Raw genomic sequence first — 52,572 nt, 5'->3', positions numbered from 1 at the left:
GATATTCTGACGCTTACTGCAACGCCGATCCCACGTACGCTGAATATGGCAATGAGCGGAATGCGTGACCTGTCGATTATCGCCACGCCGCCCGCCCGTCGTCTGGCAGTTAAAACCTTTGTCCGTGAGTATGACAGCCTGGTGGTCCGGGAGGCGATCCTGCGTGAAATTTTGCGCGGAGGACAGGTTTATTATCTCTACAATGATGTGGAAAACATTCAGAAAGCCGCCGAACGGCTGGCAGAACTGGTGCCAGAAGCGCGGATCGCCATCGGTCACGGGCAGATGCGCGAGCGCCAACTGGAACGGGTGATGAATGATTTCCATCATCAACGTTTCAACGTGCTGGTTTGTACCACCATTATCGAAACCGGGATCGACATCCCGACAGCCAACACCATTATCATTGAACGTGCGGATCACTTCGGTCTGGCGCAGCTGCACCAGTTACGCGGTCGCGTCGGACGTTCGCATCATCAGGCATATGCATGGTTGCTGACGCCGCATCCAAAAGCGATGACTACCGATGCACAAAAACGTCTTGAAGCGATTGCCTCGCTGGAAGATCTCGGGGCAGGTTTTGCGCTGGCAACGCACGATCTGGAGATTCGCGGCGCGGGTGAACTGCTTGGCGAAGAACAAAGCGGCTCAATGGAAACCATCGGTTTCTCGCTGTATATGGAGTTGCTGGAAAACGCCGTCGATGCACTGAAAGCCGGACGCGAGCCGTCGCTGGAAGATCTCACCAGCCAGCAAACAGAAGTCGAGCTGCGGATGCCGTCGCTATTGCCAGATGATTTCATTCCTGACGTGAATACGCGTTTGTCGTTCTATAAACGTATTGCCAGCGCCAAAACGGAAAACGAACTGGAAGAGATCAAAGTCGAGCTTATCGATCGCTTCGGCCTGCTGCCGGATCCGGCGCGTATCCTGCTGGATGTTGCCCGTCTGCGCCAGCAAGCGCAGAAACTGGGGATCAGGAAGCTGGAAGGTAATGAGAAAGGCGGGGTGATCGAATTTGCCGAGAAGAATCACGTTAATCCGGCCTGGTTGATTGGTTTGCTGCAAAAACAGCCGCAGCATTACCGCCTTGATGGTCCGACGCGCCTGAAATTTATTCAGGATTTGAGTGAGCGGAAAACGCGTATCGAATGGGTACGCCAGTTTATGCGTGAACTGGAAGAGAACGCGATCGCTTAATGGTAAATCGGGGGCGTTTCTGCGCCCCCATCTGCAACATTTACAAATTCTTTGCACTTCCCTGCACTATCCGACACTGTCACCATCCATAATTCAGGCTTATCTGTTTATTACAATAACCTTATATTTATTATGGATTTTTGGTGATGATCAAAACGCGTTTTTCTCGCTGGCTAACGTTTTTTACGTTCGCCGCTGCCGTGGCGCTGGCGCTACCGGCAAAAGCCAACACCTGGCCGCTGCCGCCAGCGGGCAGTCGTCTGGTTGGCGAAAACAAATTTCATGTGGTGGAAAATGACGGTGGTTCTCTGGAAGCCATCGCCAAAAAATATAACGTCGGCTTTCTCGCTCTGTTACAGGCTAACCCCGGCGTTGATCCTTACGTACCGCGCGCGGGCAGCGTGTTAACGATCCCGTTGCAAACCCTACTTCCAGACGCGCCGCGCGAAGGCATTGTGATCAACATTGCGGAGCTGCGTCTCTATTACTACCCGCCGGGTAAAAATTCGGTAACCGTGTATCCAATAGGTATTGGTCAGTTAGGTGGTGACACGCTGACACCGACAATGGTGACCACCGTTTCAGACAAACGTGCAAACCCAACCTGGACGCCAACGGCAAACATCCGCGCCCGTTATAAAGCACAGGGAATTGAGTTGCCTGCGGTAGTGCCGGCTGGACCGGATAACCCAATGGGCCATCATGCGATTCGTCTGGCGGCCTATGGCGGCGTTTATTTGCTTCACGGTACGAACGCCGATTTCGGCATTGGCATGCGGGTAAGTTCTGGCTGTATTCGTCTGCGGGATGACGATATCAAAACACTCTTTAGCCAGGTCACCCCAGGCACCAAAGTGAATATCATCAACACTCCGATAAAAGTCTCTGCCGAACCAAACGGTGCGCGTCTGGTTGAAGTACATCAGCCGCTGTCAGAGAAGATTGATGACGATCCGCAGCTGCTGCCAATTACGCTGAATAGCGCAATGCAATCATTTAAAGATGCAGCACAAACTGACGCTGAAGTGATGCAACATGTGATGGATGTCCGTTCCGGGATGCCGGTGGATGTCCGCCGTCATCAAGTGAGCCCACAAACTCTGTAAATCCTGGATAAAAAACTCCCCGCGACACGGCATGTCGCGGGGAAAAAATCAGCAGTAGCAGGCATTAATGAGGGTTAATGCTTATTTATAAATTACTGCTGTTCCATGGAGGGTATTCGGACCGGTTACAGAAGTAATACGGAAAGATTTTGCGCCCATCTCATCCGCTTTTTGCGCCAGCTGCTCTTCCAGCGATCCCAGATTTGTCCCCGCGTTAGCACTGATTGTACCGACTTTTTGTTGGCCTTCTGGCGTTGACTGAACTTCGACAGCCGCAAAGCTGGCAAATGACATGGAGCTTAAAATCGCCGCAGCGATGAGGGTTTTTACGTTTTTCATAATAGTGGCCTTATGCAGATGAATGACGTCGCAAGCAATTACTTAACGATCGATAACTAAATGATAGATGTGATCTGGATCACATACAAGATATTTTTTATAACAATCATTAATTAATTTAAAAATCTTTAAATTTCAGTTAAATAGAAAGCAATTATTTTTATGGGATCTGGACTGGTGAACGGAGGTGATTATTTTTATAATAACCTTTCATTCACAGTCACCAGGTACAACGGCATCATGGCAACTGACTCAACACAATGTGTAAAAAAAAGCCGTGGCCGCCCAAAAGTGTTCGACAGGGATGCCGCGCTTGATAAGGCCATGAAATTGTTCTGGCAACACGGTTATGAAGCGACTTCTCTTGCGGACCTCGTCGAAGCGACCGGAGCCAAAGCGCCCACGCTATACGCGGAATTTACCAACAAAGAGGGGTTATTTCGTGCCGTTCTCGACCGCTATATCGATCGTTTTGCCGCTAAGCATGAAGCACAGCTGTTTTGTGAAGAGAAAAGCGTGGAGTCTGCGCTGGCTGACTATTTTGCTGCCATCGCCAACTGCTTTACCAGCAAAGACACCCCGGCAGGCTGCTTCATGATCAACAACTGCACCACCCTCTCCCCAGATTCAGGAGATATCGCCAATACGTTGAAATCACGCCATGCGATGCAAGAGCGCACTTTGCAGCAGTTTTTATGTCAACGACAAGCGCGCGGGGAAATCCCGACCCACTGTGACGTGACACATCTGGCAGAATTCCTTAATTGTATTATTCAGGGGATGTCGATCAGCGCACGCGAAGGTGCATCGCTGGAAAAACTAATGCAGATTGCCGGAACGACTTTGCGTTTATGGCCCGAACTGGTGAAATAAGTCGCAAAAAAAGCCCCTCAGCCTGAGCGAATGAGGGGCCAAATTGCAGAGTACAGCCTTGTTATACTTTGTTATTCAAAATCAGTTGCCCATTACTATCTAGCGGGATCTGCGTACCCGGATCGCGGTCCATGCGGATTTTGCCCTGCTGATCGCCAATCTTATAGGTCACATCATAACCGAGCATTTTTTCTGACTTGTCATACACCGTTTTACAACGCTGTTGCGTAGTCGTGTAAGTATCGCTTTCCTGGAGAGAGCCCTGGATCTGGTTACCGGCATATCCACCACCCAGCGCCCCCACAACAGTGGCGACATCTTTACCGCGACCACCGCCAAACTGATGCCCTATCACGCCGCCAGCAACAGCGCCGAGCACCGACCCGGTAATGCGATTTTCATCCTGCACCGGTCGACGATGGGTCACTGTGACGTTGCGACACTCCTGACGCGGTGTTTTAACCGTTTCCTTGATTGGGGTTGCAGAAACAACCTGAGCGTATTGCGGGCCACGTTCAAACACGTTCAGACTGGCCACTGCCGCTACGCCCAGCGCAGCTGCGACACCAATCCCGATACCCGCCAACATTGATTTATTCACGGGAACACCTCCTTCTTTGCAGTTATGCCAATCATGCAAGCGAAGGAGAAAAGCAGCTATCAGACAGAAGATGAAAAGCGCGGGAATGGCTGGAAATACTTAATGATTCGGAGGAGTCTGAAGGAATGCCTGATGCGACGCTTAACGCGTCTTATCAGGCCTACCGCTCGTACCATTTGTCCAGGGCGGATGAGGCGTTTATGCCACATCCGCCAGTGTACGTCGATTAATGCAACTTCAAACGCGGACGGATAACGCGGTTAATACTCCCCACCAGCATCATTAATCCGGTTTTAAAGTAACCATGCAGCGCAATCTGATGCATTCGGTATAGCGAGATATATACAAAGCGCGCAATTCGTCCTTCAATCATCATTGAGCCGCGCGTCAGGTTACCCATCAGGCTACCGACGGTGGAGAAGTTCGACAGCGATACCAGCGAACCATGATCTTTATACTGATAATTTTTCAGCGGCTTACCGTTCATCTGCGCCAGTATGTTGTTCATTGCGCAAGTCGCCATCTGGTGTGCAGCCTGAGCACGCGGCGGAACAAAGCCCCCTTCCGGACGCGGGCATGACGCGCAGTCGCCAATAGCGTAAATGTCTGGATCGCGGGTGGTTTGCAGCGTCGGTTCCACCACCAGCTGGTTGATACGGTTAGTTTCAAGACCACCGATATCTTTCAGGAAGTCTGGCGCTTTGATCCCGGCTGCCCACACCATCAGATCAGCCTCAATATATTCGCCATCTTTAGTGTGCAGGCCGCCTTCATCAGCACTGGTGACCATGGTTTGCGTCAGCACGCGAACGCCAAGTTTCGTTAGCTCGTTGTGGGCCGCAGCAGAGATACGTGGCGGTAATGCAGGCAAAATACGTTCTCCCGCTTCTACCAGCGTTACGTTCAGGGCTTCGTTGGTCAGGCCTTTGTAACCGTAGCTGTGCAGTTGCTTGACCGCGTTGTGCAATTCAGCGGAGAGTTCTACACCCGTCGCGCCGCCGCCGACAATCGCAATGTTCACTTTGCCATTTGCGCCCAGGTTGGCGGAGTATTTCAGGAAGAGATTCAGCATCTCCTGGTGAAAGCGACGCGCCTGGTGCGGGTTATCGAGGAAAATGCAGTTCTCTTTGACACCTGGCGTATTGAAATCGTTAGAGGTGCTACCCAGCGCCATTACCAGGGTGTCATAGGCGATTTTACGTTCCGGAACCAGCAGTTCACCTTTCTCATCGCGCAGTTCTGCAATAGTGATTGTTTTCGCTTCACGATCAATATCAATGACGGAACCCAGCTGGAACTGGAAACCATGATTGCGCGCATGGGCCAGATAGCTCAACGCATCGACGCCTTCATCAAGCGAGCCAGTCGCCACTTCGTGCAGCAGCGGTTTCCACAGATGGCTGTGGTTACGATCGACCAGCGTAATTTTGGCTTTTTTCTTGCGTCCCAGCTTATGCCCCAGCTGTGTTGCCATTTCCAGCCCACCAGCACCGCCGCCGACAATCACAATCTTTTTCAATGGCGTAGTCAACGTGACCCCCTTAAATTTATTAACCAATTGTTAATTAATGGTTATTAACATAGCTCTTAATTAACAACAGGTTACAGCAATGAAAATGTTCTTCGCTATTGAGAATAACATGAATGGTGCATTGGTCATACCAAAATTGATGTTAATCAAGTTTTGTTGCTGAAAAGATAGGCGACTTTACCGGGTGAGATCAAAAAACAGAGTTTATTGTTTATTATTTGAGCAAGTCCGGAAGGGCGATATAGGGTGAAGCGTATATCGAGGGCGTTTGGTCGTCCTGATAAGAGGCGCATCAGGCATTGATGCTCGAATGTCGGATGCGGCGTGAACGCCTTATCCGACCCACAGAATCCGGAGCGCATCAGGTACCGGCAAGGTTACCTGATGCGACGAGGGCATTTACCCGAGGGTTTTGAACGCTTTAATGCGCTGTAAATGCGGGGAGATATTCTTGAATTTGTGCGTCTGCTCTTCGTCCCAGACAATCTCGTAATAATGATGCAGCTCTTCAGATGTCCGCTGGCTGTTAAGCGCTTCATCATTACGCGACAAAATCACCAGGCAACGATCGCGATTCTTCTCACGGAAGTTGGTCACACACTTAGTGGCAATATCGGCATACTCTTCCGGGCGATCAATCTTGCCTTCCATGTTCTCATAAGGGAACAAATTAGGGTTGAAGATCACCTGGCGGATATCGCAAAGAAAACCAATCCGTTCCGCCCAGTATCCGCCCAGACCAACGCCGCAAATCAGCGGACGCTCGTCGACGTTCAGTTGCAACATTTTGTCCACTTCTTTGAGCAGATGCTGCATATCATGTTTCGGATGCCGCGTACTGTAGCTTATCAAGCGTACATCCGGGTCAATAAACTGCAATTGTAAGACTTTCTCGTGGTTACCCGGACTGTTAGAGTCAAAACCGTGTAAATAGATAATCATCGCTTCCTCACATAAGCCAGGGTTAGTGACCTGCTTTCTCTTCCTGCCAGCGTTCATGTAACTGATTCAGACGGGTGCTGATCGCTTTCCAGCGAGCCGAGTCCATCAGTTCCTGTCGCGAAAATGAACCTTTATGATACAAACGTGTAACACCTTCTGCCTTGATCGGTGACAGATTATCTAACACGCTGACGGCCCCTTTACGATTATTGCAGACCAGGATCATATCGCAACCCGCATCCAGTGATGCCTGCCCGCGTTCGGCATAACTGCCCATAATCGCGGCACCTTCCATCGATAAATCGTCAGAGAAAATCACGCCGTCAAAACCCAGTTCCTGACGCAAAACGGTTTTCAGCCAGTAGGGAGAACCGCTCGCCGGACGCGGATCAACATCACTGTAGATCACATGCGCAGGCATAATGGCGTCGAGTTTATTTTCGCGGATTAAGGAACTGAAGACCGACATATCTTTAGCGCGAATCTCCGCTTGTGGACGTGGATCGCACGGTGTTTCTTTGTGTGAGTCTGCCGTTACTGCACCGTGTCCTGGGAAGTGTTTCCCGGTCGTTTTCATTCCGGCTTCATGCATACCATCAATAAACCGGCTGGCAATTGCCAGGGCTTTTTGTGGATCGGCATGATAAGAACGCTCGCCAATCGCCGCGCTGATATGCCCGACATCCAGCACTGGCGCAAAGCTGATATCAATATCCATAGCGATCATTTCGCTGGCCATCAGCCAACCCGCCTCTTGCGCCAGTTTGCCGCCCTCTTCCATTCCTGACAGCGCAGCGAATGATTGCGCCGCTGGCAAGCGGGTAAAACCTTCACGAAAACGCTGCACGCGTCCACCTTCCTGATCTACCGCCACCACCAGATGATTGCGCGAAGCTGCGCGGATCTGGCGCACCAGTTCACGTAACTGGGCAGGATCATGATAGTTACGCGTAAAGAGAATCAGCCCTCCCACCAGCGGATGCGCAAGTATTTCACGCTCTTCCGCGTCCAGTTCGTAACCTTTGACATCCAACATTACTGGACCCACACTGCTCTCCTTATTGTTTTATTAATAGCTGCCGCCAGGTGTCATCGGCCAGCCTGATAAATTGTTGATCGCCGGTTTGTCGCCAGCGGTACTCAAACCACCCTGCTTTGAGCATCAGCAGCCAGGGAAACCATCGCCTGACCTGACGCCATAATTGCGCCGGATAAATCTTCGCGCGAGTGGCATAGTCATTGACCAATTGCCGGTGCTGTTCAGTATTTTCCACCCACACCGCCGCCAGTTCCAGCGCGATATCACCATCTCCGGCATACTCCCAGTCGATGAGTTTTAACCCTGACGCGCTATGCACTAAATTTCCGGCGTGGACATCCATATGCAATGGACTTAAGCGTAAAGGCCGTGGTTCCCGCGCTTTGCGCAGACGTTTTAACATTCGCAGCCAACCCACTGTCCGCCGCGCCGGATCGCTTTGCTGCCAGTACAGTTCCAGTAACGGCAACAGCGTTATTCGCCAGCCAAAACGTGGTTGTTGATGTAGATAATACAGCAAGCCTGCCAGTTCGTTGGTATCCGGCAAATACGTTTTTACCGCGCCGGGCAGATAGTCGACTACCATCCAGTCACGGAGATATAAATGCGGCTTCGGTGCAATGCTTGCGGGTAGTTGTGATAAAGCCCGATACTGGCGCAAGAACGCGGACTGCGGCGCATCAGGATCGTGCGGCTGACGCACAACAAAACGCTGGCCCTGATGTTCAATGAGAAAACTCCCGCCACTAAGCCCACTATTAAACGTCGTGACGGGATGAAACTGCGGGAAAAAGCGCGACAGCAATTCGTCGCGCATGATGGGATTATTGCTGCGAAACGGCACCTTTACCTGACCAGATAATTTCGCCCGTCTGCACCAGCATCAGCTGCATTTGTAGGGTCGGAGCGTTAACGTTGCCAGAGGCGCTGGAGTACAGCACGTAATGAGCGCCGACATTGCGGGCAATGCCTATGGCTTTACTACGAGTACCTAAACTGTCCTGCGGCGACAAACCTAACTGTTGCTTAGCCATCGACAGCTGCTGGGCGGAAACCAGGGTAAATTTCCCGTTATTAGCCAGCGCATTTCGCAGCGTTTCGGTCGCTTCTGCGGCATTCAGCGAACCGTTAGTACGGTTGTTAACGCTATCAACCAGCAGGACGCTACCCGCAGTCACCCCGTCAGCCCCAAGCATCTTACTGACCATCGGCTGCATTGCGCCATTCCAGTCATAATGGCGAATATGCGGCGCAGGCGGTGCCGTTTGATCTTCGTGCTCAATTGGGCCTGGCTGCTGCGGGATCGTCGGCACCGAGGGCACTGTGGGGACAGGCTGTTGTGGCTCGGCTGGTTGTTCCGGCGCTGGTTTCACTTCTTCTACCGGTGCAGGTTCACGTTGCCCCACACACCCGGCGAGAAACATCGCCAGCGCGGTAATCAAGGCGTAGCGACTCATTTTTGTCATCAAGATTCACCCCTTACAAATATAGATAAAGTCTGACTTTGTGCGCCCCCAGAAAATTGGCGCTGCCGTACAGCGTTACCGCCGAATGTGCGGGAATGGTAACGCTGCGTGGCCTTTCCAGAGGATGCATCTCCAGCCCTCTGGCGTCATACCAGTAAAAACGATAATGAACGGTAACGGGTTCTTGCCTTTCGTTATAAAGCGTTGAGGATGCTGAAGGTTGAATATCAGACGTCGAAAGGACGGGCTTTTCTGCACTGATGCCCGCAGCCAATAAAGATGACTCCATCACCAGCGATTGCTCATCATTCACCGGAATTTCCGGATGTGAACGACAGCCCACCAGCAGTAACAACGCCAGAGACACCAGCCCAAAGCATCCTTTTCTCATCGTTACAGACCTTTATGTGCCAGCATTGGTCCCAGCGGACGGCCACCCAACAAGTGCATATGGATGTGGTAAACCTCTTGTCCGCCATGGCGGTTGGTATTCATGATCAGACGATAGCCATCTTCGGCAATACCTTCTTGCTCAGCAATTTTTGCCGCTACGGTGATCATGCGTCCCAGCGCCTGCTCATGCTCAGCTGAGACGTCGTTCACAGTCGGAATGAGGATATTCGGAATGATCAGAATATGCGTTGGCGCTTGCGGCGAAATATCGCGAAACGCCGTTACCAGATCATCCTGGTAGACGATATCGGAGGGGATCTCACGACGAATAATTTTGCTGAATATAGTTTCTTCTGCCACGACATTTTCCTTTTTCAAATAGCCATGCGTTGCGCCATGCTACGCCGCGCCACACTGCGAGTATAGAGTATGGTCGAGTTAAACCTGCTCTTTCAACCTTAACTCACGATTTCTTAAGCAAAAAATCGTTTTGCTGCCGTATATATCGCCATTATTCCCATTTCTGCCTGCGAATGCGCTGAAAAGACATTCTCTGTTTGGTTTACACGTCAAATATGAATGCGTATATTTCTCATTTGCATTTACATACAAAATTATTCGCACACTAAATATAACCGCTCATCACCCTCCTCCGGCATGAGCCTGACGACAACATAAACCAAGAGATTTCAAATGCTTTCAACACAATTTAACAGGGATAATCAATATCAAGCCAGCACCAAACCATCACTACTTGCCGGTTGCATAGCACTGGCACTATTACCTTCTGCCGCTTTTGCTGCACCAGCCACTGAAGAAACGGTGATTGTTGAGGGTTCAGCCACAGCTCCAGATGATGGCGAAAATGATTACAGCGTAACGTCTACCTCTGCGGGTACCAAAATGCAGATGACTCAACGTGATATTCCTCAGTCGGTCACTATTGTTAGCCAGCAGCGGATGGAAGATCAGCAGTTACAAACGCTGGGCGAAGTGATGGAAAACACGCTGGGGATCAGCAAAAGTCAGGCGGATTCCGATCGTGCTCTTTATTATTCCCGCGGATTCCAGATCGATAACTATATGGTTGATGGTATCCCCACCTATTTTGAATCGCGCTGGAATCTGGGCGACGCACTTTCTGATATGGCACTCTTTGAACGCGTAGAAGTAGTGCGTGGCGCGACAGGACTCATGACCGGGACGGGTAATCCATCTGCGGCAATTAATATGGTTCGAAAACACGCGACCAGTCGTGAATTTAAAGGCGATGTCTCGGCGGAATACGGTAGCTGGAACAAAGAACGGTATGTGGCGGATTTACAAAGCCCACTCACCGAAGACGGTAAAATCCGCGCGCGAATTGTCGGCGGCTACCAGAATAACGACTCATGGCTGGACCGCTACAACAGTGAAAAGACCTTCTTCTCCGGCATTGTCGATGCTGATTTAGGCGATCTTACGACGCTTTCAGCCGGTTACGAATATCAGCGCATTGATGTTAATAGCCCTACCTGGGGCGGTTTACCGCGCTGGAATACTGATGGCAGCAGCAACAGTTACGATCGTGCACGCAGTACCGCACCTGACTGGGCGTACAACGATAAAGAGATCAACAAGGTCTTTATGACCCTGAAGCAGCGGTTTGCTGATACCTGGCAAGCGACGCTGAATGCCACCCACTCTGAAGTCGAATTTGACAGCAAAATGATGTATGTCGATGCCTATGTAAACAAAGCGGATGGTATGCTGGTTGGGCCATACAGTAATTATGGACCTGGCTTTGATTATGTCGGCGGCACCGGTTGGAACAGTGGCAAACGTAAAGTTGATGCGCTGGATTTGTTCGCTGACGGTAGTTATGAATTGTTTGGTCGTCAGCACAATCTAATGTTTGGTGGCAGTTACAGCAAACAAAACAATCGTTACTTCAGTTCATGGGCCAACATCTTCCCGGATGAAATTGGCAGTTTCTACAACTTTAATGGCAATTTCCCACAAACCGACTGGTCACCACAGAGCCTGGCGCAGGACGATACCACACATATGAAATCGTTATATGCTGCCACTCGTGTCACCCTTGCCGATCCGCTGCATCTGATCCTCGGCGCACGTTATACCAACTGGCGGGTTGATACGCTGACTTACAGCATGGAGAAAAACCACACCACGCCTTACGCTGGTCTGGTGTTTGACATCAATGACAACTGGTCGACCTACGCCAGCTATACCTCTATTTTCCAGCCGCAAAATGATCGTGACAGTTCAGGCAAATATCTGGCTCCAATCACCGGTAACAACTACGAGCTGGGTCTGAAATCGGACTGGATGAATAGCCGTCTGACCACCACATTAGCCATCTTCCGTATTGAGCAGGATAATGTCGCTCAGTCCACCGGTACACCTATCCCCGGCAGCAACGGCGAAACCGCCTATAAAGCGGTGGATGGGACAGTCAGTAAAGGGGTGGAATTTGAACTCAACGGCGCAATTACCGACAACTGGCAGCTGACATTTGGCGCAACGCGCTATATTGCAGAGGATAACGAAGGAAACGCCGTTAATCCTAATCTGCCACGCACCACGGTTAAAATGTTCACCAGCTATCGGTTGCCTGTCATGCCAGAGTTGACAGTCGGCGGTGGTGTTAACTGGCAAAATCGCGTGTATACCGACACCGTGACACCGTATGGCACCTTCCGCGCCGAGCAAGGTAGCTACGCGCTGGTGGATCTCTTCACCCGCTACCAGGTGACGAAAAACTTCTCGTTACAGGGGAACGTCAATAACCTGTTCGACAAAACCTACGATACCAACGTGGAAGGTTCTATCGTCTACGGCACACCGCGTAATTTCAGCATTACCAGCACGTATCAATTCTGAATAACACCTGTAAAAAAGGCAGCCATCTGGCTGCCTTAGTCTCCCCAACGTCTTACGGATTAGTGGTTACGGATGTACTCATCCATCTCGGTTTTCAGGTTATCGGATTTAGTACCGAAAATCGCCTGAACACCAGAACCAGCAACCACTACGCCCGCTGCGCCCAGTTTCTTCAGGCCGGCCTGATCCACTTTAGACACATCAGCAACGCTGACGCGCAGACGGGTAATACATGCGTCGAGGTTAGTAATGTTTTCTTTACCACCAAATGCAGCAACCAGAGCCGGTGCCATTTCGCTGGTACCTGTCGCTTTTGCATCTTCAGTCGCGTCTTCACGACCCGGCGTTTTCAGATCCAGTGCTTTAATCAGCACGCGGAAGATGGTGTAGTAAACAATCGCATAACCGATACCGACGATCGGGAACAGCCACAGTTTGCTGCTGTTACCAGACAGAACGATGAAGTCGATCAGACCGTGCGAGAACGACGTACCGTCACGCATCCCCAGAAGAATACAGATTGGGAATGCCAGGCCTGCCAGAATCGCGTGGATGATGTACAGGATCGGCGCAACGAACATGAAGGAGAACTCGATCGGCTCGGTGATACCGGTCAGGAACGAGGTCAGCGCCGCGGAAATCATAATACCGCCCACTTTCGCGCGGTTTTCTGGTTTAGCAGAGTGCCAGATAGCAATTGCGGCAGCTGGCAGACCGTACATTTTGAACAGGAAGCCACCAGACAGTTTACCCGCAGTCGGGTCACCCGCCATATAACGCGGAATGTCGCCGTGGAAAACCTGACCTGCTGCGTTGGTGTATTCACCAATCTGCATCTGGAAAGGTACGTTCCAGATGTGGTGCAGACCAAACGGTACCAGGCAACGTTCGATGAAACCGTAAATGCCAAACGCAACTACCGGGTTCTGGTAAGCAGCCCACTGAGAGAAGGTCTGGATTGCAGAACCAATCGGCGGCCAAATGAAGGACAGCACAACGCCAGTAAAGATGGCAGCCAGGCCAGAAATGATCGGCACAAAGCGTTTACCGGCAAAGAAGCCAAGATACTCAGGCAGCTTAATACGGTAGAAACGGTTAAACATGTACGCTGCGATCGCACCGGAGATAATCCCTCCGAGTACGCCAGTATCCGCCAGGTGTTTAGAGGCGATTTCTTCAGCAGGTAAATGCAGTACCAGTGGCGCAACCACGGCCATGGTTTTAACCATGATGCCATAGGCAACAACTGCGGCCAGCGCGGATACGCCATCGTTATTGGTAAAGCCGAGGGCGACACCGATCGCAAAAATCAGTGGCATGTTTGCAAAGACGGAACCGCCTGCTTCTGCCATAACATGCGATACAACGGCGGGCAGCCAGCTGAAATTCGCGGAACCGACGCCCAGCAGAATACCTGCGATAGGCAGTACGGATACCGGCAGCATCAGCGATTTACCGACCTTTTGCAGGTTAGCAAATGCATTCTTAAACATAATTGAGAGTGCTCCTGAGTATGGGTGCTTTTTTTACGTTCTCACGCGTGGCAAGGGGGGAGAGCCTCGCCGTGTACAGGGCATCTAAGCGCCCTTTATTTATTACACAGAGTAAAATAATTCAGTGCCAATTTGTTTGACGGCTATCACGTTTCAACTTCAGATCATTGGAGAAGTTGCACATTTTGACAAAACATATGTCACAATATTTCAAACGCGGTTATTCACCGCCCAATTTTCGGCGGTGAACTTTACTCGTTTTAGCCATTAATTACGAGCTTTAAAAAAACTCATTCAACGGATGGATTGAAGGCGGGAAGCGTCGATGTGAAACAGACGGGCGAAGTTATCGGTGGTTACCTGCGCCAGTTCTTCAACGGCAACACCTTTCAACACAGCCATGTATTCTGCAACGTCACGAACCATCGCAGGTTGATTCTCTTTTCCTCGATGCGGTACCGGCGCAAGGTAAGGTGAGTCAGTTTCCACCAGTAATCGATCCAGGGGGACATAACGCGCAGCATCGCGCAGTTGCTCCGCATTACGGAAGGTCACAATGCCGGAAAAGGAGATGTAAAATCCGAGATCCAGTAATTTACCCGCCGTTTCTCTGTCCTCTGTAAAACAGTGTAGTACGCCACCGCAATCCGTCACTTTTTCTTCGCGCAGAATTGCCAGCGTATCGGCACGGGCGTCACGGGTATGGACGATAACCGGCTTGTTCAGTTCACGACCAATCTGGATATGATGGATGAAGGACTCTTGCTGACGTACTTTAGTTTCCGGTGTGTAATAATAATCCAGCCCGGTTTCACCCAGCGCTACAACACCCTCTTCTGCCGCCAGACGGCGTAAATCTTCTACATCGTAGGGATCATTCTGGTTGAGTGGATGCACGCCACAAGAAAATACGACGTTGTCACGTTCGCCTACCAGATCCCGCATATGTAAATAACCCGGTAATGTTGTGGCGACTGCCAGACAAAATTTCACATCGCGTGCGGCGGCTTTCGCCAGAACGTCATCCACGTCCTTATGCAAAGATTCATAATCCAGACCATCGAGATGGCAGTGTGAGTCGACTAAAAACATGATGTCTCTCTTAAAGATGAGGAACCGGTAGCACAACGCCCGGTTGCAGGTAATGTTCAATACGCAGTAAAAGATCGGTGATGAGAAGCTCGCGGTTGATGCCTGTAACAGACATTAACTGTTCACGAATGTGGCAAACATCCCCCAGTATAGCCTGCAGGCGCGAGGGAGAAAGATGGTTTGCCAGTTCGGCGACCAGGCCCGGCACATCAACATTGGTCACCTGCGCAGCACCATGATGGCGTTTTAGCGCATCCATCAGCAACGTTGCCAGCCAGTGTAAACGCGCCGGAGCTTGTTCATGATTAAGGGCCGCTAGCAGCGAATACCAGTCGCCCGATGGCACGCTATATGCCAACGCCTGACACAATGTTTCACGAGCCTGCCAGTTATCTCCCTGAAACAACGCCAGTGCCGCGCCAGGCGAACCGGCGCTTAAGCGCAATGCGGCAAGTAATGCATCCTGTGACATTGTCACTTCGCGTGAAAGCCAGGTCACGGCGTACTGTTCCGGCGGCGGCGCAAGGTAATGTAACCGACAACGACTACGTAATGTTGCCAGTAAACGTTCAGGCTCGCGGGTAGCCAGGAAAAACCAGGTTTCTGCTGGTGGCTCTTCAAGCGTTTTCAGCAATGCGTTAGCCGCGGCGTCGGTCAGTAAGGCAGCATCGGTTACCCAGACAACTTTCGCACCACCTAGGCGTGCGTGCTCATTCAGCTTTTCGGTGACCTCACGTACCGCATCAATGCCCAGCATATTTTTCCCTTTTTCGGGAGCCAGGGTGTAGTAATCGGGATGCGTGCCAGCCTGCATCAACTGACATCCACGACAGTGACCGCAACTTTTGTGGCCCTGCGGTTGTTGGCAGAGTAAATAACGGCTCAGGGCGTAGATTAAAGCATCATCGCCCATGCCCGGTAACGCCTGAATGAGTAGCGCATGGTGACCTCTTCCGGCCTGATAGCTGGCTACCAGTTTTTCGAAATCAGGTCGTAACCATGGATACCATCTCATGCGTCCAACTCCTTAACCCAGTGGGTCACGGTAGTGCGGATTGCATCCATCACGGCCTCCAGCGGCTGGGTGGCATCAATGGTATGAATACTTTTATCTTGTGCAGCCAGTTCCAGATAGCGGGCGCGGGTGCGATTAAAGAAATCGAAAGACTCTTGCTCAATACGATCCAGCTCGCCGCGCGCACGCGCGCGTTTTAAGCCAACTTCCGGGGTAACATCGAGATAGAGCGTTAAGTCGGGGCGAAAATCCCCGAGAACAGCATCACGCAGTGTTGCCAGCATATGTTGGTCAATACCACGTCCTCCGCCCTGATACGCCTGAGTGGAGAGATCGTGGCGATCGCCAATCACCCAGGTGCCGTTAGCCAGAGCTGGTTTGATGACCGTTTCTACCAGTTGAACGCGCGCGGCATAAAACATCAGAACTTCGGCTTTATCGGTAATGACTTCATCGCCTACCGATTTGATATCCAGCACCAGGCTTCTTAACTTTTCGGCAAGTTGCGTACCGCCAGGTTCCCGAGTGAAAACCATGTCGCGGATACCCAGTTGCTCAAGCGTCTCAACCACCACATTACGCGCGGTAGTTTTGCCTGCGCCTTCCAGCCCCTCAATGACGATATACTTACTGCGCATTTTTTTCCTTAAGCACTTTCAGATAATCCTGCACAGACTTGTTATGGCTGGCAAGATTGGTATTAAACGTGTGACCACCTTTACCATCGGCCACAAAATAGAGATACGGCGTTTTTGCCGGATGCGCAGCAGCCTTCAGCGAATCCGCCCCCGGCGTAGCTATCGCACCTGGCGGCAAACCGGTAATGGTATAGGTGTTATACGCTGTCGGCGTTTCCAGGTCTGCACGAGAAAGTTTGCCATTATAACGCTCTCCCATCCCGTAAATCACGGTTGGGTCGGTCTGCAGGCGCATACCAATGCGTAAACGGTTGATAAATACCGAGGCAACCTGATCGCGTTCACTGGCAACGGCGGTTTCTTTTTCGATAATTGATGCCATCGTCACCAGCTGGTTTTTATCTTTATAAGGCAGACCGTCCGCACGCCCTTCCCAGGCGCTATCGACCGCTTTCACCATTTTCTTGTGCGCTCGCTTGAGTAACGCGACATCGGTGGTATTGGCGGTATACATCCAGGTGTCTGGCCAGAACCAACCTTCAATCCACTCCGGGTTTTCCAGTTCAAGTGCCTGCGCTACGGTGGCGTACTTATCGTCGCTCAGCGTATGCTTGATATACGGGGCCTCACGCAATTGCTTGAGGTAATCGCTCAGACGCATCCCTTCTACCAGTCGCAGAGGGAACTGTGCTTCTTTACCGCTTTCCAGCAATTTCAGCATCTCGCGCACGGTCATCTGCGGTGTAAAGCGGTAAGTCCCGGCTTTAAAGTGAGAAAGATCCGGTTCGATACGCAGCAACCATTGAAAAACCCGTGGGCGATTGATGATCTTATCGGCATAAAGCTGTTCACCAAGCGCCAGACGTCCGGTCCCTGGCTTCAGGGTAAATATCGTCTCTTCTTTGATAAGCAATTTGCTGTCGGCAAGATGGCGAACCTTCCAGACGCCCACACCAGCGGCGATACCCAGTACCACCAGCAATAACAAGATAATCAATAACACTTTTTTCATGACTAATTCGGGCGCTCACAAAGTGGGGCTAAATATTCATATAACGTTGCTGACGAAAAGGAGACATCGCCACAGGCACGTACGGGCATCACTGGCATTAACGCATTACAAATAACCATCTCATCTGCCTGCAACGCCTCTTCCAGAGAGGCTTGCACTTCGACAAGCTGATAAGAGGATTGTGCCAGCAAACGGATACAGAATTGTCGCATAATGCCGTTAACACCTGCCTGATCCAGTCGCGGCGTATAAACTACATTGCCCTTCCGCCAGAACAAATTAGCCGCACAGCATTCCGTAACCCACCCTTCGCTGTCAAGGACCAGCGCCTCATCAGCGTTTGTCTGCTCAAGATGAGAGCGGATCAATACTTGCTCAAGCCGATTAAGATGTTTAATACCTGCAAGATGAGGATTGCGCCCCAGCCGCACCGGGCTTAGCGCCAACGTCATCCCTTCGTTACGCAAACGGTCGTAATGTGCAGGATAAACCGTAACGGAGAGAATCCGCGTTGCCGGTCCACTGTTCAATGTGCTGTACCCTCGCCCGCCACTACCGCGACTGATCACGACTTTCAGCACACCATTTTGCTGTTCTGCTGCCAGCGTTTTCATCTCTTGTTCAAGCTGAGGCCAGAAGTCACAGAAAATCATCAACCGCTGACAAGCATCCTGTAGTCGCTGGATATGCGCCGATAACAAACTGACTTTACCGTCGATAACTCTGGCGGTGGTAAAACAACCATCACCAAACTGCGTTGCCCGATCGCTTACTGCCAGCGATTCCTGCTTATAACCGTTAATTAAGAACATACCGGCTCCTTATCAGAGAATTGTTAGTGTGGCAGCATGTTCACTACGGAACAAGTCGGAATAAAAGCTAAGAAAAAAGGCCCGCAAGCGGACCTTTTATATGGGTGGAAAATGACAACTTAGATCTTTTTAAAGATCAAAGAACCATTAGTGCCACCGAAGCCGAAGGAGTTACACAGCGTGTATTCCATTCCGCTGACCTGACGTGCTTCATGCGGTACGAAATCCAGATCGCAACCTTCATCCGGGTTATCCAGGTTGATGGTTGGCGGAACAGCCTGATCGCGCAGCGCCAGGATGGAGTAGATAGATTCTACTGCACCCGCCGCACCTAACAGGTGACCGGTCATAGATTTCGTGGAGCTTACCAACACACGGCTTGCAGCTTCACCGAAGATGGTTTTCACCGCCTGCGCTTCAGCTTTATCGCCAGCCGGCGTAGAAGTACCGTGCGCGTTAACGTAGCCAATCTGACTCGCTTCAATGCCTGCATCACGCAGAGCATTTGCCATTGCCAGAGCTGCGCCTGCGCCATTTTCTGGCGGTGACGTCATATGATAAGCATCGCTGCTCATACCAAAGCCGACGAGTTCAGCGTAAATTTTCGCACCGCGTTTTTTCGCGTGTTCGTACTCTTCAAGTACCAGCATACCGGCACCATCGCCCAGTACGAAGCCATCACGCTCTTTATCCCACGGGCGGCTCGCCGCTTGCGGGTTATCATTGCGGGTAGATAATGCACGTGCCGCGCCAAAACCACCAACGCCCAGCGGCGTACTGGCTTTCTCTGCGCCACCTGCAACCATCACGTCAGCATCGCCATACGCGATAATACGCGCAGCATGACCAATGTTGTGCACGCCGGAAGTACAGGCGGTCGCGATAGAGATGCTTGGGCCACGCAGGCCATACATGATAGTCAGATGACCTGCCACCATGTTCACAATCGTTGACGGAACGAAGAATGGGCTGATCTTACGTGGACCACCGTTCATCAGAGATGTGTGGTTTTCTTCGATCAGTCCGAGGCCGCCAATCCCGGAGCCAATTGCGGCACCAATGCGGGTTGCGTTCTCTTCCGTTATTTCAAGGCCAGAATCCTGCATGGCCTGAACGCCAGCGACAATTCCATATTGAATGAAGGCATCCATCTTGCGCTGTTCTTTGCGCGAGATAATGTCCTCACAGTTAAAATCCTTTACTAAGCCAGCAAATTTCGTTGCATAGGCGCTAGTATCGAAATGGTCGATTAGGCTGATGCCACTCTGACCGGCAAGCAGAGCTTTCCAGGTAGACTCTACGGTATTGCCGACAGGAGACAACATGCCCAGTCCGGTCACAACTACACGACGCTTAGACACGTTTGTCCTCCAGGGAGGGAAAAAATGATTCTAGTGGGACAAAAAGATAAAACTCAGGCGGTCGAACGACCGCCTGGAGATGTTCACTTACGCCTGGTGGCCGTTGATGTAATCAATGGCAGCCTGAACGGTGGTGATTTTCTCAGCTTCTTCGTCCGGAATCTCAGTATCAAACTCTTCTTCCAGAGCCATTACCAGCTCAACGGTGTCAAGAGAATCCGCGCCCAGGTCTTCAACGAAAGAAGCATTGTTGGTAACTTCTTCCTGCTTAACGCCCAGCTGTTCGCCGATAATTTTCTTAACGCGTTCTTCGATAGTGCTCATACTCTTAAATTTCCTATCAAAACTCGCTTTCGCGATGGTTTTCGTAGTGTATAAAATGTTGAAAAATTTGCAACTAAATCCCGGCAGGTCTTACCACGATTTTACGTTATTTTGAGGCCTTACCCCCCAATAACGCAAATCATTTTGCACTAATTATTACTCATAACCACGCAGACTGCGCGCAACATGAGCATTTTGTGCAAATCGCGGTCAGACCATGTACATCCCGCCGTTCACATGCAAAGTTTCACCCGTGATGTAAGCTGCTTCGTCGGATGCCAGGAATGCAACCGCGTTGGCGATTTCCTGTGCGCCGCCGAGGCGACCCGCAGGAACCTGCGCCAGGATACCCGCACGCTGGTCATCGCTCAGCGCACGTGTCATGTCCGTTTCAATAAAGCCCGGAGCAACAACGTTTACAGTAATACCGCGTGACGCAACTTCGCGCGCCAGTGATTTACTGAAGCCGATCAAGCCCGCTTTCGCCGCAGCGTAGTTGGCCTGACCGCCATTTCCCATGGTACCAACCACAGAACCGATAGTGATAATACGACCATGACGCTTTTTCATCATAGCGCGCATTACCGCTTTTGACAGACGGAAAACAGATGAAAGGTTGGTTTCGATAATATCGTTCCACTCTTCATCTTTCATTCGCATTAACAGGTTATCACGAGTGATACCGGCATTATTGACCAGGATATCCACTTCACCAAATTCTGCGCGAATTTTTTCCAGAACAGATTCGATAGATGCCGGGTCGGTCACATTCAACATCAGACCTTTGCCGTTAGCACCTAAATAATCACTGATCGCCTGAGCGCCATTTTCACTGGTCGCAGTGCCAATAACTTTCGCGCCACGGGCTGCGAGCGTTTCAGCAATTGCGCGGCCAATTCCGCGGCTTGCACCGGTTACCAGTGCGATTTTTCCTTCAAAATTCATGATTTTCCTCTTTTAAAGCTCGAGCGCCGCTGCCATCGCTGAAGGTTCGTTCAGCGCCGAGGCGGTCAGGGTGTCGACAATGCGTTTCGTCAGGCCAGTTAGCACTTTGCCCGGGCCGACTTCATAGAGATGTTCTACGCCTTGCGCTGCCATGTACTCAACAGACTTCGTCCACTGAACCGGGTTATACAACTGACGTACCAGTGCGTCACGAATGGCATCACCATTGGTTTCGCATTTCACATCAACGTTATTCACAACAGGAACTGTTGGTGCGTTAAAGGTGATTTTCGCTAATTCTACTGCCAGTTTGTCGGCTGCTGGTTTCATCAGCGCACAGTGAGACGGTACGCTCACTGGTAACGGCAGCGCGCGTTTTGCGCCCGCAGCTTTACAGGCAGCGCCAGCACGCTCAACCGCCTCTTTATGACCGGCAATAACCACCTGTCCCGGAGAGTTAAAGTTTACCGGAGAAACGACCTGACCTTCTGCAGCTTCTTCACACGCTTTCGCAATAGACGCATCATCCAGACCGATGATTGCCGCCATAGCGCCCGTGCCTTCTGGTACGGCTTCTTGCATGAACTTGCCGCGCATCTCAACCAGACGCACCGCATAAGCGAAATCAATCACGCCAGCGCAAACCAGCGCGGAGTATTCCCCCAGGCTGTGACCGGCCATCATTGCCGGTGCTTTACCGCCCTGCTGCTGCCATACGCGATACAGCGCAACAGATGCAGTCAACAGCGCTGGCTGGGTTTGCCAGGTTTTATTCAGTTCTTCAGCTGGCCCCTGCTGGGTCAGCGCCCACAGGTCGTAGCCCAGCGCCGCAGAAGCTTCAGCAAACGTTTCTTCGACAATTGGATAGCTCGCCGCCATATCAGCCAGCATTCCAACGGTTTGAGAACCCTGTCCAGGGAACACAAATGCAAATTGCGTCATGTTTTAATCCTTATCCTAGAAACGAACCAGCGCGGAGCCCCAGGTGAATCCACCGCCAAAGGCTTCAAGCAGAACCAACTGCCCCGGCTTAATGCGCCCGTCGCGTACAGCTTCATCCAGCGCGCACGGGACAGAGGCCGCAGAGGTATTACCGTGGCGATCCAGCGTCACCACGACATTGTCCATAGACATACCGAGTTTTTTCGCCGTTGCACTGATAATACGCAGGTTAGCCTGATGCGGAACCAGCCAGTCCAGTTGAGAACGGTCAAGATTATTTGCCGCCAGCGTCTCATCAACGATGTGCGCCAGTTCCGTTACCGCAACCTTGAAGACTTCGTTGCCCGCCATCGTCAGATGAATTGAATTCTCTGGATTCACACGGTCAGCATTAGGCAGCGTCAGCAACTCACCATAGCTACCGTCGGCATGCAGATGGGTGGAGATGATTCCCGGCTCTTCAGAGGCAGCCAGCACCGCAGCGCCCGCGCCATCGCCAAAAATAATAATAGTCCCACGATCGGTTGGATCGCAGGTGCGCGCCAGTACATCGGAACCGACGACCAGAGCATACTTCACCGCCCCAGATTTCACGTATTGATCGGCTACGCTTAATGCATAGGTGAAACCTGCGCAGGCTGCTGCAACGTCAAATGCCGGGCAACCTTTAATGCCCAGCATGCTTTGAATCTGACAAGCTGCGCTCGGGAAAGCGTGCGTAGCAGAAGTCGTTGCCACAACGATCAGGCCAATCTGGTCTTTCTCAATGCCCGCCATCTCAATTGCGCGTGTCGCCGCTTCAAAGCCCATGGTTGAAACGGTTTCGTTTGGCGCGGCAATGTGGCGTTCGCGGATACCGGTACGAGTGACAATCCACTCGTCAGAGGTGTCCACCATTTTTTCCAAATCGGCGTTTGTCCGCACTTGTTCGGGCAGATAGCTGCCAGTACCAATAATCTTCGTATACATGTACGCTCAGTCACTTTTCGGTTATATACCGTCACTTGCAAACTGCGAGTTCGCTGGCAGCGTCCTGCTACCGCAGAGTTCCGCTTTTGCCACCGTCCAGCAGCTCAAAACCAGCTGGGTATACAGATTCCAGGCGAGCGGCAATTCGCTGAGGAACTTGTCGCTGCACCGCCTGCACTGCCTGTTCAATCGCGACCGCAAAAGCTCGCTGATTGGCTGCACCATGACTTTTTATCACCGTGCCGCGCAATCCTAACAGACAGGCGCCGTTATACTGGTCGGGGTTGAGGTGACTGAATCGCCTCGTCAGGCTCTTTTGTAGCCAACGCTTTAATAACAGTAGCCACCACGACCGTTTTTTCCCTTCACCCTGAGATTTCAGCAGAGAAAGGAACATCCTGACAACACCTTCCATCGTCTTTAATGTGACATTTCCTGTAAAGCCGTCACAAACCAGCACATCTGTCTTGCCAGTTAACAACTCATTGGCTTCAAGATAGCCGATATAATTGATAGAAGGGATTGTTTTAAGCACCGCTGAGGCATCCCGAATACTGTCGAGACCCTTTACTTCTTCTTCACCAATATTGAGCAACGCCACGCGAGGATTGGGAATTTCCACCACCTCTTCAGCCAGGACTGAGCCCATAATGGCAAATTGCACCAACATTGTGCTGTCACAATCGACGTTGGCCCCTAAATCGAGAACCACCGTTTTGCCCTTTTGCTGATGCGGCAATACCGTCACCAGCGCCGGACGCTCAATCCCCTCCAGGGGCTTGAGTAATAATTTTGCCAGCCCCATCAGTGCCCCGGTATTACCGGCACTGACACAGGCTTGCGCTCGACCTTCTTTCACCAACTCCAGGGCCACGCGCATTGAACTCCCACGACTGGCGCGGATAGCTTGCGAAGGCCGGACATCACTGGCGATAACTGACTGCGCAGGAATAATCTGCAGACGCGAACGTTGTTCAAAGTCAGCTTTAGCAAGTAATGGCGTGATGGCGTCGGGATTGCCGACTAAAAGAAGAGTGAGTTGCGAATTAGAATTCAGTGCCTGCAATGCTGCAGGCACTGTCACGGAAGGGCCAAAATCCCCTCCCATGACATCTAACGCCAGGGTTAGACGTGTCAAGGTATCGTCGCTGCCCGGTTTGGTCTTTCCCCAGTTGCCTGGGGAAAATCCTCACTAAGCTTCATCACGCAGACGCGTGATTACTTAGCGATGACCTTGCGGCCGCGGTAGTAACCGTCGGCAGTGATGTGGTGACGCAGGTGTTTTTCACCAGAAGTTTTGTCTACAGACAGGCTGGTGACTGCGGTCAGCGCGTCATGGGAACGACGCATGCCACGTTTGGAACGGGTTGGTTTATTCTGTTGTACGGCCATGGACCTTACTCCTCAATTACGGTTTATCCCCGATCCAACGGGGAGCACCAATTACTTACGCTTTAAGCTGGCTAATACGGCAAATGGGTTTGGCTTTTGCGCTTCTTCAGGCAGTTCACCAAAGACCATGTCCGCTTCGGACACTTCACAGTGTTCAGAATCATGCACCGGAACTACCGGCAAGGCGAGGATGATTTCATCTTCAACCATTGCAAGCAGATCGATTTCACCGAATTCGTTAACCTCAATCGGTTCATACGCTTCCGGCAGTGCTTCAGCCTGTTCGTCTGAACGCACAGGACTAAAACAATACGTTGTGTAGACCTGATGAGTAAACGGCTTCCCGCAACGCTGACACTCGAGCGTTACCGTCACCTTCGCATCGCCGTTTAACACTGCGAGACGTTGGTTATCGATAGCGAACGACATGGAGCATTCCACATCACTGTCCACACTGACTACGGATTCGGCGACGCGCTCAACCTGATCAGGGGTATAGATACCCTGGTAATCAAGGCGTTTTTGAGCCGTACGAACCGGATCGAGAGTCAGGGGTAATTTTACCTTTTGCATAGGGCGCGCATATTAACTTTGTAACGTCATAGAGTCAAAGAAAAAGGCAGCCTGTGGTTGCCTTTTGCCAATAATTCGCACACATTGCGGGTTACTGCTTTATTTTCGTTCAGTGCTGATAACGAACATCAACCTGCAAAACGAAGCGCATAGTTTAAAATGGCTATCATCAATACGCTATATCTGATGGAAAAAAATATGCCTAAACTTATTTTAGCCTCCACCTCGCCATGGCGTCGCGCTCTTCTGGAAAAACTGCAAATCTCTTTTGAATGTGCAGCACCAGAGGTCGACGAAACCCCACGCAGCGACGAATCACCGCGACAGTTGGTGCTTCGACTGGCACAAGAAAAAGCGCAATCTCTGGCGTCACGTTATCCGGATCATTTAATTATTGGTTCAGACCAGGTATGTGTTCTTGATGGCGAAATCACCGGTAAACCGTTAACGGAAGAAAATGCCCGTCTGCAATTACGCAAAGCCAGCGGCAATATCGTCACCTTCTATACTGGACTGGCGTTGTTTAATTCGGCGAATGGGCATCTGCAAACAGAAGTGGAGCCTTTTGACGTCCATTTCCGTCACCTGAGCGAGGCGGAGATTGATAATTACGTGCGTAAAGAGCATCCCCTGCACTGCGCGGGTAGCTTTAAGAGTGAAGGATTTGGCATTACGCTGTTTGAGCGTTTAGAGGGGCGTGATCCTAACACGCTGGTTGGTTTACCGCTAATCGCGCTGTGTCAGATGTTACGTCGGGAAGGGAAAAACCCGCTGATGGGATAGTTTTTTGCGCCGGATGCGGTTACTTCGCATCCGGCAATCGGTGCTGGCGGCCTGATGCGGCGTAAACGCCTTATCAGGCCAACCGCCCATTATCAGGTTTATATGCTTGTATTAGCGCGCGTTACGCAGCTTTTGCAAACAACGCTTCAAACCTTCATCCATCGGAGCTTCGATAGGCATCACCTCACCGGTCCCCGGATGAGTAAACTTCAACGCTGCAGCGTGCAGGAACAGGCGATTTAATCCCGTGCCTGCTTCAGTGAGCTGCCTGTCAAATTCACGGTCACCGTAGCGATCGTCAAAGGCAATCGGATGACCCGCATATTGTGTATGCACACGGATCTGGTGAGTACGCCCTGTTACCGGGCTACAACGCACCAGGGTGGCAAATGCATAGCGTTCTTCCACTTTAAAGCGTGTTTCCGACGGTTTGCCTTCCTGACTCACACGCACGATACGTTCGCCGCTTTGCAGAATATTTTTCAGTAACGGTGCTTGAACGCTCTTCACATGCGACTGCCACTGACCGCGCACCAGCGCCAGGTAATCTTTTTGCATCCCTTTTTCACGTAATTGCTCATGCAGAGAACGCAACGCCGAGCGTTTTTTCGCTACCAGCAAAACACCTGAGGTGTCCCGGTCAAGACGATGAACCAGTTCAAGGAACCGCGCTTCCGGGCGCAACGCCCGCAAACCTTCAATAACGCCGAAGCTTAAACCACTGCCGCCATGTACCGCCGTACCGGAAGGTTTATTCAGCACCAGGATGTGATCATCTTCATATAAGATGACGTCCGCCAGCGCCGCCACCTTTTGCAGATGTGGCGAAACCGCCTCTTCTTCCCGCTCAGCAACGCGAACCGGTGGAATACGCACCTCATCACCCGCTTCGAGTTTATATTCAGGCTTAATACGTTTTTTGTTCACCCGCACTTCGCCTTTACGCAAAATACGGTAAATCATACTTTTTGGTACGCCTTTCAATTGGGTACGCAAAAAGTTATCGATACGTTGCCCCGCTTCGTCAGCGGTGATAGCAACAATTTTTACGGATGGAGTCTCTGTTTTCATGGTGGGCGATTCTAATTAGCCAACAGGATTCGCGCCACTCATTTTTCTATGCTTATATTTAGTTTTGCACCTTATTACTTCACTACGTGATCACTTTATTGATGGTTATTAAACCAATCACCAGCAAGAAGTGAAAAAACTGTGAGTAAGCGGGTGATAAATGGTAAAAGTCATCTTGCTATAACAAGGCTTGCAGTGGAATAATGAGGCCGTTTCCGTGTCCATCCTTGTTAAAACAAGAAATTTTACGGAATAACCCATTTTGCCCGACCGATCATCCACGCAGCAATGGCGTAAGACGTATTGATCTTTCAGGCAGTTAGCGGGCTGCGGGTTGCAGTCCTTACCGGTAGATGGAAATATTTCTGGAGAGTAATACCCAGTCTGTTTCTTTGATAATTGCGCTGTTTTTCCGCATGAAAAACGGGCAACCGACACTCTGCGCCTCTTTGAGCTGACGATAACCGTGAGGTTGGCGACGCGACTAGACACGAGGCCATCGGTTCACACCCGGAAAGGCGTTACTTTGCCCGCAGCTTAGTCGTCAATGTAAGAATAATGAGTAAGTTACGATGAAAAGAATGTTAATCAACGCAACTCAGCAGGAAGAGTTGCGCGTTGCCCTTGTAGATGGGCAGCGTCTGTATGACCTGGATATCGAAAGTCCAGGGCACGAGCAGAAAAAGGCAAACATCTACAAAGGTAAAATCACCCGCATTGAACCGAGTCTGGAAGCTGCTTTTGTTGATTACGGCGCTGAACGTCACGGTTTCCTCCCACTAAAAGAAATTGCCCGCGAATATTTCCCTGCTAACTACAGTGCTCATGGTCGTCCCAACATTAAAGATGTGTTGCGTGAAGGTCAGGAAGTCATTGTTCAGATCGATAAAGAAGAGCGCGGCAACAAAGGCGCGGCATTAACCACCTTTATCAGTCTGGCGGGTAGCTATCTGGTTCTGATGCCGAACAACCCGCGCGCGGGTGGCATTTCTCGCCGTATCGAAGGAGACGACCGTACCGAATTAAAAGAAGCACTGGCAAGCCTTGAACTGCCGGAAGGCATGGGGCTTATCGTGCGCACCGCTGGCGTCGGCAAATCTGCTGAGGCGCTGCAATGGGATTTAAGCTTCCGTCTGAAACACTGGGAAGCCATCAAAAAAGCCGCTGAAAGCCGCCCGGCTCCGTTCCTGATTCATCAGGAGAGCAACGTAATCGTTCGCGCATTCCGCGATTACTTACGTCAGGACATCGGCGAAATCCTTATCGATAACCCGAAAGTGCTCGAACTGGCACGTCAGCATATCGCTGCATTAGGTCGCCCGGATTTCAGCAGCAAAATCAAACTATACACCGGCGAGATCCCGCTGTTCAGCCACTACCAGATCGAGTCGCAGATCGAGTCCGCCTTCCAGCGTGAAGTCCGTCTGCCATCCGGTGGTTCCATTGTTATCGACAGCACCGAAGCGTTAACGGCCATCGACATCAACTCCGCACGCGCGACCCGCGGCGGCGATATCGAAGAAACCGCGTTTAACACCAACCTCGAAGCTGCCGATGAGATTGCTCGTCAGCTGCGCCTGCGTGACCTCGGCGGCCTGATTGTTATCGACTTCATCGACATGACGCCTGTACGCCACCAGCGTGCGGTAGAAAACCGTCTGCGTGAAGCGGTGCGTCAGGACCGTGCGCGTATTCAAATCAGCCATATTTCTCGCTTTGGCCTGCTGGAAATGTCCCGTCAGCGCCTTAGCCCATCACTGGGTGAATCCAGTCATCACGTTTGTCCGCGTTGTTCTGGTACTGGCACCGTGCGTGACAACGAATCGCTGTCGCTCTCTATTCTGCGTCTGATCGAAGAAGAAGCGCTGAAAGAGAACACCCAGGAAGTTCACGCCATTGTTCCTGTGCCAATCGCTTCTTACCTGCTGAATGAAAAACGTTCTGTGGTAAATGCCATTGAAACTCGTCAGGACGGTGTGCGCTGTGTAATTGTGCCAAACGATCAGATGGAAACCCCGCACTACCACGTGCTGCGCGTGCGTAAAGGGGAAGAAACCCCAACCTTAAGCTACATGCTGCCGAAGCTGCATGAAGAAGCGATGGCGCTGCCGTCTGAAGAAGAGTTCGCTGAACGTAAGCGTCCGGAACAACCTGCGCTGGCAACCTTTGCCATGCCGGATGTGCCGCCAGCGCCAACGCCAGCTGAACCTGCCGCGCCTGTTGTAGCCCCAGCACCGAAAGCTGCACCGGCAACACCAGCAACTCCTGCACAACCTGGGCTGTTGAGCCGCTTCTTCGGCGCACTGAAAGCGCTGTTCAGCGGTAGTGAAGAAACCAAACCGACCGAGCAACCAGCACCGAAAGCAGAAGCGAAACCGGAACGTCAACAGGATCGTCGCAAGCCTCGTCAGAACAACCGCCGTGACCGTAATGAGCGCCGCGACACCCGTAGTGAACGTACTGAAGGCAGCGATAATCGCGAAGAAAACCGTCGTAATCGTCGCCAGGCACAGCAGCAGACTGCCGAGACGCGTGAGAGCCGTCAGCAAGCTGAGGTAACGGAAAAAGCACGTACCACCGACGAGCAGCAAGCGCCGCGTCGTGAACGTAGCCGCCGCCGTAACGATGATAAACGTCAGGCGCAACAAGAAGCGAAGGCGCTGAATGTTGAAGAGCAATCTGTTCAGGAAACCGAACAGGAAGAACGTGTACGTCCGGTTCAGCCGCGTCGTAAACAGCGTCAGCTCAATCAGAAAGTGCGTTACGAGCAAAGCGTAGCCGAAGAAGCGGTAGTCGCACCGGTGGTTGAAGAAACTGCCGCTGCCGAACCAATTGTTCAGGAAGCTCCAGCTCCACGCACAGAACTGGTGAAAGTCCCGCTGCCAGTCGTAGCGCAAACTGCACCAGAACAGCAAGAAGAGAACAATGCTGATAACCGTGACAACGGTGGCATGCCGCGTCGTTCTCGCCGCTCGCCTCGTCACCTGCGCGTGAGTGGTCAGCGTCGTCGTCGCTATCGTGACGAGCGTTATCCAACCCAGTCGCCAATGCCGTTGACCGTAGCGTGCGCGTCTCCGGAACTGGCCTCTGGCAAAGTCTGGATCCGCTATCCAATTGTACGTCCGCAAGATGTACAAGTTGAAGAGCAGCGCGAACAGGAAGAAGTACAAGTGCAGCCGATGGTGACTGAGGTCCCTGTCGCCGCCGCTGTCGAACCTGTTGTTAGCGCGCCAGTTGTTGAAGAAATGGCTGAAGTCGTAGAAGCCCCCGTACCGGTTGCCGAACCGCAACCGGAAGTGGTTGAAACGACGCATCCTGAAGTGATTGCCGCCGCGGTAACTGAACAGCCGCAGGTGATTACCGAGTCTGATGTTGCCGTAGCCCAGGAAGTCGCAGAACACGCAGAACCGGTGGTTGAACCGCAGGAAGAGACGGCAGATATTGAAGAAGTTGCCGAAACTGCTGAGGTTGTGGTTGCTGAACCTGAAGTTGTTGCTCAACCTGCCGCGCCAGTCGTCGCTGAAGTCGCAGCAGAAGTTGAAACGGTAGCCGCGGTTGAACCAGAGATCACCGTTGAGCATAACCACGCTACCGCGCCAATGACGCGCGCTCCGGCACCGGAATATGTTCCGGAGGCACCGCGTCACAGTGACTGGCAGCGCCCTACTTTTGCCTTCGAAGGTAAAGGTGCCGCAGGTGGTCATACGGCAACGCATCATGCCTCTGCCGCTCCTGCGCGTCCGCAACCTGTTGAGTAATAATTAGCTCAAAGTAATCAAGCCCTGGTAACTGCCAGGGCTTTTTTATTTCATCTTTGAATCAACATATTAAAATTCATCAAATGGCATCCTTGCTAACCAACAATGCAAAATAGGCAAAAAAATGCCCGCCCCGGCGATCCCAGAGCAGGCAGACAAAACATACCCAGTTTCATGATATGTTTTAAAGCGAGCTTATTTGTTGAGCTGGAAGAGCGACAATCCCTGCATATCGGTAAATGCTTTATACGATGCCTGCAATGCCGTTTGCTGCATGATGTAAGATGAAATAGTTGCATTCCAGTCCACATCAACCAGATCGCTCATCTGCTGCGTTTGCCCTAAAGCGCGATCGCTACCTAATGAATCCAGCGACTCCAGTTCGTTCAGCTGCGTGCCTAATCCCGCGCGAACGGTAAGGACATTATTCAGCGAGTTTTTCAGTCCACGGTTGGTTTTATCCAATGCCGCAGCGGCGATTTCTTTATCCGCTTCGCTATCCGCGACCGGCGTTTTCAGGGCTGCGATGGCGCTATCCAGCATGGCAAAAAGATTGGTTTCAGAAGCGCTACCGTCTGGTTCCGCTACCGCGTTACTGGTAATACTGTCGAAAATTTTGTCGCCCGTATGTCCTATCACCATCGAACGCGAAGCATCGACCTGTTGCCTAATACTTTCTGCTCCACCGACGTATTTCCCTTTCTCTTCGCTAAACGGCGCAGTCTCTGTTTTATAACCGGCAAAAATGTAGCGCCCGTTACCGTCAGTGGTGTTCGCCAGATTCAGCAACTGGTCACGAAGCCCCTGGATATCCGTAGCCAGCGAGGCCCGGTCATCGTCACTCAAAGTGCCATTGCTGGCGTAGACAATTTTTTCCTGAGCATTCTGGATAGCAGTGGTGACCTGGCTAAGTACACTCTCTTCCAGTGACACTTTTTGAGTGGCGAAAGTACGCGCCAGCGTGTACTGGCTGTTTTGCGCCTGTGCCTGGGAGAGAACAACCGCTTGTGATGCTGCAATGGGATCGTCAGAAGGGTTAACGACTCGCTTACCTGTCGACATCTGCTCGCCGTACTTCATCCATTCCGCCTGAGAATTGGTGATGCCACGCATGTTTTGCTGGTACATCATCTGGGTACTGAAACGCATCTTATCTCCCCTTAGCGAATGTTAATCAGCGCATCAAAAATCGCGTTTGCCGTCTGCAGAACCTGCGCATTCGCCAGGTAATACTGCTGAAAACGTTGCAGATTTCCGTACTCCTCATCGAGATTGACACCGGAAATCGACTGCTGCTGATTGGAAAGCTGCGTCACCACATTACCTTGCGTGGTGCTACTGGTTTTCAACGTCGCGGTTTTATTACCGATATCACTCACTAACGAGGCATAAGCGTCGTTAAAGGATTTCGCACCGCCCACCGTTTTACTGTTGCTTTGCAGATCCAGCAGGGCCTGACCGTTGCGGTTGTCGCTATCACCTGCATCTTCTTCGCTCGCCATCGCGATTTTCGCTTCGTCGGTGATTAATACATCCATGTTGACGATGGCGTCACTTACTGGTTTCAGCGTGAAGCTGTCGTTAACGGCAGGCGTTCCTGTAAACGTCAACTCCAGACCATCAAATGCCACTTTACCGTTGGCATCCGGCGTCACCGTAAAAGTGGTATTGCTGGCAAGGCGGGTGACCTGCCACTGATTATTATCGAACGAGATTTTGTAATCTGTCGCCAGTACCGCGGAGGCATCAGTTACCGTGGCACCGATCGCAACGTCACCTTTGTTTTTCGTGTTTTGCAGAACCGCGGGCTTACCGATAGTAAAGAAATCTTCACCGGCATCGCCGTTAGCATCAAATCCGGCTTTGTGTTGGCTGTTGAAAGCCTCGGCAAATGCCAGCGCCAGTTGTCCAAGCGTATTACGCGTCTGGTCCAGATCCTGAGAACGGAATGTCAGAATGCCGCCCAGCGACCCGGTATTCAGTAATTTCTCCGGGATCTCAATATTGCCTGCCGTCCCATCAACGTAAGCGACAGTCGTACGAGAAGGGTCGGCGCTGGAAGGAACTGCCGCCAGTTGCCGCGCCGTACTTCCCTGAACCAGTGAGTAACCATTGGCCATCGTGATGTTATAAGTACCGCCATCCTGAACGCTGACTTCTACGCCAACAATCTGGTTTAATTCGCTCACCAGTTGATCGCGTTGATCCAGCAGATTGTTAGGTGACGCCCCTGCCCCCACGCCTGTCAGGCGCGAGATTTGATCGTTCAGGCTGGCAATTTGTTTAGCGTAATTGTTGATCTGATCAACGCTGGCACCTATCGCGATATTGACCTGTTTGTCCTGGTCGCGCAGATATTGATCGGTGGTTTTAAACTGATTCACCAACCCTTCTGATTTCCCAATCAGCGCCTGGCGCGCTGCCGGGTCTTCCGCGTTACTCACCAGCGTTTGCAGGCTGGTGAAGAAATCCTGCATCTGTGTTGCCAGCGAAGAGGTACTGGTGGAGAGCATATTGTCGATTTTCGACATCTGCTCATAGCGGGCGGTCAGGCCGCTACTTTGCGTCTGCGCAGCACGTAACTGGTTGGTAATAAACGCATCATACTCACGCTGCACACCAGAAACGTAGACGCCATTGCCAACCCAGCCGCCAGCGCCCAACGTGCTATTGGCCTGCGCCATAATAGTGGTTTGGCGGGTATATCCGGCAACGTTATAGCTGGAGATATTATTACTTGCCGTATTTAACGCCGCCTGGGCCGCGTTCAGTCCGCTCATGGCGTTATTGATCAAGCTGGACATGGAGGTTCCTTATAAGCCTTCAATTACAGAGTATTATCGGCAGCGACCCGCCGGACTTGAGTTATTCAGAACAGATTATCAATGTTCATGCTGTAGGTTTTGCTCACCTTGTCGCTTATCGATTTCATCTGCTGAATCATGTTGGTGAGTTTGCGGGCATAGTGAGGATCGGTGGCATAGCCCGCGTCCTGTAGGGCCTGCGCCCCCTGTTCCGCACTCGCGGCGGTCGTCACGGCGGCGTAGCGCGGGTTACGCGTTAACAGCCCAACGTAATCCGACAAGGCTTCCAGATACGAGCTGTAGACGCGAAACTTCGCTTTTACTTTCTTCGCTTCGCCGTTTTCATATTCAGTCGTGGTGATTTCAGTAACTGGCCCTTTCCAGTTGCCAGAGGCTTTGACACCAAACAGGTTATAGCTCGGCTCGCCGTTTTCGCGGCGGATTTGCCGTTGCCCCCAACCAGATTCCAGTGCCGCCTGAGCGAGGATCAAATGATGTGGCACACCGCTTTGCTGGCTTGCCAGTTGGGCGGGCAGCGAGAGTTGCGCGAGGAATGCTTTACTGTCACCCGGCAGCGAATCATCGTAGTTACGTGGCACGGCCTTTTGCACCAGCTGCGAAAGCGCCTGATTTTGATAACGCACCACGGTTTCGAGCGGGAATTTCATCGGTGCTGCTGGCGTGGACTCCTCTGGCAATGGTTGTTCTGGCGTCATCTGTTTAACCATCATCTCTGCAAGCCCCAGACCTTTGCCCGCCGTCATCTGTTGGGCAATCTGCTGGTCATACATACTGGTATACAGACGAGTGTGCTCGCTGCTGAACAGGCCATCTTTTGGTAAAGCGTCGCGCATGCTTTTCAACATCATCTGCACGAACATCCCTTCCACCTGGCGGGCCACCGGACGGATATTTGCCGCCGGATCTTCGCCCGCTTTCGCCTTTAGTTCGTTGAGTGATTGCGCATCCCAGGCCGCACTTGCCAGTAGTTTGCTGTCGCTGATCATCAGATGATTTCCAGTTTTGCCCGCAGACATCCCGCACTTTGCATTGATTGCAAAATAGACATCAGATCCATCGGCGTAGCGCCCAGCGCATTGAGCGCGCGCACCACGTTATTGAGGCTGGCGCTGGAACGTACGCTTTGCAGCGAACCGCCGCTCTGGCGTAAATCGATCTGCGTTTGTGGAGTAACCACAGTCTGTCCACCACCAAACGGTGTATCTGGCTGGCTGACATTGGCCTGACGATTGACTGTTACTGAGAGATTTCCCTGCGCTACCGCGCAGCTGTCGAGGGTCACTTCGCGATTCATCACCACCGAACCGGTGCGCGAGTTAATCACTACTTTAGCGTCCTGCGGGGTGACATTAACCTGCATATTCTGGATATCTGCAAGGAAACGGACCTGGGAACTGTTGCCACTTGGTACGCGCACCTGAATAGTCCGCGCATCTAACGCGGTGGCGCTGCCATATCCACGCACGCGGTTGATGGTGTCAGCGATTTGCTGCGCCATGCTGAAATCTTCGTCGTTAAGTTGCAAATTAAGGGTATTCCCGACGCCAAACTGGCTGGGCAATTCACGTTCAATAACCGCACCATTGGTGATCCGTCCACCGTTCAGTTGGTTCACCTGAACACTGCTACCGCCAGCGGAGGCTCCTGCGCCGCCAACCAGAATATTGCCCTGCGCCAGCGCATACACCTGACTGTCAACGCCCTTAAGCGGCGTCATCAACAACGTACCTCCACGCAAGCTTTTGGCATTTCCCATGGAAGAAACCACCACATCGATGGTTTGCCCCTGACGTCCAAACGGAGGAAGTGACGCTGTCACCATTACCGCAGCGACGTTTTTTAGCTGCATATTGGTGCCCGTCGGAACGGTAATTCCCAGCTGTGAGAGCATGTTATTAAGCGTTTGTGTGGTAAACGGCGTCTGGGTTGTCTGGTCACCGGTGCCATCCAGCCCCACCACCAGACCATAGCCAATCAGTGAGTTTTGCCTTACCCCCTGAACACTGGTGAGATCGCGAATACGCTCAGCCTGAGCCGCCGTCGTAACCAGTAGAAGAATTAATGCAGAGAGAAATTTAATCACCACAGCCTCACTTACATTGGCGACAGGTTAAGGAAGAAACGCTGCAACCAGCCCATATTTTGCGCTTCGTTAATGTAGCCATTGCCTACGTATTCAATGCGCGCATCCGCCACCTGAGTAGACGGTACGGTATTGCTGCCGCTGATAGTGCGTGGATTAACCACGCCAGAGAAGCGAATAAATTCGGTACCCTGATTAATGGCAATCTGTTTTTCACCCACCACATGCAGGTTGCCGTTGACCAGTACCTGGTCAACCGTCACCGTCAACGTGCCGTTAAAGGTATTGCTGGCATTAGCCCCGCCCTTTCCGTTGAACGTGTTACCACCGGAGGCTTCGACATCGGCACGAGCGTTACCAAACAGCCCCTGCAAATAGCGCGGCACAGTATCAAAGCCAAAATTAGTTTTACCGTCACGGCTGGCATTCGCAGAGGAGCTTTTGCTGGCGCTGACGTTCTCCTGCAACACGATGGTCAGCGTATCGCCAATATTGCGTGGTCGACGATCTTCAAACAGCGGTTGATAGCCATAGTTAATCGGCTGAGCAGACTGGAAAATAGAACCGTTGGCGACGGGCGTCGGACCGGGAACCGGTTGTGCACTGGTCGCCCCCTGCACCAGCGGCGTGGAGGGTATCCAGGCGCAGCCGGTTAGTGAAAGCACCAACAAGCTGGAAATGGCATAAGTATGCGCAGCGTTTTTTTGCATGGCTATCATCTTCAAAAATCAGTAAACCGGTGAACCTGCCACCGGTTAAGCCTTAGAGTTGCGTCAGTTTTTGCAGCATCTGATCGGTGGTGGACACCGCTTTACTGTTGATTTCGTAAGCGCGTTGCACCTGAATCATATTGACCAGTTCTTCCGCCACGTTGACGTTAGACGTTTCAACATACCCTTGATACAGCAGTCCCGCGCCGTTCAGGCCCGGCGTGCTTTCGTTCGGTGCACCAGAGGATTGCGTTTCGGTGTAGAGGTTTTCGCCAATGCTCTCCAGCCCGGTGTCATTCATAAAGGTGGTGAGATTGAGCTGCCCAACCTGAACCGGAGCTGCCTGGCCTTGTTGGGTTACGCTGACCACGCCATCACGACCGATGGTGATACTTAACGCATTCGCCGGAATGGTGATCGCTGGCTGCACCTGAAAACCACCAGCCGTCACCAGCTGCCCGTTCTGATCCACCTGGAAAGAGCCGTCACGGGTATAGGCTGATGAACCATCTGGCAACATCACCTGGAAAAAGCCCAGCCCTTTAATCGCGACATCTTTGCTGTTGTTGGTCTGCGACAGGTTTCCCTGGCTGTGTAAGCGTTCAGTGGCGACCGGGCGTACCCCCGTGCCGATTTGTAATCCGGAGGGTAAGGTGGTTTGTTCGGAAGACTGTGCCCCCGGCTGGCGAATGGTTTGATAAAGCAGATCTTCAAACACCGCGCGCTGACGCTTAAAACCGTTAGTACTGACGTTTGCCAGGTTGTTGGCAATGACGTCCATATTGGTTTGCTGGGCGTCAAGGCCCGTTTTGGCGATCCATAATGAACTGATCATAAAATGTCCTGTAGTGGATTAGTGACAAAGTGCATATGTCTTCTTGCCGGATGCGGCGTAAACGCCTTATCCGGCCTACAAGTGCTCGCAAAATCGATAAATTGCGATTGCCCCCATAGACCCGATAAACTTGCGCATCGGGCAACTTATACTTGTCATGTATCCTTTCAATTAACTCATCGACAGCAGTTGGTTGGCACGGCCTGCGTTATCATCGACGCTGCTGATCACCTTCATCTGCATTTCAAAACGCCGCGCGCTGGCAATCATGTCGCTCATTGCCGCAACGGCATTGACGTTACTGCCTTCCAGAACCCCCGACATCACACGCAAGGTTGGATCTGCCTGGAGTACCGGCCCACGCGTGGCCTGGGTTTCTGCGCTTAAACGAAAAATGCCGTCGTCACCGCGCTGCACTTCGCTGCCCGTGGCTTTCACCAGTTTCAGACGCCCCACTGGCGCAACCGTATTTGCCGGATCGCCCGGATTGAGCGCCGAGATTGTGCCATCGGCAGCAATAGTGATTTCCGCCCCTTCCGGCACAGCAATTGGCCCAGCCTCGCCTATCACCGGATGCCCCTGAATTGTCAGTTGCCCGGTGGGATCAACCTGAATGCTGCCATTACGCGTATACCCTTCGCTGCCGTCAGCGGACTGCACGGCCAGCCAGCCATCCTGCTGCAATGCAACGTCCAGCGGGCGCGAGGTGTAATCCATCTTGCCGGGCGTCATGTCTGCACCCGGTGTTGACGCCGTTACCAGCGTGCGCGTGGGCAGTGAAAGCCCTTCCACCGGCACTGCACGCAAGGCGTTTAACTGCGCGCGAAAACCGGGCGTAGAGGCATTGGCCAGATTACTGGCGGTTACCGCCTGTTGATTCAGCGTCTGGCTGGCTGCTCCCATCGCGGTATAAATTGCGTGATCCATTGAGCTATCCCGTCAGCGATTAGCGTAAGTTAACCAGCGTGTTGAGGATCTGGTCCTGGGTTTTGATGGTCTGGGCGTTAGACTGATAGTTACGCTGGGCAACGATCATATTGACCAGTTCTTTACTGAGATCGACGTTGGACGCTTCCAACGCACCGTTGGTCAGGGTGCCAAAGTTGCCCGTCCCGGCTGTCCCCAACAGCGCCACGCCAGAAGATTGCGTCGCAGACCAGACGTTGTCGCCTTCGGATGCCAGACCTTCGTTGTTGGCAAAGTTCGCCAGTACAATCTGCCCCAGCAGTTGTGTTTGTTCGTTGGAATAGTTGCCGACAACCGTACCGTCATCATTGATTTGATAACTCACCAGATCGCCCGGTTTGTAGCCATTCTGGGTGGTTGCCACAATATTGTTAGCGCCGGTATTTTGCTGCATGGAGTTGAGGAAGCTCAGGCTAAACGTGGCGGGATCTGCGCCGTTAATTGCGCCAGTGGTAATATTCTCTGTTGGATTTGAGGTCAGAACGCCATTGGCATTAAACACCAGCTTCATTGCAGGCTCGGCTGTACCTGTTGGATCACTGCTATCCTGGGTGTAGACCTGCCAGTTATTATCCCCGGTCTTCACAAAGTAGACGCTCATGTCATGAGCATTACCCTGACTGTCGAAAACAGTCACCGAACCTTTTTTGTTATAGCTATCCGCATTGCTGGCGCTGAATGGCGTAACAGTAGGAAGCGGATCACTGGAATTCAGGTTGATCTGCATCGATGCCGTGGTGGTAGTTTTCGCTGCCATCAGGGTATTCGGGATCGAAATATTGGTCGGATTCGCCCCTTGCTGAATAGTCGGCGGCGTACCGGTTGCCGGGTAACCCGTCAGCTGTAAACCTTGCATATTCACCAGGTTACGGTTTTCATCCAGCTTAAATTGTCCGTTACGGCTGTAGAACACCGAACCGTTGCTGTCTACCAGACGGAAAAAACCGTTCTGGCTGATAGCAACGTCCAGACCTCGCCCGGTGTTGGTGGTCGTGCCATCGGTAAAGTCCTGAGTGATACCGGCAACTTTTACCCCCAGTCCCACTTTCGAACCGGCAAACATATCGGCAAAAGAGGCCGTGCCTGATTTAAAGCCGTAGGTGGCGGAGTTGGCGATATTGTTGCCAATAACATCGAGGTTGGTGGCGGCAGCGTTTAATCCGCTAACCGCTTGAGAAAAGGCCATGACTGACTCCTGAAATGTGAAGGCTTAAATTATCTGCCGTACTTCGTCGAGGGTGGTGGTGCCGTAAGTGCCGAGATCCAGCGTATTACCGCTGTTGCCGCGGATCACACCCTGCACCAGAGCAAACTGCAGCGGCTGGGCAACCAGTTGTGTACCACCGTTACTGGCGCTAATCGCTACATTGTAAGAACCGTTCGGCGCAGTGCTGCCATCAGTCAACGTACCGTCCCAGGTGAAACTGTGAACTCCGGCGGTCAGTTCACCAATATCAATGGTGCGCACAACCGCGCCATTTTTATCGGTGATGGTGGCCGTAACTTTGTCTGCCGCCTGTTGCAGCTCAACACCAAACGGCGTGGTCGTGGTCACAGCCCCTTCTTCACTGCCGGTTCCCGCAAGAACAGTTGTGCCGGGGATCATCACGCCGTGACCGATCAGGTTACTGGCCTGTAACGACTGGCTGTTATCAATCTGTCCGGAAATAGATCCGAGCGTGGTATTGAGTTTTTCAATCCCGCTGACCGTGCTGATTTGTGCCAATTGCGACGTCAGCTCGTTGTTTTCCATTGGATTGGTCGGGTCCTGGTTTTTCAGCTGCGCCACCAGCAAAGTCAGAAAACTGCTTTGTAAATCTGCGGCGTTGCTGCCCGTGAGCGAACTACTGCTGGTGGTACTGACGCCGGTATTTGTCGGATCGGTGGTGGTTACCGCAATGGACATAGCTTTCTCCTTTATTGACCGAGCGTAAGGGTTTTCAGCATCATACTTTTCACCGTGTTGAGCACTTCAACGTTGGCCTGATAGCTGCGTGACGCCGACATGGTGTTAACCATCTCCCCGACGACATCAACGTTCGGCATTTTTACGTAGCCCTTTGCATCTGCCAGCGGATTACCCGGTTCATAAACCAGTTTGTCCGGGGCCTGACTTTCTATAACATCGGCAACCTTTACGCCGCCTGTCGCAGCACCTGGTGCAGCGTTAACCTGGAATACCACCTGTTTTGCCCGATATGGCTGTCCATCAGGACCGGTCACGCTATCAGCATTTGCCAGATTACTGGCCGCCACGTTCAGGCGCTGGGACTGGGCAGTTAACGCCGACCCGGCGATATCAAAAATATTCAGCAGTGCCATCCGTTAATTTCCGCTCTGTAAAACGTTCATCATGCCTTTGATTTGCCCGCTCAACGCGCTAAGGCTCATCTGGTATTGCAGGCTGTTATCGGCAAACTGGGTGCGTTCGCGATCCATATCGACGGTATTACCGTCAAGCGAAGGCTGGTCCGGAATACGGTATTGCAGTTCTGCGGTAGGAGGCGTCAGCGCCTGCGCCGGGATGTGTTGCGTTGAGGTCATCGTCAGTGCAACCACACTGGTTGCATCCCGTCCACGTTGCATGACTTTTTTAAGTTCACTGGCAAAATCGATATCGCGCGCCTGATAACCAGGGGTATCGGCATTGGCGATGTTTGCTGCCAGCACTTCCTGACGCTGGGCGCGCAGATTGAGCGCCTCTTGTTGAAAACGTAAGGCGGCGTCGAGCTTATCGAGCATATCTCCTCCGCAGGTATCAAAATTCTGCCATCAGCTTAAATGCCTTTACGCGCGCGTTATCGGCGGAATAAACGCAAAATGGGTCGCTATTTATGCCGTTGATGGTCATTGCGGACAGGTACAATTCACGTTGTAGAAATGGCTGGGGGCGAAAATGCTGACAATAAAACGTAGCGTGGCGATCATCGCGATACTGTTCAGTCCGTTAAGTACGGCGAGCAATCTCACATCGCAATTGCACAACTTTTTTAGCGCCCAACTCGCGGGGGTAAGTGATGAGGTTCGTGTTTCTATTCGTACAGCGCCCAATCTACTACCGCCATGCGAGCAGCCATTGCTTTCGATGAGCAATAATTCCCGCCTGTGGGGCAATGTGAATGTGTTGGCACGCTGCGGTAACGACAAACGATATTTACAGGTTAATGTGCAGGCCACAGGAAATTATGTGGTTGCCGCGATGCCCATTGTGCGGGGAGGAAAGCTGGAAGCTGGCAATGTCAAACTAAAACGCGGACGGCTGGATACCCTGCCACCGCGTACGGTGCTGGATATCAATCAACTTGTTGATGCCATTAGCCTGCGCGATCTATCACCCGATCAACCTATCCAGTTAACCCAGTTTCGCCAGGCATGGCGGGTAAAAGCGGGACAACGCGTCAATGTGATCGCCAGCGGTGATGGGTTTAGCGCCAACGCAGAAGGTCAGGCGCTGAACAATGCAGCCGTCGCACAGAATGCGCGGGTGCGCATGGTATCGGGACAGGTAGTCAGCGGCGTTGTTGATGCAGATGGGAATATTCTTATAAACCTGTAAGCTGTTAAAGATTACCCGTCCCTTGCCGATAAATAAGCAACACATGATAAAAGCGCCCTCAATGAGGAATAAACCATGAGTATTGATCGCACTTCGCCTCTGAAGCCTGTAAGCACCGTTCAACCGCGCGAAACCACTGACGCGCCGGTAACGAACAGCCGGGCGGCAAAAACAACCGCCTCCACCAGCACCAGTGTGACGTTAAGCGACGCGCAAGCAAAACTGATGCAACCCGGCAGCAGTGATATCAATCTTGAACGTGTCGAAGCGTTAAAACTGGCGATTCGTAACGGTGAACTAAAAATGGACACCGGCAAAATTGCCGATGCGCTGATCAACGAAGCGCAGCAAGACTTGCAGAGTAACTGATCGTATGACACGTCTTGCAGAGATCCTCGACCAGATGTCCGCTGTGCTTAACGATCTCAAAACGGTAATGGATCAAGAGCAGCAACATCTCTCTATGGGGCAGATCAACGGCAGCCAGTTGCAATGGATTACAGAACAAAAAAGCTCACTGCTGGCGACGCTGGATTACCTCGAACAGTTACGCAAGAAAGAACCCAATACAGCAAATAGCGTTGATATTAGTCAACGCTGGCAGGAAATTACTGTGAAAACGCAGCAACTACGCCAAATGAATCAACATAACGGCTGGTTACTGGAAGGACAGATTGAGCGCAATCAACAGGCGCTGGAAATGTTGAAACCGCATCAGGAACCGACGCTATATGGGGCGAACGGTCAGACCTCAACAACCCATCGCGGCGGTAAAAAGATTTCGATCTGAATATTATCTCCGGCCTGCACTGCAGGCCGGAATGCATTGTTACACCGTCCGGCGGGCAAATTCTTTAACTTTGAAGCCCAGTACCGCCAGTGCAGCGAAGTACGCGGCAATCCCCGCCAGCACGACCGCCATTAAACGCAGTAAGCGCCAGGGCATGGTACCCAATGACCACTCCGGCATGATATGTAACATACCTAAAAGCACGCCAGACATCACCAGTACCGCCACCACCAGACGCAACAGAAACGCCATCCAGCCGGGTTGCGGAGTAAAGATTTTCTGCTTACGCAACTGCCAGTAAAGCAGCGAAGCATTCAGACACGCCGCCAGACCAATAGAAAGTGACAGCCCGGCATGTTTCAACGGACCAATAAACGCCAGGTTCATCAATTGCGTTAAAATCAGCGTAACGATGGCAATTTTCACTGGCGTTTTAATGTCCTGGCGGGAATAAAAGCCAGGAGCCAACACTTTCACTACAATCAGGCCAATCAAACCCACCGAGTAGGCAATTAACGCCCGCTGGGTCATCAGCGCATCAAACGCGGTAAATTTACCGTACTGGAACAGCGAAACGGTTAACGGACCTGAAAGAATGCCCAACGCAACCGCACTCGGCAGCGCCAACAGGAAACAAAGACGCAACCCCCAGTCCATCAAACGGTTGTATTCATCATGATTGCCACTGGCAAAACTTTTCGACAGCGACGGCAGCAAAATGGTGCCAAGCGCCACGCCCAGCACACCGGACGGAAACTCCATTAAGCGGTCGGCGTAATACATCCAAGACACCGAACCGGAAGCAAGAAACGAGGCAAAAATGGTGTTGATGATTAAGGAGATCTGGCTCACAGAGACGCCAAGGATCGCCGGTCCCATCTGTTTCACCACGCGCATTGCTCCGGCATCGTGGAAGTTAATGCGCGGCAGGACCAGCATGCCGATCTTCTTCAGGTGCGGTAGCTGATACACCAGCTGCAGGATGCCGCCGACCGTAACAGCCCACGCCAGCGCCAGCACCGGTGGGTTAAAGTACGGTGCGGCAAACAGCGCGAAACCAATCATGCTGATGTTAAGCAGTGTTGGAGCAAACGCCGGAATCGAGAAGCGGTTCCACGTATTCAGAATCGCTCCCACCAGCGACGCCAGGGAGATCAGCAAGATATAGGGAAAGGTAATCTTTAGTAGCTGGCTGGTCAGGGCAAATTTGTCAGCTGTGTCAGCGAAGCCTGGCGCGGTCACCATGATCACCCACGGTGCGGCGAGCATGCCAGCGACCGTCACAACCGCCAGCGCGAGTGTCAGCAGGCCAGAAACATAAGAGACAAAGACCCGCGTGGCGTCTTCACCCTGCTTACTTTTATATTCCGCCAGAATCGGTACAAATGCCTGGGAAAATGCCCCTTCGGCAAAGATACGGCGTAACAAGTTAGGAAGTTTAAAAGCGACGAAAAAGGCGTCGGTTGCCATCCCTGCGCCAAAGATTCTGGCGACAATTGCGTCTCGTGCGAAGCCAAGCACACGCGAAAACATGGTCATCGAGCTGACGGCGGCCAGCGATTTTAATAAATTCATCGGTGTTCTAATCCAGACCCACGGGCAAAACGCCTGCAAGGCAGGCGCTGAAAGAGGCGAATAGTCTACCTGGATTATGGTGAATTGCTACCGCCAGATGTTACAGGGTTTATTCACTCATCGCATCGCGCCAGATCTTGTCAACGATACGTTGCGCCAGCACGGCCTGTTCGCCGGCGGTTTGCGGAACTGTCTGATTTTGCACACATTCAATGAAGTGCCGCGCACAGCCGACAAATCCACGTTGTTCAAGAGTGCTCTGCCAACCAGGAATCGGTTTATGCACTACGCCCTGCCCGCGCTCCTCACGCCATTCGCGCATATCCGTAATGTCGATGAGCGCACCGTCAGTCACGGCCTGCACGGTTTCACGCTGACTTCCGGCACGGCGATGCATACAGGTGGTGATCTGCAAAGGACAGGCCGAAAAATGGTGCTCGGCAAACAGCATTTCGCCAGCGTCGTTAGTCAGTAGCGTACCGCCATCCAGAGAGGCTTTGCCGCCCGACAACCACAGCGCGGTATCCACCACATGCAGATAATCATCCAGCAACGTGAAATAAAGATCGTGTGGCCCGACGCTATTGCTACGATGTTTATCCATTCTTAGCGAAGCTGCGGTAGCGAGTTGCGTTTTTAACTCACCGTAGAGTGGTGCGAAACGACGGTTAAAACCGACCATCAACGTCAGTTTTTTACGCGCCGCCAGTTCCACCAGCCGTTCAGCATCGCGCAGATTTTCTGCCAGCGGTTTATCGACACAGACATGTACACCCGCATTGAGTAACGTACTGACCACGTCAAAGTGGCTGGCGGTGCTGGAATGCACAAAAACCGCATCGCAACTGGCGGCAAGGCTGGATAACGAATCGGCATAAGGAATGCGCCAGCTTTCACAAATTGGCAGGGCTTTCGCGCGCGTAGGCGACCAGGCTCCTTGTAACATCCAGTCAGACGCTGCCGCCAGCACCGGTAACCACGCTTTTTGCGCAATGCCGCCTAATCCCACAACGCCGATACGTAATTTTTTCACTTTAATCTCCCAGATGGGCCAGCAACGAATCAAGACGCTGTTTCAGTTCTGCCACTTCGATTTCCAGGGCTTCGACGCGGGCCTGTAAATCACCATCAACCGCGTTCGACATATCCGTTACCGCCGGCTGATCCTTTACCTCACCACTGAAAAGATGCATGTAGCGGCTTTCGCGTTTACCCGGTTCGCGGGCCAGACGCACCACAAAAGGACCATCTTCGCGATTTGCCAGTTGTTCCAGCGTCGACTCCACTTCCGCCATATCGCTGAATTCATACATTCGCGCGGCGCGGCTGCGCAGTTCACCTGGCGTCTGGGCACCACGCAATAACAACGTGGTGATTAACGCCACTTCCGCTGCGCTCAGTTTCAGATCGCCAAATTCTGAATTACAAAAACGTTGCTCATATTTGGTGACCCGATTACCAAAACCGCTCACTGTGCGTAGATAATGACGTTTGACCAGATTATCCAGCTGTTCCTGCACTTCGGATTCACTCAGATTCATGACCGGTTCACGGTTCGTTTTCTGATTACAGGCCGTGACTACACCATTGACTGAGAGCGGGTATTGCTCCGGCGTGGTCACCTGCTTTTCCAGCAAGCAACCAATCACGCGAGCTTCAAGGGCAGTAAGTTGATATTTCATGAGATTCTCCTTAGCGGCCGGGCGTCCAGTCTGGGGTCGTTAATGCCGTCAGTACGTGATCGCGCCATTGTCCATCAATCAACAGATAGTCTTTCGCATAGCCTTCTTTTTCAAAACCCAGTCGCGCCAGTAAATCACCGCTGCGTTTATTGTGCGGCATATAATTAGCCATAATGCGATGAATATGTTGGGTGCGCTGCATATAACGAATGGCTGCGGTCAGGGCTTCAAACATGAGTCCTTTGCCCTGCCATTTTTGCCCAATCGAATAACCGAGATAGCAGGCATGAAAAGAGCCGCGAACAACATTGGAAAAATTGGCAACGCCAATAATCTCTTTTTCGTCCGGGTCGAATAAACCAAAGTAGAAAGCTGAACCTTGTTTATGAAATTCGTTAATCATCCCCAGCCTGGCCTGCCAGCCTGATGGATAACAGTGGCTTTCGTCGCGCACTGGCTCCCAGGGCTTGAGGAAATGGCGATTCTCTGCGTAATAATCCGCAAGACGCCAGGCATCACGATCATGCACCAGACGCACGACCAGTCGGTCTGTGGTTAAGCGCACTTTTGGCACGTTACTGCGATAGCCAAACATTCTATACCTACTCCTTCCCGTAACGTCTTTAATACGCTGTAAGTATTACTATACCTGCGCAACCAGACCCTGTGAAAAGTCCAAAATGCCATTTTCTGCATTATTCACATATTTGATAAAAACTCTCTATCAAAGCGACGTTTTGATAAAAAAATATTGTCCCCGAAGTGATGGGAAAAGTCTTAGCGGCAATGCAGAATAGAAAGTGCTCATCTTTTATTTCCCGGGAGGGGAAATGTCCCGCGTGTCGCAGGCGAGGAACCTGGGTAAATATTTCCTGCTCATCGATAATATGCTGGTCGTGCTGGGGTTCTTTGTTGTCTTCCCGCTGATCTCTATCCGCTTCGTTGATCAAATGGGCTGGGCCGCCGTCATGGTCGGTATTGCTCTCGGTCTACGCCAGTTTATTCAGCAAGGTCTGGGTATTTTCGGCGGCGCAATTGCCGACCGCTTTGGTGCCAAACCGATGATTGTTACCGGTATGCTGATGCGCGCTGCCGGATTCGCCACAATGGGTATCGCCCACGAACCGTGGCTATTGTGGTTTTCATGCCTGCTCTCGGGACTCGGCGGCACGTTGTTTGATCCGCCGCGTTCGGCGCTGGTGGTGAAACTAATCCGTCCACAACAGCGTGGTCGTTTTTTCTCGCTGTTGATGATGCAGGACAGTGCCGGTGCAGTCATTGGCGCATTGTTGGGGAGCTGGCTGTTGCAATACGACTTTCGCCTGGTCTGCGCCACAGGGGCCGTTTTGTTTGTGCTGTGTGCAGCGTTCAATGCGTGGTTGTTACCAGCATGGAAACTCTCCACCGTACGCACGCCCGTTCGCGAAGGCATGACCCGCGTGATGCGTGACAAGCGTTTTGTCACCTATGTCCTGACGCTGGCGGGTTACTACATGCTGGCTGTACAAGTGATGCTGATGCTGCCAATTATGGTCAACGACGTGGCTGGCGCGCCCTCTGCCGTTAAATGGATGTATGCCATTGAAGCGTGTCTGTCGTTAACGTTGCTCTACCCTATCGCCCGCTGGAGTGAAAAGCATTTTCGTCTGGAACACCGGTTGATGGCTGGGCTGTTGATAATGTCATTAAGCATGATGCCGGTGGGCATGGTCAGCGGCCTGCAACAACTTTTCACCCTGATTTGTCTGTTTTATATCGGGTCGATCATTGCCGAGCCTGCGCGTGAAACCTTAAGTGCTTCGCTGGCGGACGCAAGAGCTCGCGGCAGCTATATGGGGTGTAGCCGTCTGGGTCTGGCGATTGGCGGCGCTATTGGTTATATCGGTGGCGGCTGGCTGTTTGACCTGGGTAAATCGGCGCACCAGCCAGAGCTTCCGTGGATGATGCTGGGCATTATTGGCATCTTCACTTTCCTTGCGCTGGGTTGGCAGTTTAGCCAGAAACGCGCCGCGCGTCGTTTGCTTGAACGCGACGCCTGATTTGATACTCCCCCCTGACTCCTCCATACTGAAAGTGAACTGACAGCCAAATGGAGGAGTCACGTGAAGCTATACATTTACGATCACTGCCCTTACTGCCTCAAAGCCCGCATGATTTTCGGCCTGAAAAATATCCCCGTCGAATTACATGTTCTGCTCAACGACGACGCAGAAACACCCACCCGGATGGTCGGTCAAAAACAGGTTCCCATTCTGCAAAAAGATGACAGCCGCTATATGCCAGAAAGCATGGACATCGTTCACTATGTCGATAAACTCGACGGCAAACCGTTACTGACCGGCAAACGTTCCCCTGCCATTGAAGAGTGGCTGCGCAAGGTCAATGGCTACGCCAACAAACTGCTGTTGCCGCGTTTTGCCAAATCGGCATTTGATGAGTTTTCTACTCCCGCCGCACGCAAATATTTCGTCGACAAGAAAGAGGCCAGCGCGGGTAATTTTGCCGACCTGCTGGCCCACTCTGACGGTCTGATTAAGAATATCAGCGATGATTTACGTGCGCTGGATAAACTGATCGTCAAACCGAACGCCGTGAATGGCGAACTTTCAGAAGATGATATTCAGCTATTTCCGCTACTACGTAATCTGACGCTGGTAGCCGGAATCAACTGGCCAAGCCGCGTTGCTGATTACCGCGATAATATGGCGAAACAGACACAAATCAATTTGTTATCATCAATGGCGATTTAATCCTGACCCGCCGCGGCAGCCTGTATTCGCGGGTTGCCGCCGTTTTCAGTTTTTTCTGCTGGTGAGTTTATCGCTGGTGACACATGCTGCGTTGTGTCAGGATATTGACGCAGATTTCATGTCGAGGACTACCATGAACAAGTTTTTATTTGCCGCTGCATTGATCGTCAGTGGCCTGCTCGTTGGCTGTAATCAACTCACCCAATACACCATCACCGAACAAGAAATTAACCAGTCGCTTGCGAAACATAATAATTTCTCAAAAGATATCGGTTTACCCGGCGTGGCTGACGCCCATATTGTTCTGACAAACCTGACCAGCCAAATTGGTCGCGAAGAGCCGAATAAGGTTACCCTAACCGGAGACGCCAATCTGGACATGAACTCCCTGTTCGGTAGCCAGAAAGCGACCATGAAACTGAAGCTGAAAGCGCTGCCCGTGTTTGATAAAGAAAAAGGCGCGATCTTCCTGAAAGAGATGGAAGTGGTCGATGCGACGGTACAACCGGAAAAAATGCAAACGGTGATGCAAACGTTGCTTCCCTATTTGAACCAGGCATTACGCAATTACTTTAACCAGCAACCTGCTTACGTCCTGCGCGAAGATGGCAGCCAGGGCGAAGCAATGGCGAAAAAACTGGCGAAAGGCATTGAAGTGAAGCCAGGCGAAATTGTCATTCCATTTACTGATTAATCACGAGGGCGCATTCGCGCCCTTTATTTTTCGTGCAAAGGAAAACGTTTCCGCTTATCCTTTGTGTCCGGCAAAAACATCCCTTCAGCCGGAGCATAGAGATTAATGACTGCACCATCCCAGGTATTAAAGATCCGCCGCCCAGACGACTGGCACCTTCACCTCCGCGATGGCGACATGTTAAAAACTGTCGTGCCGTATACCAGCGAAATTTATGGACGGGCTATCGTAATGCCCAATCTGGCTCCGCCCGTGACCACAGTTGAGGCTGCCGTGGCGTATCGCCAACGTATTCTTGATGCCGTACCTGCCGGGCACAATTTCACCCCATTGATGACCTGTTATTTAACAGATTCGCTGGATCCTAATGAGCTGGAGCGCGGATTTAACGAAGGCGTGTTCACCGCTGCAAAACTTTATCCGGCAAACGCAACCACTAACTCCAGCCACGGCGTGACGTCAATTGACGCAATCATGCCGGTACTTGAGCGCATGGAAAAAATCGGTATGCCGCTACTGGTGCATGGTGAAGTGACACATGCAGATATCGACATTTTTGATCGTGAAGCGCGCTTTATAGAAAGCGTGATGGAACCTCTGCGCCAGCGCCTGACTGCGCTGAAAGTCGTTTTTGAGCACATCACCACCAAAGATGCTGCCGACTATGTCCGTGACGGAAATGAACGGCTGGCTGCCACCATCACTCCGCAGCATCTGATGTTTAACCGCAACCATATGCTGGTTGGTGGCGTGCGTCCGCACCTGTATTGTTTACCCATCCTCAAACGCAATATTCACCAACAGGCATTGCGTGAACTGGTCGCCAGCGGTTTTAATCGAGTATTCCTCGGTACGGATTCTGCGCCACATGCACGTCATCGCAAAGAGAGCAGTTGCGGCTGCGCGGGCTGCTTCAACGCCCCAACCGCGCTGGGCAGTTACGCTACCGTCTTTGAAGAGATGAATGCTCTGCAGCACTTTGAAGCATTCTGTTCTGTAAACGGCCCGCAGTTCTATGGCTTGCCGGTCAACGACACATTCATCGAACTGGTACGTGAAGAGCAACAGGTTGCTGAAAGCATCGCACTGACTGATGACACCCTGGTGCCATTCCTCGCCGGGGAAACGGTACGCTGGTCCGTTAAACAATAAAAATTGTAGCTTCCTGTTGTCATTAGGTTATTTTACCTGTATAAATAACCAGTATATTCAACAGGGGGCTATTATGCGAATTGAAGTCACCATAGCGAAAACTTCTCCATTGCCAGCTGGGGCTATTGACGCCCTGGCTGGCGAACTTTCCCGCCGTATTCAGTATGCGTTTCCTGATAATGAAGGCCACGTATCGGTACGTTATGCCGCAGCGAATAATTTATCGGTTATTGGCGCAACAAAAGAAGATAAACAGCGCATTAGCGAAATTCTCCAGGAAACGTGGGAAAGCGCCGATGACTGGTTTGTCAGCGAATAATATGCAGTGATTTTTGTTTTTGCCGGGTCGCCCCGGCTTTTTTATTTTACTTACAAATTTTGAGTACAAAATTTCTACACTTCCTCAAAATAATTGCACAATATGCTAAAAAAATATGAATGACATGCTGTTTTATTGTTCATATAAATCTTAAAAGCAGAAATTTATCTGTTCCCCCCTTTAAAAATTCGGTGAATACCCTTACTTATTGGTATACTGAAGTTGCTTCAGATAAAAACGCATTGAACCTCGAATAACGTTGTCTAGTAACACGAATTAGGGGGCCATGATGGAAAAAAATAATGAAGTCATTCAGACTCATCCGCTCGTAGGGTGGGACATCAGCACCGTTGATAGCTATGATGCGCTGATGTTGCGTTTGCACTACCAGACCCCAAATAAGTCCGAGCAGGAAGGGACTGAAGTTGGTCAGACGCTCTGGTTAACCACTGATGTTGCCAGACAATTTATTTCGATATTAGAAGCAGGAATCGCCAAAATTGAATCCGGTGATTTCCCGGTAAACGAGTATCGGCGTCATTAACATGACATGACCATCCACCCAAAAGGCACCTCACCGGTGCCTTTACCATTTCTGGGTTGTATATCTGCATTCAGTTAATTACTCTGCTTAAACCATGAGAGCAGAGAGAAAAAAATGAAATACGATCTCATCATTATTGGCAGCGGTTCCGTAGGCGCTGCCGCCGGGTATTATGCAACCCGCGCCGGTTTAAACGTGCTAATGACCGACGCCCATATGCCACCGCATCAACACGGCAGCCACCACGGCGATACGCGATTAATTCGCCATGCTTATGGTGAAGGCGAAAAGTATGTCCCGTTGGTCCTCCGCGCGCAAACGCTGTGGGATGAACTTTCCCGCCACAACGAAGATGATCCCATTTTTGTACGCTCTGGTGTCATTAACCTCGGCCCGGCTGACTCCGCATTTCTCGCCAACGTCGCCCACAGCGCCGAACAGTGGCAACTCAACGTTGAAAAGCTCGATGCGCAAGGGATTATGGCCCGCTGGCCAGAAATACGCGTCCCGGACAACTACATCGGCTTATTTGAGACTGATTCCGGTTTTTTGCGCAGCGAACTGGCGATTAAAACCTGGATCCAACTGGCGAAGGAAGCGGGCTGTGCGCAACTGTTCAACTGCCCGGTCACCGCAATTCGTCATGACGATGATGGCGTAACTATTGAAACCGTTGACGGTGAGTATCAGGCGAAAAAAGCGATTGTCTGCGCGGGAACATGGGTAAAAGACCTGCTCCCGGAGCTGCCTGTCCAGCCCGTACGTAAAGTATTTGCCTGGTATCAGGCCGATGGCCGCTATAGCGTGAAGAATAAATTCCCGGCGTTTACCGGTGAACTGCCCAATGGCGATCAATATTATGGTTTTCCGGCAGAAAACGACGCGTTGAAGATTGGCAAACATAACGGAGGCCAGGTTATCCATTCAGCGGATGAACGTGTTCCGTTTGCGGAAGTGGTCAGCGATGGTTCGGAAGCCTTCCCGTTCTTGCGCAATGTATTGCCGGGTATCGGTTGCTGCCTGTACGGCGCTGCCTGCACCTATAATAATTCGCCTGACGAAGATTTTATTATCGATACCCTACCCGGCCACGATAATACACTGCTCATTACCGGCCTGAGTGGGCACGGTTTTAAATTTGCGTCAGTTTTAGGGGAAATAGCTGCCGATTTTGCGCAAGACAAAAAAAGCGATTTTGATTTGACGCCATTCAGGCTTTCCCGCTTCCAATAATCATCATTACGGCCTCCAGAATGAGGCCGTTTTTACAGGAGTATTTAATGCGTCGGCTGTTGCACTATCTCATCAATAATATTCGCGAGCATCTGATGCTTTATCTTTTTCTCTGGGGATTGTTGGCAATTATGGATCTGATCTATGTGTTTTATTTTTAGTTTTCCGCACTGACATAAACTGACAAATATTTAATCTCCCTTTCATTTGGCGTGAAAAATTGAATGAGATTATTCCTGCTTCTACAGCACTCACCAGACATCTCTGATGCTGAACCCACTAAACTTATGAAGATTCTTTCATTA

56 protein-coding genes are annotated in these 52,572 nt (G+C 51.6%); 17 read left to right on the top strand and 39 right to left on the bottom strand.

Annotation, left to right across the window (positions count from 1 at the left end; translation table 11 throughout):
* The coding region (locus QZF50_RS05005) for a TRCF domain-containing protein (RefSeq protein WP_290388829.1) at window positions 1–1,200 on the top strand (1,200 nt) is incomplete at its 5' end.
* 143 nt (window positions 1,201–1,343) lie between these two features.
* The gene (ldtC, locus tag QZF50_RS05000; RefSeq protein ID WP_001300895.1) at window positions 1,344–2,306 is read left to right on the top strand and encodes a L,D-transpeptidase LdtC; all 963 of its coding nucleotides are present in this window, start codon (window positions 1,344–1,346) and stop codon (window positions 2,304–2,306) included.
* Window positions 2,307–2,387: 81 nt separating this feature from the next.
* On the opposite strand, the gene bhsA is transcribed toward ldtC, so the two are convergent.
* Window positions 2,388–2,645: a multiple stress resistance protein BhsA gene (gene bhsA / locus QZF50_RS04995; RefSeq protein ID WP_000800153.1), complete on the bottom strand. Its 258-nt coding sequence runs from the start codon at window positions 2,643–2,645 to the stop codon at window positions 2,388–2,390.
* Window positions 2,646–2,885: 240 nt separating this feature from the next.
* Here bhsA and comR point away from each other — a divergent pair, with 240 nt between their 5' ends.
* Window positions 2,886–3,518 carry a TetR family copper-responsive transcriptional repressor ComR gene (comR, locus tag QZF50_RS04990; RefSeq protein ID WP_000179805.1) on the top strand — a complete coding sequence of 211 codons (633 nt, stop codon included), beginning with the start codon at window positions 2,886–2,888 and terminating at the stop codon, window positions 3,516–3,518.
* 61 nt (window positions 3,519–3,579) lie between these two features.
* On the opposite strand, the gene QZF50_RS04985 is transcribed toward comR, so the two are convergent.
* The 8 genes from QZF50_RS04985 to hinT all read right to left on the bottom strand — a co-directional run bounded on the left by QZF50_RS04985 (window position 3,580) and on the right by hinT (window position 9,850).
* On the bottom strand, window positions 3,580–4,119 hold the full coding sequence (locus tag QZF50_RS04985) for a glycine zipper 2TM domain-containing protein (protein WP_001043459.1): 540 nt from the start codon (window positions 4,117–4,119) through the stop codon (window positions 3,580–3,582).
* Between the two features lie 226 nt (window positions 4,120–4,345).
* Complete coding sequence (ndh, locus tag QZF50_RS04980) at window positions 4,346–5,650, bottom strand: NADH-quinone dehydrogenase (RefSeq protein WP_000211045.1); 1,305 nt, start codon at window positions 5,648–5,650, stop codon at window positions 4,346–4,348.
* 399 nt (window positions 5,651–6,049) lie between these two features.
* Window positions 6,050–6,592 (bottom strand): alpha/beta hydrolase YcfP, encoded by a 543-nt coding sequence (gene ycfP / locus QZF50_RS04975; protein WP_000587933.1) that lies wholly within the window; start codon window positions 6,590–6,592, stop codon window positions 6,050–6,052.
* Window positions 6,593–6,614: 22 nt separating this feature from the next.
* On the bottom strand, window positions 6,615–7,640 hold the full coding sequence (nagZ, locus tag QZF50_RS04970; RefSeq protein WP_000529330.1) for a beta-N-acetylhexosaminidase: 1,026 nt from the start codon (window positions 7,638–7,640) through the stop codon (window positions 6,615–6,617).
* A 10-nt stretch (window positions 7,641–7,650) separates the two neighbouring features.
* Window positions 7,651–8,475 (bottom strand): thiamine kinase, encoded by an 825-nt coding sequence (gene thiK, locus QZF50_RS04965; RefSeq protein WP_001116551.1) that lies wholly within the window; start codon window positions 8,473–8,475, stop codon window positions 7,651–7,653.
* Window positions 8,456–9,097 (bottom strand): penicillin-binding protein activator LpoB, encoded by a 642-nt coding sequence (lpoB, locus tag QZF50_RS04960; protein ID WP_000164439.1) that lies wholly within the window; start codon window positions 9,095–9,097, stop codon window positions 8,456–8,458. The genes thiK and lpoB overlap by 20 nt, the downstream gene beginning before the upstream one ends.
* Window positions 9,098–9,110: 13 nt before the next feature.
* Window positions 9,111–9,488, bottom strand: a complete 378-nt coding sequence (locus QZF50_RS04955) for a YcfL family protein (RefSeq protein WP_001225281.1) — start codon at window positions 9,486–9,488, stop codon at window positions 9,111–9,113.
* 2 nt (window positions 9,489–9,490) lie between these two features.
* Window positions 9,491–9,850, bottom strand: a complete 360-nt coding sequence (hinT, locus tag QZF50_RS04950) for a purine nucleoside phosphoramidase (RefSeq protein WP_000807125.1) — start codon at window positions 9,848–9,850, stop codon at window positions 9,491–9,493.
* A gap of 333 nt (window positions 9,851–10,183) precedes the next feature.
* Between hinT and fhuE the strand changes: the two genes are divergently transcribed.
* Entirely contained in the window at window positions 10,184–12,373 is a 2,190-nt protein-coding gene (gene fhuE, locus QZF50_RS04945) for a ferric-rhodotorulic acid/ferric-coprogen receptor FhuE (protein ID WP_000953489.1), read from the top strand.
* A gap of 59 nt (window positions 12,374–12,432) precedes the next feature.
* On the opposite strand, the gene ptsG is transcribed toward fhuE, so the two are convergent.
* The 14 genes from ptsG to yceD all read right to left on the bottom strand — a co-directional run bounded on the left by ptsG (window position 12,433) and on the right by yceD (window position 24,941).
* Window positions 12,433–13,866: a PTS glucose transporter subunit IIBC gene (gene ptsG, locus QZF50_RS04940; RefSeq protein ID WP_000475719.1), complete on the bottom strand. Its 1,434-nt coding sequence runs from the start codon at window positions 13,864–13,866 to the stop codon at window positions 12,433–12,435.
* A gap of 294 nt (window positions 13,867–14,160) precedes the next feature.
* Window positions 14,161–14,958: a metal-dependent hydrolase gene (locus QZF50_RS04935; protein WP_000480245.1), complete on the bottom strand. Its 798-nt coding sequence runs from the start codon at window positions 14,956–14,958 to the stop codon at window positions 14,161–14,163.
* Window positions 14,959–14,968: 10 nt separating this feature from the next.
* Window positions 14,969–15,973: a DNA polymerase III subunit delta' gene (holB, locus tag QZF50_RS04930; RefSeq protein ID WP_001267931.1), complete on the bottom strand. Its 1,005-nt coding sequence runs from the start codon at window positions 15,971–15,973 to the stop codon at window positions 14,969–14,971.
* Window positions 15,970–16,611, bottom strand: a complete 642-nt coding sequence (tmk, locus tag QZF50_RS04925) for a dTMP kinase (protein WP_001257000.1) — start codon at window positions 16,609–16,611, stop codon at window positions 15,970–15,972. Before tmk ends, holB begins: the two co-directional genes overlap by 4 nt.
* Window positions 16,601–17,623, bottom strand: coding sequence for a cell division protein YceG (gene yceG / locus QZF50_RS04920; protein ID WP_000756838.1), 1,023 nt, complete (start codon window positions 17,621–17,623; stop codon window positions 16,601–16,603). Before yceG ends, tmk begins: the two co-directional genes overlap by 11 nt.
* Before the next feature lie 2 nt (window positions 17,624–17,625).
* Entirely contained in the window at window positions 17,626–18,435 is an 810-nt protein-coding gene (gene pabC, locus QZF50_RS04915) for an aminodeoxychorismate lyase (protein ID WP_000478703.1), read from the bottom strand.
* Window positions 18,436–18,554: 119 nt separating this feature from the next.
* A complete protein-coding gene (fabF, locus tag QZF50_RS04910; protein WP_000044679.1) occupies window positions 18,555–19,796 on the bottom strand; it encodes a beta-ketoacyl-ACP synthase II in 1,242 nt (413 codons plus the stop codon).
* Window positions 19,797–19,883: 87 nt separating this feature from the next.
* A complete protein-coding gene (gene acpP, locus QZF50_RS04905) occupies window positions 19,884–20,120 on the bottom strand; it encodes an acyl carrier protein (protein ID WP_000103754.1) in 237 nt (78 codons plus the stop codon).
* 210 nt (window positions 20,121–20,330) lie between these two features.
* Entirely contained in the window at window positions 20,331–21,065 is a 735-nt protein-coding gene (gene fabG, locus QZF50_RS04900) for a 3-oxoacyl-ACP reductase FabG (protein WP_001008535.1), read from the bottom strand.
* Between the two features lie 12 nt (window positions 21,066–21,077).
* Window positions 21,078–22,007: an ACP S-malonyltransferase gene (gene fabD, locus QZF50_RS04895; protein WP_061892247.1), complete on the bottom strand. Its 930-nt coding sequence runs from the start codon at window positions 22,005–22,007 to the stop codon at window positions 21,078–21,080.
* A gap of 15 nt (window positions 22,008–22,022) precedes the next feature.
* Window positions 22,023–22,976 (bottom strand): beta-ketoacyl-ACP synthase III, encoded by a 954-nt coding sequence (gene fabH / locus QZF50_RS04890; protein ID WP_000288132.1) that lies wholly within the window; start codon window positions 22,974–22,976, stop codon window positions 22,023–22,025.
* 67 nt (window positions 22,977–23,043) lie between these two features.
* On the bottom strand, window positions 23,044–24,114 hold the full coding sequence (gene plsX, locus QZF50_RS04885; RefSeq protein WP_000197585.1) for a phosphate acyltransferase PlsX: 1,071 nt from the start codon (window positions 24,112–24,114) through the stop codon (window positions 23,044–23,046).
* Window positions 24,115–24,194: 80 nt separating this feature from the next.
* Window positions 24,195–24,368 carry a 50S ribosomal protein L32 gene (gene rpmF, locus QZF50_RS04880; RefSeq protein WP_000290727.1) on the bottom strand — a complete coding sequence of 58 codons (174 nt, stop codon included), beginning with the start codon at window positions 24,366–24,368 and terminating at the stop codon, window positions 24,195–24,197.
* Between the two features lie 51 nt (window positions 24,369–24,419).
* A complete protein-coding gene (gene yceD, locus QZF50_RS04875; RefSeq protein WP_001174481.1) occupies window positions 24,420–24,941 on the bottom strand; it encodes a 23S rRNA accumulation protein YceD in 522 nt (173 codons plus the stop codon).
* A 198-nt stretch (window positions 24,942–25,139) separates the two neighbouring features.
* Between yceD and yceF the strand changes: the two genes are divergently transcribed.
* Window positions 25,140–25,724 (top strand): 7-methyl-GTP pyrophosphatase, encoded by a 585-nt coding sequence (yceF, locus tag QZF50_RS04870; RefSeq protein ID WP_001125202.1) that lies wholly within the window; start codon window positions 25,140–25,142, stop codon window positions 25,722–25,724.
* Between the two features lie 111 nt (window positions 25,725–25,835).
* Here the strand turns inward: yceF and rluC are convergent, their stop codons facing one another.
* Window positions 25,836–26,795 carry a 23S rRNA pseudouridine(955/2504/2580) synthase RluC gene (rluC, locus tag QZF50_RS04865; RefSeq protein ID WP_061892246.1) on the bottom strand — a complete coding sequence of 320 codons (960 nt, stop codon included), beginning with the start codon at window positions 26,793–26,795 and terminating at the stop codon, window positions 25,836–25,838.
* A 572-nt stretch (window positions 26,796–27,367) separates the two neighbouring features.
* Between rluC and rne the strand changes: the two genes are divergently transcribed.
* Entirely contained in the window at window positions 27,368–30,553 is a 3,186-nt protein-coding gene (gene rne, locus QZF50_RS04860; RefSeq protein WP_061892245.1) for a ribonuclease E, read from the top strand.
* A 195-nt stretch (window positions 30,554–30,748) separates the two neighbouring features.
* Here the strand turns inward: rne and flgL are convergent, their stop codons facing one another.
* The 11 genes from flgL to flgB all read right to left on the bottom strand — a co-directional run bounded on the left by flgL (window position 30,749) and on the right by flgB (window position 40,714).
* On the bottom strand, window positions 30,749–31,702 hold the full coding sequence (gene flgL / locus QZF50_RS04855; RefSeq protein WP_001212786.1) for a flagellar hook-associated protein FlgL: 954 nt from the start codon (window positions 31,700–31,702) through the stop codon (window positions 30,749–30,751).
* Window positions 31,703–31,713: 11 nt separating this feature from the next.
* Window positions 31,714–33,357 carry a flagellar hook-associated protein FlgK gene (flgK, locus tag QZF50_RS04850; protein WP_000096467.1) on the bottom strand — a complete coding sequence of 548 codons (1,644 nt, stop codon included), beginning with the start codon at window positions 33,355–33,357 and terminating at the stop codon, window positions 31,714–31,716.
* A 65-nt stretch (window positions 33,358–33,422) separates the two neighbouring features.
* The gene (gene flgJ, locus QZF50_RS04845; RefSeq protein ID WP_001295441.1) at window positions 33,423–34,364 is read right to left on the bottom strand and encodes a flagellar assembly peptidoglycan hydrolase FlgJ; all 942 of its coding nucleotides are present in this window, start codon (window positions 34,362–34,364) and stop codon (window positions 33,423–33,425) included.
* A complete protein-coding gene (flgI, locus tag QZF50_RS04840) occupies window positions 34,364–35,461 on the bottom strand; it encodes a flagellar basal body P-ring protein FlgI (RefSeq protein ID WP_000589326.1) in 1,098 nt (365 codons plus the stop codon). The genes flgJ and flgI overlap by 1 nt, the downstream gene beginning before the upstream one ends.
* Before the next feature lie 11 nt (window positions 35,462–35,472).
* On the bottom strand, window positions 35,473–36,171 hold the full coding sequence (flgH, locus tag QZF50_RS04835; protein WP_001297529.1) for a flagellar basal body L-ring protein FlgH: 699 nt from the start codon (window positions 36,169–36,171) through the stop codon (window positions 35,473–35,475).
* A gap of 52 nt (window positions 36,172–36,223) precedes the next feature.
* Window positions 36,224–37,006, bottom strand: a complete 783-nt coding sequence (gene flgG / locus QZF50_RS04830) for a flagellar basal-body rod protein FlgG (RefSeq protein WP_001748290.1) — start codon at window positions 37,004–37,006, stop codon at window positions 36,224–36,226.
* A gap of 171 nt (window positions 37,007–37,177) precedes the next feature.
* Entirely contained in the window at window positions 37,178–37,933 is a 756-nt protein-coding gene (flgF, locus tag QZF50_RS04825) for a flagellar basal-body rod protein FlgF (RefSeq protein ID WP_000349302.1), read from the bottom strand.
* A 19-nt stretch (window positions 37,934–37,952) separates the two neighbouring features.
* Window positions 37,953–39,158 carry a flagellar hook protein FlgE gene (flgE, locus tag QZF50_RS04820; RefSeq protein ID WP_000885878.1) on the bottom strand — a complete coding sequence of 402 codons (1,206 nt, stop codon included), beginning with the start codon at window positions 39,156–39,158 and terminating at the stop codon, window positions 37,953–37,955.
* Window positions 39,159–39,182: 24 nt separating this feature from the next.
* Window positions 39,183–39,878, bottom strand: a complete 696-nt coding sequence (gene flgD, locus QZF50_RS04815) for a flagellar hook assembly protein FlgD (RefSeq protein ID WP_000020486.1) — start codon at window positions 39,876–39,878, stop codon at window positions 39,183–39,185.
* 11 nt (window positions 39,879–39,889) lie between these two features.
* Window positions 39,890–40,294, bottom strand: coding sequence for a flagellar basal body rod protein FlgC (gene flgC / locus QZF50_RS04810; RefSeq protein ID WP_001196460.1), 405 nt, complete (start codon window positions 40,292–40,294; stop codon window positions 39,890–39,892).
* Between the two features lie 3 nt (window positions 40,295–40,297).
* Complete coding sequence (flgB, locus tag QZF50_RS04805) at window positions 40,298–40,714, bottom strand: flagellar basal body rod protein FlgB (RefSeq protein WP_000884702.1); 417 nt, start codon at window positions 40,712–40,714, stop codon at window positions 40,298–40,300.
* A gap of 154 nt (window positions 40,715–40,868) precedes the next feature.
* Here flgB and flgA point away from each other — a divergent pair, with 154 nt between their 5' ends.
* The 3 genes from flgA (at window position 40,869) to flgN (ending at window position 42,318) form a co-directional block, all read left to right on the top strand.
* Window positions 40,869–41,528 carry a flagellar basal body P-ring formation chaperone FlgA gene (gene flgA, locus QZF50_RS04800; protein WP_000955720.1) on the top strand — a complete coding sequence of 220 codons (660 nt, stop codon included), beginning with the start codon at window positions 40,869–40,871 and terminating at the stop codon, window positions 41,526–41,528.
* Window positions 41,529–41,603: 75 nt separating this feature from the next.
* Entirely contained in the window at window positions 41,604–41,897 is a 294-nt protein-coding gene (flgM, locus tag QZF50_RS04795) for a flagellar biosynthesis anti-sigma factor FlgM (protein WP_000020880.1), read from the top strand.
* A gap of 4 nt (window positions 41,898–41,901) precedes the next feature.
* Window positions 41,902–42,318: a flagella biosynthesis chaperone FlgN gene (gene flgN / locus QZF50_RS04790; protein WP_000197340.1), complete on the top strand. Its 417-nt coding sequence runs from the start codon at window positions 41,902–41,904 to the stop codon at window positions 42,316–42,318.
* 39 nt (window positions 42,319–42,357) lie between these two features.
* On the opposite strand, the gene murJ is transcribed toward flgN, so the two are convergent.
* The 4 genes from murJ to rimJ form a co-directional block, all read right to left on the bottom strand.
* Window positions 42,358–43,893, bottom strand: coding sequence for a murein biosynthesis integral membrane protein MurJ (gene murJ, locus QZF50_RS04785; RefSeq protein ID WP_001050672.1), 1,536 nt, complete (start codon window positions 43,891–43,893; stop codon window positions 42,358–42,360).
* Window positions 43,894–44,002: 109 nt separating this feature from the next.
* Window positions 44,003–44,926 carry a Gfo/Idh/MocA family oxidoreductase gene (locus tag QZF50_RS04780; protein WP_061892243.1) on the bottom strand — a complete coding sequence of 308 codons (924 nt, stop codon included), beginning with the start codon at window positions 44,924–44,926 and terminating at the stop codon, window positions 44,003–44,005.
* 1 nt (window position 44,927) lies between these two features.
* Window positions 44,928–45,575: a YceH family protein gene (locus QZF50_RS04775; RefSeq protein ID WP_000877124.1), complete on the bottom strand. Its 648-nt coding sequence runs from the start codon at window positions 45,573–45,575 to the stop codon at window positions 44,928–44,930.
* Between the two features lie 10 nt (window positions 45,576–45,585).
* Window positions 45,586–46,170: a ribosomal protein S5-alanine N-acetyltransferase gene (gene rimJ / locus QZF50_RS04770; RefSeq protein ID WP_000468186.1), complete on the bottom strand. Its 585-nt coding sequence runs from the start codon at window positions 46,168–46,170 to the stop codon at window positions 45,586–45,588.
* 235 nt (window positions 46,171–46,405) lie between these two features.
* Here rimJ and mdtH point away from each other — a divergent pair, with 235 nt between their 5' ends.
* From mdtH to QZF50_RS04730, 8 genes are all read left to right on the top strand, one after another.
* Entirely contained in the window at window positions 46,406–47,614 is a 1,209-nt protein-coding gene (mdtH, locus tag QZF50_RS04765; RefSeq protein WP_000092202.1) for a multidrug efflux MFS transporter MdtH, read from the top strand.
* Between the two features lie 63 nt (window positions 47,615–47,677).
* Window positions 47,678–48,325 (top strand): glutaredoxin 2, encoded by a 648-nt coding sequence (gene grxB / locus QZF50_RS04760; protein WP_000780912.1) that lies wholly within the window; start codon window positions 47,678–47,680, stop codon window positions 48,323–48,325.
* A gap of 133 nt (window positions 48,326–48,458) precedes the next feature.
* Window positions 48,459–49,019, top strand: coding sequence for a lipoprotein (locus QZF50_RS04755; RefSeq protein WP_001295443.1), 561 nt, complete (start codon window positions 48,459–48,461; stop codon window positions 49,017–49,019).
* Window positions 49,020–49,124: 105 nt separating this feature from the next.
* Window positions 49,125–50,171, top strand: a complete 1,047-nt coding sequence (gene pyrC, locus QZF50_RS04750; protein ID WP_000126556.1) for a dihydroorotase — start codon at window positions 49,125–49,127, stop codon at window positions 50,169–50,171.
* 73 nt (window positions 50,172–50,244) lie between these two features.
* Window positions 50,245–50,490, top strand: a complete 246-nt coding sequence (gene dinI, locus QZF50_RS04745) for a DNA damage-inducible protein I (RefSeq protein ID WP_001217754.1) — start codon at window positions 50,245–50,247, stop codon at window positions 50,488–50,490.
* Between the two features lie 289 nt (window positions 50,491–50,779).
* Window positions 50,780–51,034: a biofilm formation regulator BssS gene (gene bssS / locus QZF50_RS04740; protein WP_000414437.1), complete on the top strand. Its 255-nt coding sequence runs from the start codon at window positions 50,780–50,782 to the stop codon at window positions 51,032–51,034.
* Window positions 51,035–51,148: 114 nt separating this feature from the next.
* Window positions 51,149–52,267, top strand: coding sequence for an N-methyl-L-tryptophan oxidase (gene solA, locus QZF50_RS04735; RefSeq protein WP_001471350.1), 1,119 nt, complete (start codon window positions 51,149–51,151; stop codon window positions 52,265–52,267).
* Window positions 52,268–52,314: 47 nt separating this feature from the next.
* Complete coding sequence (locus QZF50_RS04730) at window positions 52,315–52,428, top strand: YceO family protein (RefSeq protein ID WP_001253418.1); 114 nt, start codon at window positions 52,315–52,317, stop codon at window positions 52,426–52,428.
* Window positions 52,429–52,572 lie beyond the last annotated feature (144 nt).

Source organism: uncultured Escherichia sp., from assembly GCF_948475835.1.
In the GTDB taxonomy this organism is placed as follows: Bacteria; Pseudomonadota; Gammaproteobacteria; order Enterobacterales; family Enterobacteriaceae; genus ECMA0423.
This window is presented reverse-complemented; position numbering and strand designations above follow the sequence as displayed.

Coding starts and splice junctions, on each gene's coding strand:
- flgC (WP_001196460.1), bottom strand. CDS start 40,294: ATGGCACTGCTGAATATTTTTGATATCGCCGGGTCGGCGTTAACTGCC.
- QZF50_RS04775 (WP_000877124.1), bottom strand. CDS start 45,575: ATGAAATATCAACTTACTGCCCTTGAAGCTCGCGTGATTGGTTGCTTG.
- dinI (WP_001217754.1), top strand. CDS start 50,245: ATGCGAATTGAAGTCACCATAGCGAAAACTTCTCCATTGCCAGCTGGG.
- flgJ (WP_001295441.1), bottom strand. CDS start 34,364: ATGATCAGCGACAGCAAACTACTGGCAAGTGCGGCCTGGGATGCGCAA.
- holB (WP_001267931.1), bottom strand. CDS start 15,973: ATGAGATGGTATCCATGGTTACGACCTGATTTCGAAAAACTGGTAGCC.
- bssS (WP_000414437.1), top strand. CDS start 50,780: ATGGAAAAAAATAATGAAGTCATTCAGACTCATCCGCTCGTAGGGTGG.
- yceF (WP_001125202.1), top strand. CDS start 25,140: ATGCCTAAACTTATTTTAGCCTCCACCTCGCCATGGCGTCGCGCTCTT.
- yceG (WP_000756838.1), bottom strand. CDS start 17,623: ATGAAAAAAGTGTTATTGATTATCTTGTTATTGCTGGTGGTACTGGGT.
- bhsA (WP_000800153.1), bottom strand. CDS start 2,645: ATGAAAAACGTAAAAACCCTCATCGCTGCGGCGATTTTAAGCTCCATG.
- ptsG (WP_000475719.1), bottom strand. CDS start 13,866: ATGTTTAAGAATGCATTTGCTAACCTGCAAAAGGTCGGTAAATCGCTG.
- flgN (WP_000197340.1), top strand. CDS start 41,902: ATGACACGTCTTGCAGAGATCCTCGACCAGATGTCCGCTGTGCTTAAC.
- rimJ (WP_000468186.1), bottom strand. CDS start 46,170: ATGTTTGGCTATCGCAGTAACGTGCCAAAAGTGCGCTTAACCACAGAC.
- QZF50_RS04730 (WP_001253418.1), top strand. CDS start 52,315: ATGCGTCGGCTGTTGCACTATCTCATCAATAATATTCGCGAGCATCTG.
- acpP (WP_000103754.1), bottom strand. CDS start 20,120: ATGAGCACTATCGAAGAACGCGTTAAGAAAATTATCGGCGAACAGCTG.
- mdtH (WP_000092202.1), top strand. CDS start 46,406: ATGTCCCGCGTGTCGCAGGCGAGGAACCTGGGTAAATATTTCCTGCTC.
- rluC (WP_061892246.1), bottom strand. CDS start 26,795: ATGAAAACAGAGACTCCATCCGTAAAAATTGTTGCTATCACCGCTGAC.
- fhuE (WP_000953489.1), top strand. CDS start 10,184: ATGCTTTCAACACAATTTAACAGGGATAATCAATATCAAGCCAGCACC.
- rne (WP_061892245.1), top strand. CDS start 27,368: ATGAAAAGAATGTTAATCAACGCAACTCAGCAGGAAGAGTTGCGCGTT.
- pyrC (WP_000126556.1), top strand. CDS start 49,125: ATGACTGCACCATCCCAGGTATTAAAGATCCGCCGCCCAGACGACTGG.
- flgK (WP_000096467.1), bottom strand. CDS start 33,357: ATGTCCAGCTTGATCAATAACGCCATGAGCGGACTGAACGCGGCCCAG.
- fabD (WP_061892247.1), bottom strand. CDS start 22,007: ATGACGCAATTTGCATTTGTGTTCCCTGGACAGGGTTCTCAAACCGTT.
- solA (WP_001471350.1), top strand. CDS start 51,149: ATGAAATACGATCTCATCATTATTGGCAGCGGTTCCGTAGGCGCTGCC.
- murJ (WP_001050672.1), bottom strand. CDS start 43,893: ATGAATTTATTAAAATCGCTGGCCGCCGTCAGCTCGATGACCATGTTT.
- rpmF (WP_000290727.1), bottom strand. CDS start 24,368: ATGGCCGTACAACAGAATAAACCAACCCGTTCCAAACGTGGCATGCGT.
- flgE (WP_000885878.1), bottom strand. CDS start 39,158: ATGGCCTTTTCTCAAGCGGTTAGCGGATTAAACGCTGCCGCCACCAAC.
- flgM (WP_000020880.1), top strand. CDS start 41,604: ATGAGTATTGATCGCACTTCGCCTCTGAAGCCTGTAAGCACCGTTCAA.
- flgD (WP_000020486.1), bottom strand. CDS start 39,878: ATGTCCATTGCGGTAACCACCACCGATCCGACAAATACCGGCGTCAGT.
- fabH (WP_000288132.1), bottom strand. CDS start 22,976: ATGTATACGAAGATTATTGGTACTGGCAGCTATCTGCCCGAACAAGTG.
- ycfP (WP_000587933.1), bottom strand. CDS start 6,592: ATGATTATCTATTTACACGGTTTTGACTCTAACAGTCCGGGTAACCAC.
- yceD (WP_001174481.1), bottom strand. CDS start 24,941: ATGCAAAAGGTAAAATTACCCCTGACTCTCGATCCGGTTCGTACGGCT.
- flgG (WP_001748290.1), bottom strand. CDS start 37,006: ATGATCAGTTCATTATGGATCGCCAAAACGGGCCTTGACGCCCAGCAA.
- flgB (WP_000884702.1), bottom strand. CDS start 40,714: ATGCTCGATAAGCTCGACGCCGCCTTACGTTTTCAACAAGAGGCGCTC.
- flgL (WP_001212786.1), bottom strand. CDS start 31,702: ATGCGTTTCAGTACCCAGATGATGTACCAGCAAAACATGCGTGGCATC.
- comR (WP_000179805.1), top strand. CDS start 2,886: ATGGCAACTGACTCAACACAATGTGTAAAAAAAAGCCGTGGCCGCCCA.
- fabG (WP_001008535.1), bottom strand. CDS start 21,065: ATGAATTTTGAAGGAAAAATCGCACTGGTAACCGGTGCAAGCCGCGGA.
- QZF50_RS04935 (WP_000480245.1), bottom strand. CDS start 14,958: ATGTTTTTAGTCGACTCACACTGCCATCTCGATGGTCTGGATTATGAA.
- QZF50_RS04755 (WP_001295443.1), top strand. CDS start 48,459: ATGAACAAGTTTTTATTTGCCGCTGCATTGATCGTCAGTGGCCTGCTC.
- tmk (WP_001257000.1), bottom strand. CDS start 16,611: ATGCGCAGTAAGTATATCGTCATTGAGGGGCTGGAAGGCGCAGGCAAA.
- flgA (WP_000955720.1), top strand. CDS start 40,869: ATGCTGACAATAAAACGTAGCGTGGCGATCATCGCGATACTGTTCAGT.
- QZF50_RS04955 (WP_001225281.1), bottom strand. CDS start 9,488: ATGAGAAAAGGATGCTTTGGGCTGGTGTCTCTGGCGTTGTTACTGCTG.
- flgH (WP_001297529.1), bottom strand. CDS start 36,171: ATGCAAAAAAACGCTGCGCATACTTATGCCATTTCCAGCTTGTTGGTG.
- flgF (WP_000349302.1), bottom strand. CDS start 37,933: ATGGATCACGCAATTTATACCGCGATGGGAGCAGCCAGCCAGACGCTG.
- lpoB (WP_000164439.1), bottom strand. CDS start 9,097: ATGACAAAAATGAGTCGCTACGCCTTGATTACCGCGCTGGCGATGTTT.
- pabC (WP_000478703.1), bottom strand. CDS start 18,435: ATGTTCTTAATTAACGGTTATAAGCAGGAATCGCTGGCAGTAAGCGAT.